Source organism: Actinomycetospora succinea, assembly GCF_004363095.1.
GTDB classification, from domain to species: domain Bacteria; phylum Actinomycetota; class Actinomycetes; order Mycobacteriales; family Pseudonocardiaceae; genus Actinomycetospora; species Actinomycetospora succinea.
Genome location: NZ_SNYO01000004.1, coordinates 601,736 through 657,124 on the forward strand (window position 1 = coordinate 601,736; position 55,389 = coordinate 657,124).

Consider the following 55,389-nt stretch of genomic DNA (forward strand, 5'->3'; position numbering starts at 1 on the left):
CGGCCCGGATGACGACGGCCCGGATGACGACGGCCCGGATGACGACGGCCCGGATGACGACGGCCCGGATGACGACGGCCCGGATGACGACGGCCCGGATGACGACGGCCCCGACGACCCGGGCCCCGTGGACCCGGGCCCCGTGGACCCGGGCCCCGACGACGGCCCCGACGACACGAGCCCCGTGGACCCGGGCCCCGTGGACCCGGGCCCCGACGACGGCTCTGGCGACGGTCCCGGCGGCGGCGAGCCGCGCGACGACGGCCCGGGCGACCCCGGACCCTCGGTGGACGAGCGGCGGGCGGGGCGGCTGCGCCGGGGCACCGTGGAGGTGCGTCTGCGTCTCACCACCGCCCTGGGCCTCGACGAGCATCCTGCGACCGTGCCCGGCTTCGGCACGGTCACGGCCTCCACCGCGCGGCGCCTCGTCGGCGAGCGGCAGCACGGTGAGTGGCGGGTGGTGCTCACCGACCCCGGCGGGTATCTGCAGCACGTCCTCCTCGCGCGCCGCCGTCCGGCCCGCTCCCGCGGCCGACATCCGACGCGAGGGCGGACGGCACCGGGTGCTACCCGGACCAGGGCGATCGTCGAGCTCCAGGTGCCGACGACGCTGCTCGCGGCCCTCGACCCCGACGACCACCCGCCCTGGGCCGGGCTGATCACCGAGCTGCAGCAGCGCCTCCACGACCTCCGGGTCGACGGGGGGCTCGGGCGTGCCCCGGACGCCGACGCCGGTCCCGAGGAGTGGCGACGACGCCGGGCGCGGGCGGAGGCCGAGCGGTGGGTGCGGGTCCGCGACCGCTGTTGCGTCGTGCCGGGGTGCCGGCGACCCGCTCATCTAGCCGAGATCGACCACACCCGCGACCACATCCTGGGCGGGCCCACGGTGTCCTGGAACCTCGGACCCTGGTGCACGCACCACCACCGGGCGAAACACCTGGCCCGCTGGCGGGTGCGACAGCCGTGGCCCGGTCGGTTCGTCATCCGGACCCGCGCCGGGGTCACCCACACCACCTGGCCGAAGAAGGTCCTCAAACCGCTGCCGGGGCCCTGCTACGCCGCAGCCCCGCGGGCGCTGCCCGACGACGGCTGGCCGGATCGTCCTGCGGACGAGCCCGACCGCGGTCCCGACCGGCGCGATCGCCTCGGCGCCGAGTTCGTCGGCGGCACGAAGGAGAAGCCGGCACCGACGCCCGCGGCGTCCTACGACCCGGATGACCCACCGCCGTTCTGACGCCCGGCGGGCTCGTCGCGTCGACGCGACTGGTAGACCGGCGGGCGTGATCGACGAGGTCGACCTCGACCTGCCGGTGCGCGCGGCGCTGCCGGAGCTCGGGGCGGCGCTGGACGAGCGCGGGGCGGCGGTCCTCGTCGCTTCGCCCGGCACCGGCAAGACGACGCTCGTGCCGCTCGCGCTCGCCGGGGCGGTCGGTGGCCAGGTCGTCGTCGCCGAACCGCGCCGTGTCGCCGTCCGTGCCGCGGCCCAGCGGATGGCGTGGCTGCTCGGCGAACCGGTGGGCGGGCGGGTCGGCTACGCGATCCGCGGCGAGCGGCGGACGGGCCCGGAGACGCGGGTCGAGGTCGTCACCACGGGCCTGCTCGTGGCAAGGCTGCAGCGCGACCCGGAGCTCGCCGGGGTCGACGCCGTCGTCCTCGACGAGTGCCACGAGCGCCACCTCGACACCGACCTCGCGCTGGCCTTCGCCGTCGACGCGCGCGGCGCCCTCCGCCCCGACCTGCGCCTGCTCGCGACGTCCGCGACGGCCGCCGCGGACGACCTCGCCGCCGCCCTCGAGGGCCCCGTCGTCACCGCGCCCGACCCGATGCACCCCGTCGACGTCGTCTGGAACCCGCCGGCGCGCCCCGTCCCGCCGCCGCGTGGGATGCGGGTCGAGCCCGCCTTCCTCGACCACGTCGCCGCGACGGTGCGGCGCGCCCTGGCCGAGGCGCCCGGCGACGTGCTCGTGTTCCTGCCCGGCCGCCGCGAGATCGACGACGTCGCGCGGCGCCTCGGCCGCGTCGATGCCGAGGTGCTCACGCTGCACGGCGGGCAGGACGCCGCGCAGCAGGACGCGGTCCTGGGCGGCACCGGGGAGGGCGGCCGGGTCGTGCTCGCGACGTCGATCGCCGAGACGAGCCTGACGGTGCCCGGGATGCGGGTCGTCGTCGACGCCGGGCTCTCCCGGCGGCCGTGGACCGACCACGCGCGCGGCCTCGACGCCCTGGTCACCGTGCTCGCGTCGCAGGCCGCGGCGACGCAGCGCGCCGGGCGCGCGGGCCGGGAGGCGCCGGGCGCGGTGTTCCGCTGCTGGTCCGAGGCCGAGCACGCCCACCGCGACCGGCACGACGCCCCCGAGGTGGCCCAGGCCGACCTCGCCGGGTTCGCGCTGCAGCTCGCGCGGTGGGGCACCCCGGACGGTGCGGGGCTCGCGCTGCTCGACCCGCCGCCGCCCACCGCGTTCGAGGCCGCGCGCGAGGTGCTCCGGGGACTCGGCCTCAGCGGGGACGGCGGAGACATCACCGAGCGCGGCCGCGCGGTCGCGACGGCCGGCGTGCACCCCCGGCTGGGGCGCGCGCTGATCGACGGCGCGCAGGCCGTCGGGGCGGACACCGCGACCGAGGTGGTCGCGCTGCTCGCCGCCGACGTGCCGGGCGACACCGACGACCTCGACGAGCGCCTGCGCACGGCCAGGGACGACCCCCGGTGGCGGGCGGAGGTGCGCAGGCTCCGCCAGGTCGACGGTCTCCCGCGACGGGGCTCCGGGGCCCGGGGCGCCGCCGCGGTCGTCGCCCTCGCCTACCCCGACCGGCTCGCCCGGGCCCGTGCCGACGACGCGCGCGGGTACCTGACGACCGGGGGCACCGGGGTCGAGCTCACCGCCGGGTCGCGGCTGCGCGGCTGCCCGTGGCTCGCGGTCGCCGACGCCGTGCGCGGCCCGGGGGACCGGGTGGCGCGGGTGCGGCTCGCGGTGCCGGTCGACGAGGACCTCGCCCGCGAGGCGGCCGCGGGCTGGTGGCACGACGACGCGGTGGTGGCCTGGGAGGACGGCGACGTCGTGGCCGAGCGCCGCGAGCGCCTCGGCGCGATCGTGCTGGCCCGCCGGCCCCTCACCGACCCCGACCCGGCGGCCGTGGCGGCGGCGGTCCGCGACGGCCTGGCCGCCGAGGGCCTCGACCTGCTGCGCTGGGACGACGCGGCGACCGCGCTGCGCGCCCGGCTGGCGTTCCTCCACGCCGCGCTCGGTGAGCCCTGGCCCGCCGTCGACGACGAGTCCCTGCTGGCCCGCCTCGACGAGTGGCTCGACCTCACCCGGGTCCGTCGCCGCGCCGACCTCGCGCGGGTGAAGGTCGCGCCCGCCCTGCGCCACCTCGTGCCGTGGTCGCAGGTGGGCAGGCTCGACGAGCTCGCGCCGGAGCGCGTCACCACCCCGTCCGGGCGCAGCGTCCGCGTCGACTACACCGACCCCGCGGCACCCGTCGTGGCCCTCACGGTCCAGCAGGCGTTCGGCTGGGAGCGGGCGCCCGTGCTGGCCGGCGTGCCCGTCGTCGTCCACCTGCTCTCGCCGGCGGGACGCCCGACGGCGGTGACCGCCGACCTGGCGTCGTTCTGGGACTCCGGCTACCCGCAGGTGCGCGCGGAACTGCGGGGCCGCTACCCCAAGCACGCGTGGCCGGAGGACCCTCGCACGCCCGGCCAGGCGCGATGAGCACCACCACGGCGGACACTCACGGGGTGAGCCGGACGCTGTGGATCGACCCGTCGGCCGGGGTCGCCGGGGACATGCTGCTGGCGGCCCTGCTCGACCTCGGGGCCTCGCTCGAGGCCGTCCGCGCCGCGGTCGACGCCGTGATTCCCGGCGAGGTCGCGATCGCCGTCGACGAGGTCAGCCGCGCGGGGCTGCGGGCGCGTCATGTGGAGGTCACCGGCACGGCCGCGGACCCGACGCACCGCGCGTGGCCCGAGGTCCGGACGCTCCTGCGGAGCGAGCCGCCGGCGGCGCTCATGGTGTTCGAGCGGCTCGCGGTCGCCGAGGCCGCCGTGCACGGGGTCGCGGTCGAGGACGTGCACTTCCACGAGGTCGGGGCGTGGGACGCGATCGCCGACGTGGTCGGGGTCTGCGCCGCACTCGAGGACCTCGGGGTCACCGCGGTGACGTCCGGCCCGGTGGCGCTCGGGTCCGGGCACGTCGAGACCGCCCACGGCCGCCTGCCCGTGCCGGCGCCCGCGGTGCTCGAGCTCGCCCGGGGCCGCGACGTCCTGCCCGGCGGGCCGGGGGAGCGCGCGACGCCCACCGGGATGGCCCTGCTCGCCGCGCTGGCGGACCCCGGCCCGATGCCGGCGATGCGCGTCGAGGCCACCGGCGTCGGCGCCGGCACACGCGACACCCCGGGGCAGGCCAACGTCGTGCGCGCCGTCCTCGGGACGACCGGCTCGTCACCCACGGAGACGCTGTGGCTGCTCGAGACCAACGTCGACGACCTCGACCCGCGGGTCTGGTCCGGGGTCCTCGAGGCCCTGCTCGCCGCGGGCGCGGCCGACGCGTGGCTGACACCGATCGTCATGAAGAAGGGCCGCCCCGCCCACACGCTGTCGGTCCTGGCCCCCGAGCAGGCGCGGGACACGCTGCGCGCGGCGGTGTTCGACCTGACCCCGACCCTCGGCGTGCGCGAGTCGCCGGTCGCCCGCACGGCGCTGGAGCGCGCGTGGCGCACCGTCCCGGTCGACGGGGGGTCCGTGCGCATCAAGGTCGGGCTGCGCGGGGGCCGGGTCGTGTCCGCGACGCCGGAGTTCGACGACGCGGACGCGCTCGCGCGGGCCCGCGCCGTCCCCGTGCGCCGCGTGCTGGACGAGGCGACGGCCGCCGCCCGCGCGGCGGGCCTCTACCCGACGGCCCCCTGGATCCCTGACGATCAGGACGTCCCGGCGCAGGGAGGACCGTCGTCATGACCGAGCAGGCGCTGGCCCGTGTCCTCGCGACCTGCCGGCCCGCCGCGGTGGCGCTCTCCGGCGGGGTCGACAGCATGACGCTGGCCCACGTCGCCCACCGCGTGCTCGGCGGCGACGTCACGATGTTCCACGCGGCCTCCGCGGCGGTGCCCGCCGACGCCGGTGGACGCATCGCCGAGCACGCCGCGCGCCACGGCTGGCGGCTGCGGGTCGTCGACGCCGGGGAGCTCGCCGACGAGCGCTACCTGGCCAACCCCGCGAACCGCTGCTTCTTCTGCAAGACGAACCTCTACGGCACGCTCGGCGGCCTCACGACCGCCCGCCTGCTCTCCGGCACCAACCTCGACGACCTCGGCGACTGGCGCCCCGGGCTGCGCGCCGCCGACGACCACGGGGTCCGGCACCCGTTCGTCGAGGCCGGGATGACCAAGGCCGACGTCCGCGCCGTGGCCCGGGACCTCGGGCTGCACGACCTCGCCGAGCTGCCCGCCGCGCCCTGCCTGGCCAGCCGCGTCGAGACCGGCATCCGCATCCTGCCCGGCTCGCTGCGCGCGATCGACGCCGTCGAGTCCCTCCTGCGCGACACCCTCCGGCCCGCGACCGTGCGCTGCCGCCAGCGGGCCGAGGGGCTCGTCGTCGAGCTCGACCCCGCGACCCTCGCGCGGCTCGACGGGCCGCGGCGCGCCGCCCTCGCGCGCACCATCGACGACGACCTCGGGCTGACCGTGGACCGGTTCACCGCCTACGAGCGCGGCAGCGCCTTCCTGCGGGAGCCCGCGGATGGCTGAGCCCCCGACGACCGGACCCGAGGTGCGCCTCGATCTCGGCCGCCCCGAGCGGATCGGGGTCGAGGAGGCGATCCTGTGCGCCGGCAAGTCGGACGCCCAGCTCGTGGCGATCCTCGACGAGCTCGCCGCCCGCGCCGCGAGCGCGCTGCTGACACGGCTGGACGCCGCGGTGCTCGACCGCCTCCCGGAGCACCACCGCGCACGCATCGACCACGACGCGGTCTCCCGGACCGCGTACTTCGACCGGACCCCGCGCCCCGACGGGCTGCCGAGCGTCGCCGTGGTGGCCGCCGGCAGCTCGGACATGCCCCAGGTCGGCGAGGTCGTGCGCACCCTGACCTACGCCGACGTGGCGACCGAGACGGTCGTCGACGTCGGGGTGGCCGGCCTCTGGCGGCTGCTCGAGCACGTCGAGCGCCTGCGGGAGTTCCCCGTCGTGGTCGTCGTCGCGGGCATGGACGGGGCGCTGCCCAGCGTGCTCGGCGGGCTGGTCCCCGGCGCGATCGTCTGCCTGCCCACCTCGACCGGCTACGGCGTGGCCCGCGACGGCGAGACCGCCCTGCACGCCGCGCTGGCCTCGTGCGCGCCGGGCCTGACGGTGGTCAACATCGACAACGGCTACGGCGCGGCGTGCGCAGCTCTCCGGATCATCCGCGCGGTGCAGCGTGCAGGGGTGCCGGGAACGCCGGATGGGCGGCCAGCTCGGTGACCTCGACGTCGGTGTAGGGGAAGACCGGCAACGACTCGAGGTGCGCGGTCAGGGCCTCGGTGCTTTCGGCGTCCCAGACGGTGACGCTGGTGTCGGTGTCGGGGAGCCGCCACATCCAGACGATCACGCCCCCGGAGATGAGGGCGGTGGCGACCTCGCGCTCGCGCGCCATCAGCGCGTCGCGGTCGTCGGCGGGCAGGTCGAGCAGCCGCCCGGTGGGCGTTCCGGTCACGAGGTAGTTCACGGCGTTCTCCGTCCGCTGATGTCAGTCACTGACATGAGCGTACGCCGGGACGCGGTGCTGCTGTGCGGATCAGCGCCCGTAGCGCTCGCGGGACCGCTCCCGCGCCTTGTGCGCCTCGACCTCGCGGTCCTTCGGCGGGGCGGTGGTGACCAGCTCGTCGAGCAGCGAGCGGGTGCTCGCCGTGATCTCGGCGACGGCCCGGGCAAAGGCCTCCTCGTTGGCCTTCGAGGGCCTCGCGGCACCGCTGATCTTGCGCACGTACTGCAGGGCGGCCTCGTGCACCTCGCCGTCGGTGGCGGGGGGCTCGAAGTTGTGCAGGACCCGGATGTTGCGGCACATGCTCCCGATCGTGCCTCACCGAGGTGTCTCAGTCGTAGATGACGGCGAGCCCGCGGCGCCGGAGGTCGGCGAGGACGTCCGCCATCTCCCGGAGCTGCTCGGGGGAGTGGCCCGTCCACCCCTCGAGCTCGCCGACGATGCGGACGGGGTCCGGGGTCCGGTAGGAGCGGGTGGGGTTGCCCGGCATCTTCTTGTCGGTGACGTTGGGGTCGTCCTCGAGGGTGCCGGTGGGCTCCACGACGTAGATGCGCCCCGGGCAGTCACCGGCGGCCAGTTCGGCGCCCCAGGTCGCGGCGTCGAGCGTCTCGGTCACGTAGACGTGGTTCATGATCCGGCCCTCCTCGAAGTTCGAGATGCGGCCGGGGACCAGGAGGTCGCCGACCGCGAGGTCCGCCTTCGTCCCGTGGAGCAGGACCCCGTCCTCGTGGACCTCGAAGGGTGTCGGCGCGGCCATCGTGTCCGTCCTCTCACGCAGGATGCGAGCGGTGATCCTGCGCCCCGGGGGAGGTCTTGCCGCAAGCCCCGTGGGCCGCTATACGTTGAGGACGGCGGGGATCACCAGGGCGGCAGGCGCGGCAGCTCGCCCTCGTACCGCAGGCCCTCCTCGACCTGCTCGCGCGCCAGGAACGGCAGCAGCGCCTCGTACCAGCCCTCGATCCGGTGCGCGCCGTCGCCGACCGTCCACTCCTCGCCCTCGCGGGCGACGACGTGCAGGCCCGGCGCCTCGGGGTGCGCCCGCAGCCGGTGCACGCAGATCTCGATGGCGTCGACGACCGCGTCGGGGTCGGCCTCGTGCCACTCCCACGTGGTGTCGAGGTCGTCGTGGTGGACGACCAGCTCCGTCGTGCGCCGGGCCGGGAGCGAGAACACGTCGACCTCGCCGTCGAGCAGCGTCGGCAGCGTCGGCACCTGCACCCCGTCCTTCAGCCTTGCCAGGGCGTCCTGGAGGCGGGCTTGCGCGCGCCGCAGGGTGGCGGTCAGCTCGACCGCGGACAGGCCCGCGGCGGCCTCGATCGCGGCGCCCCGCTCCTCCCGCGACGCATGGTCCGGCGTCTCCTCACCGGTGATCGCCCAGGTGGCGAGGTTCGTCATCGCGTCCGCCCCGGTGGCGAGGTGGGCGATGACGTGCGCGCGGGTCCACCCCGCGCAGCGGGTCGGCCTCGTCAGCTCGGCGTCGGTGAGGCTGGCGATGGTCGCCATCGCCATGCCCGCCTCGCGCTGCAGCACGCCGATGTCGCTGGTCAGGGTCCGGGGGTTCTTCGTCGTGCCGGTCATGGCTTCTCCCGGTGGAGCCCCGCGAGCTCGGCGCGCGAGCGCACGCCGAGCTTCGTGAAGATCCGGGTGAGGTGGTACTGGACGGTCTTGGGCGAGACGTGCAGCTCGGCCGCGGCGTCCTTGTTGGACAGGCCGCGGGCGACGAGGTCCGCGACGGCGGCCTCCTGGGCGGTGAGGTCCTGCGCGCCGCGCTCGGGACGGCTCTGGTGCACGCCGCCGGCGCGCAGCTCGCGGTCGCAGCGGGCGACGTAGCTGCTCGCGCCGAGGGCGAGGAAGAGCTCGCGCGCCGTGGAGAGGACGGTGTCGGCCTCGCGGCGCTGGGACAGCCGGCGCAGCGACTGCCCGTACGCGAAGTGCGCGCGGGCCCGGTCCCAGCGCAAGGGCTGGCCGTCCAGGGACGCGATCGCGGACTCGAACGCGTCCCGCGCCGCGTCGAGGTCGCCGCGGGCGGTGTGCAGGCGGCCCCGCGCCCAACCGAGCCGCGCGAGCTCGGCGTGGTTCTGCTGCTCCTGCGCGCGCTGCTCGTGGTCGGTGAGGAACGCGTCGGCGTCCTCGAGGTGGCCCTCGAGGACGAGCGCGTTGGCGTAGACGTCGCGCCACGGCCACCAGCCGGGCTGGGAGACGGCGGTGCGCTCCTCCGCGGCGAGGGGCGCGAGGGCCCGGACGACGGCGCCGTAGTCGGCGCGCAGCTCGGCCATCGAGGCGCGCGCGAGGCGGCGGGGCACGGCCATGATCTCGTAGTCGTCGGCGCCGCTGTCGGCCTCGCGCAGCACCCGCTCGGCGCGCTCGTGGTCGCCGCGCAGGCCGTGGACCTGGGCCGCGGTCCAGGCGAGCAGCGGGGTGACGATGACGATGCCGGTGCGCTCGGCCCGGCGCAGCCCCTGGGCGACGGTGCGCAGCGCGAGGTCCCAGTCGCCGGCGAGGAAGTGCACGCGGGCCAGCCAGCCCGACGCCCACAGCGAGATCCGGGACGACCCGCCGAGCGTGGTGGTCGGGATGGCGCTCTCGAGCTCGGCGCGCGCCTCGTCCAGCTCGCCGAGCACCAGGTGGAGCCAGCCGTGGCCCATCGTGACCCGCTGGAGCTGCGCGCCCCCGCCCACGCGGCCGACGGCGGCGCGGTACTCGGCGAGCGCGTCGCGGGGACGCCCGGCGGCGGCGGTGCCCAGCCCGCGCATCGCCAGGGACTCGACCGCCGCCGGGTGCCCGGAGCCGACGAGGTCGACGGCCCGGTCGGCCCAGGCGACGAGGTCCGGCCCGTCGCCGCGCAGCAGGGCGTCCAGGACGCGGCGCTGGCAGACCCACGCCGCGGTGTCCGGGTCGGTGTCGGGGACGCAGAGCTCCCAGGCGCGGCGCAGGGCCCGGTCGGCCTGGTCGGTGCGGCCGAGCTGGACGGCGAGGTAGCCGAGCACGGAGTTGCGGATCGCGGTGTCGAGCAGGTTCTCGATCGCGGGGATCATCGCCTCGGCCTCGAACACCGCGCCGGCGCCGATCATCGCGTCGACGGCGCGGATGAGCAGCAGCTCGCGGTCGGCGTGCCGGTCGGTGAGCCGGCTCGCCTCGAGCAGCGCGTCGGCGGCGTCGGACCAGGCGCCGTCGCCGGCCCTGGTGCGGGCCAGCTCGGCGAGCTCGTCCGCGAGGGCGACGTCCGGCCCCGGCGTCGCGGCCGCGCGCAGCGCCAAGCGACGGTGCGGGTCGGCGACGACGTCGGCCGCGCGCCGGCGGATCGCCGCCGCCTCGTGCGGGCCGACCAGGTCGAGCACCGCGGCGCGCACCATCGGGTCGCTGGGTCCCACGACCGGCAGCGACCGCCCGCCGAACCGCTTCACCAGCCCCTGGCGCGCGGCCTCGCTGAGCGGGCGCAGGACGTCCTCGACGCCGGCGGTGCGGCCGACCTCGTCGAGGCTCGCCGGCTCGCCGAAGCACGCGATCGTCTCGACCAGCGCCCGAGCCTCGGGGTCGAGGGCCAGGCACGCCTCCCCGACCCGGACCGCGACGTCCTCCGGGGCGGGCAGCCGCAGGTCGGGCACGTCCCACATCTCGGCGGGGAGCTCGTCGAGCAGCGCGAGGACGTGGCGCGGGTTGCCCTGGGTGTGGCGCCGGAGCCGTTCGGTGAGCCACGGGGGCAGCGGGCGGCCGCGGTCGGCGCAGAGCTCCTCGAGGTCACGCGACGAGAGCGGCCCGAGCGTCACGGTCGTGTCGGCGGTGCGGCGCAGCAGCTCCGCGGTCGCCGACGACCCCGCGCCGGGCGTCGCGGCGAGCAGGACCACCGCGGGGACGTCGCGGTGGTGCCGACCGAGCGTCGACAGCGCCCGCAGCGACGCCTCGTCGCCCCAGTGGGCGTCGTCGACCACGAGCAGGACCGGGTCGCCGCCCGCCCGGTCGGCCAGACGGCGGGCGGCGGCGAACGGGTCGTCGTCGGCGAGGGTGCCGACGTCCTCGCCGAGCAGCTGCGCGACGACCGCGGCCGGGCAGCCGGCCTCCCAGTCGACGGCCGACGCCGTCAGCACCCGCCCCGGCGCCGCCGCGGACGCCTGCGCGAGCAGCCGTGACTTCCCGGTGCCGGTCTGCCCGGTGACCAGGACCGTCCCGTGTCCCTGCGCGACCACCTCGAGGAGGGCGCGGCGGATCTCCGCGCGCTCGTGCGGGCCGCGGGGCAGGTCGTCGAGGGCGTGCGTGCCCCCGGACGCGGGCGGGCGCTCCGCCTCGCCCGCGTCCGGTGCCGTCCCCATGTGCCGTGCCCCGATCAGCCGAGGTCCCCGCCGGCGACCGGGAGGACCGAGCCGGTGATGTACGAGGCCTCCGGTGACGCCACGAAGGCGAGCGCCGAGGCCTGCTCGTCGAGCGTGCCGTAGCGCTTCATCAGCGACGACTCCACGGTCTGGTCGACGATGCCCTGGTACCACTCCCGCTCCTGGTCGGAGGCGGATGCGGGGCCGCGAGGGGTCTTGCGCTCGGGCGCGTCGGTGCCGCCCGGGGCGGTGGCCGCGACCCGGATGCCGTGCGGGGCCAGCTCGAGCGCCAGCGCCGAGGTGATCGCGTTGACGCCGCCCTTGACCGCCGCGTACGGCACGCGGTGGATGCCGCGCGTCGCCACCGACGAGACGTTGACGATCGTGCCCTGCCCACGGGAGACCATGTGCGGCGCGACGGCGCGGCAGCACCAGAGGGTGGGCCACAGCGAGCGCCGGATCTCCGCCTCGATCTCCTCGGGCGGGTACTCGGCGAACGGCTTCGCCCAGATCGTGCCGCCGACGGTGTGCACGGCGACGTCGATGCGCCCGAACTGCTCGATCGCGGCGTCGACCACCGCCTGCGCGCCCGCGAAGGTCTCCAGGTCGGCGAGCACCGCGACCGCGTCGCCGACCCCGGGCGAGAGGTCCTCCGCGAGCTCCGCGGCGACCTCCTTGACCGTGTCGGCGCGGTCGGCGAGCACGACGAGCCCGCCCTCGGCGTGGATGCGCCGCGCGGTGGCCTCGCCGATGCCCTGGCCCGCCCCGGTGATCACCACGACGTGGTCGGCGAACCGGCCCGGCGTGACGAACTTCGGCCGGCGGGCGGTGCGCCGCTCGTCCATCGCGCGCCGCGTGGTCGCCTTGGACCGCTCGGCGTGCTCGGAGATGAGCCGGCGCGCCTCGTCCCGGTCGCCCGACTCGACGGCGTCGACGATGTCGAGGTGGTCCTGCGCGCAGCGCGGGTCGCACCAGGTCGCCGAGCGCAGCGACTCCTCCATGTGCCCCTTCACGCCGAGGTCCTGGTAGGCGTGCAGGAGGTGGGTGTTGCCCGTCAGGGTGAAGAGGTAGTCGTGGAAGGCGGCGTTGGACTCGGTGTAGGCGGCCGCGTCGGTGAACCGCTCGTTCTCCACGTCGACGTAGGGCACGGTCGACTCGGCGAGCACCCGGTAGCCCGCCACCTGCTGGGTGGTGATGCGGCCGATGGTGAGCTCGAGGGCGCCGAGCTCGAGGGCCCGCCGTGCGTCGAAGATCGCGTCGGACACCTGGATCGAGGGGTGCTGCTGGCCGATCTCGTAGCCGTCGGTCGTGACGGTCCCCGGGACGGAGGCGGGTTCCGGTGCCGGGCCCGTGACCAGCGGCTCGACCGTGCTCGCGGGGAACACGTCGACCCCGAGCATGCCGCGTGCCTCGTCGGCGACGAGGAGCTCGTCGTCCTCGGTGACCCGCGCGTCGCCCGCGCCGTGCTCGCCCCCCGGCAGCACGACCCGGCCCAGCATCCGCCGCGGCAGGTCCTCGACCGGCGCCCGCTGCTCGGTGCGCTCCTCGGTCCCCTCGACCGTGCCGACGTCCGGCGTCTCCGCGTCGGCTTCGGGCTGGGCGCCCTCCTGCTCACCGTCGGGCCTGGCGGCCAGCGCGAATTTCTCGTAGTAGAAGCCCGCGGGCTCGAAGCCCTGCTCGGAGAAGTGCGAGCGCACGGCGTCGACCATCGGCGGCGGGCCGCACAGGTACACCGACGCGTCGCCGTCGTGGAGGTGCGCGGGCTCGGTGTGCGCGGTGACGTAGCCCTGGCGCTCCGCCGCGGTGTCCTCGTCGGCGACCGTGTAGGCCCAGGTGAACGTGTCCATCTCGTCGTCGAGGGCGGCGAGGGTGTCGAGCTCGACCACGTCGTCGTCGGTGGTGGCGCCGTAGATCAGGTGGACCGGCCGGGCACTGCCCGAAGCCTTGAGGCGCCGCAGGATCGACAGGATGGGGGCGAGCCCGGTCCCGCCGGCCAGCAGCAGCAGGGGCGCCTCGGACTCCCGGAGGAAGAAGCTGCCGTGCGGGCCGGTGAACTGCACCGCGTCGCCGACCGACGCCCAGTTCTCCAGCCAGTCCGACATGACGCCGCCCGGCGAGAGCTTGATCAGGAAGGTCAGCTGCTCGCCGTCGGGGGCGCTGGAGAACGAGTACGACCGCGTCTGGTCGGTGCCGGGCACGGCGATGTTGACGTACTGGCCGGGCAGGAACACGAGCTTCTCGCGGTCGTCGCAGTCCAGCGTCAGCGACATCGTCGTCGACGAGAGCCGCTCCACCCCGGCGACCGTCGCCGTGAAGCTGCCCGCGCTGGTCCTCGCGACCGCCGAGGTCGTCGGGATCTGCAGCACGAGGTCCGACTTCGGCGACATGCTGCAGGTCAGCACGTACCCCGCGGACTCCTCGTCCGGCGACAGCGCGTCGGAGACGTAGTCGCTCATCGCGAACTCGCCGGACTCGCAGTACGACTTGCAGGTCCCGCAGGCCCCGTCGCTGCAATCGACCGGGATATTGATCTTCGACCGGTACGAGGCGTCCATGACGGTCTGGTCCTCGCGGCACCGGACGAAGCGGGTGACGCCGTCCTCGAAGGAGAGCGCGACGTCGAAGCTCGTCGTCATGACCCCTCCTCAGAAGTGGTAGATGTCCACGACGTGGTGGATGTAGTCGTTCTTGAGCACCACGGTCTTGCGGCGGATCAACGGCGACGGGCCGGAGAAGTCGATCGTGTAGAACGACGTCCCGTAGTAGGGGTCGACCGTCTTGTACCGGAAGTACATGGTGTGCCAGTTGAAGCGCACGTCCACCAGGTCGCCACGGCGCTCGATGACCTCGACGTTGCTGATGTTGTGGCTGGTGCGCGGCTCGGGGATCGAGGTCGCGCTCGAGCGCTCGGTGCGGATGCGGAACACCCGGTCCTCGAGGCCGCCCTTGGTCGGGTAGTAGATCAGCGAGATCTCGCGCTGGGGGTCCTGGGTGAGCGTGTCGTGGTCGTCCCAGCACGGCATCCAGTAGACGACGTCGTCGGCGTAGCACTCGAGCCAGCGCTCGAACTCGCGGTCGTCGAGGTAGCGCGCCTCGCGGTAGAGGAACTGCTCGATCATGTTCTGGGTGATGAGGGTGCTGGTGCGCTCGGTGGTGGTCATGATCAGGCCTCCTTCGCGGGCTTCTCGGCCTCGAGCGCCGCCCGCATGGTCTCCAGCCAGTAGCCGTGCTGGACGGGGTAGAGGCCCTCGTCCTCGTTCTTCGCGCCCGAGGAGATGACGCCGTCCATACCGAGCGACCGCGCGACCTCGTCCGGGCCGTCGATCCAGTGCTGGACACCGCGGCTCATGTCGTTCCACGGCGCGGTGGTGGCCTGGAACGTCAGCTGGCAGGCACGGAACTCCTCGAGGTCGTCGGGCGTGGCCATGCCGGAGGCGTTGAAGAAGTCCTCGTACTGGCGGATGCGGTTCGCGCGGGCCTCGTCGCTCTCGCCCTTGGGGGCGATGCAGTAGATGGTGACCTCGGTCCGGTTCGGCGCGATCGGGCGGAAGTGCCGGATCTGCGTCGAGAACTGGTCCATCAGGTAGACGTTCGGGTAGAGGCACAGATTGCGGGAGCCGCGGACCATGAAGTCGCCGGTGGCCTCGCCGAACTGCTCCTTGAGCGTGTCGATCTCGCTGTAGAGCGGCTGGTCCTGCGGGTTGGCCTTCCAGGTCCACAGGCACAGGTGGCCGTGCGGGAACGACCAGTAGCCGCCGCCGGACTTGCCCCAGCCGCCGGCGTCGAGGGCCTTGGTCTCGTTCTTCGACTCGCCGCTCTCACGGCGCGAGGTGGTCGCGGCGTAGTTCCAGTGCAGCGCGGTGACGTGGTAGCCGTCGGCGCCGTTCTCGGCCTGCACCTTCCAGTTGCCGTCGAAGGTGTAGGTCGAGGACCCGCGCAGCACCTCGAGGCCCTCGGGGGACTGGTCGACGAGCATGTCGATGATCTCGGTGGTGTCGCCGAGGTGCTCCTCCAGCGACACGACGTCGGGGTTGAGGCTGCCGAACAGGAAGCCCCGGTAGCTCTCGAACACCGGCACCTTGACCAGGTCGTGCGACCCGTCGGTGTCGAAGTTCTCGGGGTAGCCCGCGCCCTCCGGGTCCTTGACCTTGAGCAGCGTGCCGTCGTTGCGGTAGGTCCAGCCGTGGAACGGGCAGGTCAGCGTCTTGCGGTTGTCCCGCTTCTTGCGGCAGAGCATCGCCCCGCGGTGCGCGCAGGCGTTGATCAGGCAGTGCAGCCCGCCGTCCTTGTCGCGCGTGATCATGATCGGCTGGCGGCCGATGGAGGTCGTGACGTAGTCGCCCGGCTCCGCCACCTGGCTCTCGTGCGCGAGGTAGACCCAGTTGCCCTCGAAGATGTGCTTCATCTCGAGCTCGAAGATCTCTTCGTCGGTGAAGATCCGGCGGTTCGCCTTCACCACGCCCGACTCGCGGTCGTCGACGACGGCGTCGGACAGCACCTTCTCCACGCTGTCGCCGACTCGGTCGAGGCTCTGCGTCATCGCACCCTCCCAGGTGGTGGGAGTCCGGAGGCGCCGGACCCGGGGAAGCTCGTGCCACGACGGTCCCGGGCGGTGGGCACCGGCACACCAGGCATGTGCCTAGTCCTGACCTGGGCACCACCCCGGCCCGCGACGTCGACCCCGACGTTCCGCCGGTCCCGACCTCGGGTGTGCTACAGCAGCTCCTCCAGGTCGTCGGCGATCTGCTCGGGCAGCACCGGCGGCTCGTAGCGCCGCACGACGCGGCCGTCGCGGTCGACGAGGAACTTGGTGAAGTTCCACTTGACCTCGTCGGCGCCGGCGTCGGGCCGGATGCGGGTGATCGCGTCGTAGAACCCGCCGTAGGCGGGGCCGAAGTCGCCGGGGGCCTCGGTGCGCAGGTGACCGAACAGCGGCGCGGCGTCGGGGCCGTTGACGTCGACCTTGGCCAGCACCGGGAACGTGACGTCGTACGCGGTGCGGCAGAACTCCTGGATCTCCGCGTCGGTGCCCGGCTCCTGCTCCATGAACTGGTTGCTCGGGAAGCCCAGGATCGTCAGGCCGCGCTCGTGGAACCGGCGGTGCAGGGCCTCGAGGCCCTCGTACTGCGGGGTGAGCCCGCACTTGCTCGCCACGTTCACGATGAGCAGGACCCGGCCGGCGTACTGTCCGAGCGGGGTCGCGCCGCCGTCGGCGTCGGACACGGTGAAGTCGTGGACGGTGGTCATGGTCCCGTTCTACGCCTCGGCCCCTCCGACATGCCGGAGCCGGCCCCGAGGGGCCGGCTCCGCGGGAGTGGTGGTGGTCAGGCGATCGTCAGGGTCGTCGGGCGGAAGCCCTTGACGGTCAGCCACACGCCCAGCGACAGCTCCCACAGGGCGGTCGGCAGCGCGCACAGGCTGCCGGCGACCGACACCTGGTCCCAGCCGCCGAGCATCGTCACGGTCGCCGACATGATGATCAGCGGGGCACCGGCCAGGCCGACGATCGGGATGACGCGGGGGACCAGCCGCGACCGGTACATCACGTAGCCGAGGAACAGGGCGTTGACGCCGGGGATCAGGCCGGGACCCACGAGGAACGACCACTGCCGGACCTCGACGAGCGCCTGGCCGACGACACCGAGGGCGTCCGCCTGGGCGCCGACGACCCCGGCGAGGTCGGCGCGCAGGGCGACGACGCTGAGCACGCACAGGACGCCGACGAGGATCATCGCCGCCTCGACGACGCGCGAGGTGACGAAGCCGAGCGCGGCGATGCGGCTGACGCGCCGGGTCACCGGATACAGCGCGAGGGCCGTGCCGATGCCCGAGAGCGCTGTGATCACCTCGAGCCACGAGCCCCACAGCACGGCGGTGTCGCTGCCGGGGGTCAGGACGAAGCCCGCGGGGTCGGCGACGAGGTCGGCGAACAGCGCCAGCTGGGGGATCGAGGCGGCGAACGTGACGAGGTAGAGCAGGCCGCCGGCGAGGGCGATCCTGCGCAGGGGGTCCGGCCGGCCGGCCGTCGGGGTGGCCGGGGCGGTGTGGACGTCGGTGGTCATGGCGGTCTCCTTCAGGAGGGTGTGGGCTCGTCGGTCGCGGCGACCGAGACGAGGGGCAGGCCGAGGTCGCTGATCGTGCGGAGCAGGCCGTGGAGCGCGGACTGGTCGGCGACGGGACCGTCGATGACCGTGGTGCCGTCGTCCTGCGGGACGAGGGCCATGCCGTCGAACCACGGGGCCCACCGCGGCGCGAGACGTCCTCGCACCCGGATCACGTAGTGCTGGGGCCCGCTGCTGCTCATGGCGGGAACCATCGGCGCGGACGTGGTGAGCGGTCCTCACCACGTGTGGTGAGTGACGGTCAGCGACGGCGCGGGAACACGCCGAGCTCGTGGGCCCGGCGTACGGCGGCCCGGCGGCTGGTGACGCCGAGCTTCGCGTAGATGGCCTTGGTGTGGGTCCGCATGGTGTTCAGCGAGACCGACAGCTCGCGGGCGATGTCGGGCCCGTCGAGCTCCGAGCCGAGCAGGCGCAGGACGTCGAGCTCGCGGTCGCTCAGCGGGTCGACCAGCGCCCCTGCCGGCGAGGAGGGCCCGGCAGCGAGGAGCCGGCGTGCGTAGGCGTGCGCCGGGTCGTGCTTCGGCAGGGCCCGCAGCAGCCCCGCGATCGGCGGCCCCTCGTCGACGATCACGCGGACGGCGCCCGTGGCCTCGGCGAGCGCGACGGCGCGGCGCAGGGCGTCGAGCGCGGCCGGGACGTCGCCGCGGGCCTGGGCGGCAAGTGCGGTCAGCACGAGGATCTCGAGGGCGCTGCCGTCGCGCCCGCCCTCCTCGGCGGCCGCGCGCAGACGTTCGAGGAGCCTGGTGGCCGCGTCGTCCCGCCGGGCGAGGAGGAGCCGGGCGAGCGTGACGTGCTCGTACTCGCGCAGGTAGGTCGGCTCGTCGTCGGGGGACAGGTGCCGTGCTCGGGCCCAGCTCTCGGCCTCGTGGAGCTCGCCGCGCTTGATGCGCAGCCGCGCGCGCACCGCGGGGACGGGCGCCACCTCGGGAGAGTAGTCGCCGTCGTGGACACGCTCGGCCTCGTCGAGCAGGGCGAGCGCGGCGTCGAGGTCGCCCCGCGCCTCGAGGAGCCGCGCCTGCGCCACCCGCGAGCGGTACGGGTTCTGGGGCAGGCCGCGGTGCTCGCCGAGTCCTCGCGCCGTGTCGAGGTGCTCGGCGGCGGCGGCGAGGTCGTCGCGCTCGAGCAGGGCCCCGGCCAGCGCGACGTGCATGTCCGCGGTGCCCCGCAGCGGCGCCGCGGGGTCGGACAGCTCGAGGGCCCACCGGTACAGGCGCTCCGCGTCGCCCGGGCGCCCGAGCGTGCGGCGGATGTCGCCGAGGGCGATGCAGCAGCCCAGGACGTCGGCGACGAAGCCCGCCCGGTGCAGCCCGGCGACCGCCTCGACGTACGCGGCCTCGGCGCCGACGAGGTCGCCGCGCGCCCACGAGGCGAGCCCGCCGAGGGCGCCGGCGGCCGCCCGGGTGAGGTCGTCGCCGTCCGGGGTCAGCGCGAGCCCCTCGCGCGCGTGCCCGGCGGCGCCGTCGAGGTCGCCCCGGCGGAGGGCGAGCGCCGCCCGGTACACCGCGACGCCGGCGGGCACCGAGCGGTAGCCCTCGTCGTCGACGACCACCAGACCCTCCGGGACCTCGGTCGGCCACGCGCCGCCGTCCGGGCGCAGCGAGCGTTCGACGTCGGCCAGGCGCTGCGCGACCGTGTCGAACTGCGAGACCTGGGTGAGCGCGCCGACGAAGGCCAGGGCGAGCACCGGGCGCACGGCCACGACCCCGTCCGGCACCGCGCGCACCCACCGCATCAGCTCGGCCTCCCGCCGCTCCCGGCGCATGGTCGGCATCGCCCGTTCCATGAGGTCGGCGGCGCGCTCGACGTGGCCGCCGGCGAGGGCGTGGTCGACGGCGGCGGGGATGTCGCCACGCTCGGCGAACCAGTCGCTCGCCCGGCGGTGCAGCTCGGGGACGTCGTCGGCGCGCTCGTCGGCGAGGTGCGCGCGCAGGACGTCGGCGAACAGGTGGTGGTAGCGGTACCACTGCCGCCGGTCGTCGAGCGGCACCAGGAACAGGTTGGCGCGCTCGAGGGCCACGAGCGTCGCGCGGCCCCCGTCGCGGCCGGTCACGGCGTCGCACAGCGGGCCGGTGAGCCGCTCCAGGACCGACGTCGCGAGAAGGAAGTCCCGCACGTCGTCCGGCTGGCGGGCCAGGACCTCGTCGGCCAGGTAGTCCACGACGTGGCGGTCGTCGCCGGCGAACCCCGCGATGAACGCGCCGACGTCGTCGCGACCGCGCATCGACAGCGCCGCGAGCTGCAGCGCGGCGATCCAGCCCTCCGCGCGCCCGTCGAGCGCCGCGACGTCGTGGGCGGACAGCGCCAGGCCCATCGGGCCGTTGAGGTAGGCCGCGGCCTCCTGTTCGGTGAAGCGCAGGTCGGCGGCCCGGACCTCGAGCAGCTCGCCCCGCGCCCGCCTCCGCGACAGGGGCAGCGGCGGGTCGACCCGGGTGGCGAGCACCAGGTGGAGCTGCGGCGGCCGGTGCTCGAGCAGGAACGCGATCCCGTCGTGGACCCCGGGCGCGGTCACGAGGTGCAGGTCGTCGAGGACGAGCACCAGGTCGCGCGGCATCCCGCCGACGTCGTTGAGCAGCGCCACGAGCGCGGACTCGACCGACGACGGCGCCGCGTCCAGCAGCTCCAGCGCGCCGGCGCCGACGTCCGCGGCGGCGTGCACGGCGGTGAGGGCGTAGGTCCAGAAGCGCGCGGGGTCGTCGTCGCCCTCGTCCAGCGAGACGAAGGCGACCGCGGCCGTGCGGGCGGGCACCGCGGCGAGCCACTCGGCGAGCAGCGTCGACTTCCCGAACCCCGCGGGTGCCGACACCACCGTCAGCGCCGTGCGGAGCGTGCCCCCGAGCGTCTCGAGCAGGCGCGGCCGGGTGACCGTGCCGGGGCGGCGAGCCGGGGCGCGGTACTTGCCCTCGAGCAGCGGCCCCACCACCTCGCCGGGTCTACACCAGGCATACCCCGCCCGTCACCGAGTTCCGGCGGATGTCGAAATCGCGTCGGGTCCGTTCGTCGCCTGGGTGAGAGCACGGAACCGATCACCCGACGGAGGACACCATGACCGCCACCTACACCTTCGACGTCTTCTCCAGCCTCGACGGCTACGGCTCCTACGGGGGCGACGGCGACTGGGGCGGCTACTGGGGCAAGCAGGGCCCCGAGCTGCTCGACCACCGCCTCGCCTCGTTCGACACGCCGCACCGGATGGTCTTCGGGGCCACCACGTTCCGGCAGTTCGTGGAGATGCTGGCCGCGAGCGACGAGGGCGACGACGTGCGCGACCCGTGGGTGAGCCGGATGCGGAGCATGCCGATGACCGTGGTGTCGTCCACGCTGACCGGGCCGCTCGACTGGCCGGACGCCACCGTCGTGGGCGGCGACGCCGTGGACATCGTCACCCGGCTCAAGGAGGAGTCGGACGTGCCGCTGCGCTCGCACGGCAGCCTGTCGCTGAACTGGGCGCTGATGGCGGCGGGCCTCGTCGACCGTCTCCAGGTGACCGTGTTCCCCGTGGTCACCGGCCGGACCGGCGAGGGCGCGATCTTCGGGGGAGCGGGCGACTTCGACCTCGAGCTCCTCGAGCACCGGACCCTGGACCGCGACATCCAGGAGCTCGTCTACCGGCCGACGGTGCACCCTCGCCCCTCGTCCTGACCACCGGGCGCGCTCGTCCCGGACCTCCTGTTCCCCGGGTCACGGGGCAGGGCAGGATGGCCGCATGACCGAGCCCGAGCGGCCGGGCCAGGGCCCGCTCGACGACGAGCCCGAGGGCTCGGTGTCCGTGGACCAGGTGCCCGAGGGCGTCGTGCTCGCCGTGGCCGGCCCGCTGGACCTCGCGCTCGCGGCGTCGCTGCGCCGGTCGGTCGAGCGAGCCACGCGCCTGCGGCCGGGGCTGCTCGTCATCGACCTGTCCGGGGTGACGTTCCTGGCCTCGGTGGGCATGGCGGAGCTCGTCCGCGCCAACCGGCAGGCGGGCGAGACCACGGTCCGGGTCGTCGCGTCGGGGCGCATCGTCCTGCGCCCGCTCGAGCTGACCCGGCTCACCGACGAGCTCGCGATCCACGCCACCCTCGCCGACGCCCTCGCGGCCCGCTGAGCCCGCGATGACCCTGACGGCGCGGAACCCCGGGGACCAGGACCCGGAGACCGACGCCGTGCTGGACGCGCTGGCGTCGGCCTTCACGGGGCCGGACGGGCGGCCGGTGCCGGTGGAGCGCCGGCTGCTCTCCGCGGACCGGATCGCCGGCCTGCGCGGCGACGGCGACGGGGTCCTGGTCGTCGACGACGCGGCGCTGGCGGCGCAGTTCCCGGGGGCGACGGCGGCCCTCGTCGTGCTCGACCGGGAGCACCAGCGCGGCACCGCCCTGATCACGCACGACCCGGTGGGCCGGACCCACGTCGTCGCCGCGGAGGCGGTCGGTGCCGCGACCGGGGGCCTGCGCCGCGCCGTCGCCGCGCTCACCGCCGAGGCCGCCGTCATCGACGCCCTGCAGTCGGTGGGACGGCAGCTGACCGCGCAGCTCGACATCGACACCCTGGTGCAGGACGCCACCGACGCGGCGACGACGGCCGTGGGCGCGGCGTTCGGCGCGTTCTTCTACAACCTGATCAACCAGTTCGGCGAGTCGTACACCCTCTACACCCTGTCCGGCGTGCCGCGGGAGGCGTTCTCCCGCTTCCCGATGCCCCGCAACACGGAGGTCTTCGCGCCCACCTTCGACGGCACCGGCACCCTGCGCAGCGACGACATCACCGCCGACCGGCGCTTCGGCCACAACGCGCCGTACCACGGCATGCCCGAGGGGCACCTGCCCGTCCGCAGCTACCTCGCGGTGTCGGTGATCAGCCCGAGCAACGGCGAGGTGCTCGGCGGCTTCTTCTTCGGCCACCCCGAGCGCAGCCGGTTCACCGCCCGGCACGAGGGCCTGGCCGAGGGCATCGCCGGCTACTCCGCCATCGCCCTGGACAACGCGCGGCTCTACGAGCGCGAGCGCAACTTCACCCGCGAGCTGTCCCGCAACATGCTGCCCGAGGCGCCGCCGGTGCCCGGCCTGGACCTGGTGACCCGCTACCTGCCCGCCGCCCGCGGGCCGAACATCGGCGGCGACTGGTTCGACGTCATCCGCCTCGACGGCGGCGCGACCGCCTTCGTCATCGGCGACGTGGTGGGCCACGGCGTGCCCGCCGCCACGATCATGGGCCAGGTCCGCACCGCGGTCCGCTCCTACGCCCTGCTCGGCCTCGCGCCGTCCGAGGTGCTGCGCCGCGTCGCGGCACTGCTCGACGGCTTCATCGACTCGACCTTCGTCACCTGCTTCTACGCCGTGCACGCCCCGGGCGACGAGCTGGTCTTCGCCAACGCCGGCCACCTCCCCGCGCTGCTCCGGCACGCCGACGGGACCACCGAGCAGCTCGGCGACGCGATCGCCCAGCCGCTCGGCGTCGGCACCGAGTTCCCCGAGCGCACGGCCGCGTTCCCCCCGGGCACCGACCTCCTGCTCTACACCGACGGGCTGGTCGAGAGCCGCAGCCGCGACGTCACCCAGGGCATGGAATGGCTACGGACCGCGTTCGCCGACCTGCCGCGCCCGCTGACCTCCGACGCCTGCGACGGCCTCGTCGCGGCCCTCACCGGGGCGTCCACGACGACGATGTCGCGCTCGTCTACGTGCACCGCGCGGGCGGGGGGACGACGTGAGACCCGCGCCGAGGGGGACCGACTTCCACGCCGAGATGTGGGCGACGGCGGAGCGGCTGATCGGCCTGCGCCAGGCCCTGGTGCAGTGGGTCGGCGGCACCCCGCTCTCGCAGGATCGGCAGGAGGACGCCGTGCTCGCGGCCTACGAGGCCATGGCCAACGCCGTCGAGCACGCCTACCCCGGTGGGGGCGGAGGACCGCTGGAGGTCACCGTGCTCTGCGAGGACGACGAGCTGACGGTGATCGTCGCGGACCAGGGCCGGTGGAAGACGCCGGACCCGACCGAGACGATGCGCGGGCGCGGCCGGACGATGATCGACGTCCTGTCCGACGACAGCGCGACCCTGCACCGCGAGGACGGCACGACGGTCACGATGCGTTTCGGGCTCGGGTCGTCGTGACTGGACGGTGACCTGCGCGGGTACGGGAGCGTATGGACCTCGCGAACGGCAGCGGGTCACGAGCCCGGTCGTCCTACCGCGTGCGTGCTCCCGCTGACCGGCACGACACGGTCGGCGTGACCCCGCCCGGGGTGCGCCTCGCCGGCGCCCGCCGGGGTCACGCGCGGCCGCGCAGCCGGGTGCTGGCGGTCGCCCGGGGCACCGCCGCCGCCCTGCTCGTGTTCCTGCTGGCGCTGCTGATGGTCACGGGGATCGAGGTCGTCGCCGGGCAGCCGCTCTCGGGCGGGCACGCCGGGCAGACCAGCCTCGGGCAGGTGCTCCACCCGACGCGCTGACCGTCCTCAGGGTGAGGGCGTCCGGAAGCCCTCGGCGGCTGCGCCCGTCACGTGCTCGGGGAGCCGTCCGGGTGCGCCGGTGATGGTGTCGCGGGCGACCGAGGGCAGCAGCCGCTCGTGGCCGGTGGTCGACCAGTCGAGCATGAGCAGGGTGGCGTCGTCCTGGAGCACGCCGCCCTGGTGCTCGAGCACCGTGGCGGCCAGGCGCCGGAGGGTCTCGGGCGCGGAGACCTCGTCGAGCTCGGCGCGCTCGCTGAGGTCGACCAGGCGGCGCTCACCGAAGAAGTGCCCGTCGGCGTCACGCGCCTCGGTGATCCCGTCGGAGTAGAACACCACCCGGTCGTCGGGCTCGAGCCACTCGACCGCCACCGGGGTGTCCCTGGGGTGCTCGGACGTGACGCCGAGCGGGAAGCGCGGCGCCGCCCCGAACGCCTCGACGAGGTGCCCGTGCCGCAGCAGCAGCGGGGGCGGGTGGCCGGCGACGAGATAGCGCAGCTCGCCGGTGCCGAGGTCCAGCCGGGCCAGGACGGCGGTGACGAAGCGCGGCCAGGTGCCGGCCGCCTGCATCTGCACGTCGGCCTCGGCGGCGAGCTCGGCGAGGTCCTCCACGCCCCGGCGGCGGGCGTTGCGGATGGCGCTGACGGCCAGGGAGGTGGCGCTCCCGGCGGCGAGGTCGTGCCCGACGCCGTCGAAGACCGCGACGTAGGCGGTCCCCGCGTCGACGACGTAGTCGTAGGCGTCGCCCGCGACCTGGTCGTAGGGCTCGAGCAGGGCCGTGACCACCACGTTCTCGGTGGCGAAGGTCCGGGGCGGCACCAGCTGCCAGAGCAGTTCGGCGGCCACCGAGAGCGGGCGGGGCGCGCGGATGCGGCGGATGCGGTCGCTGTAGGGCAGCTTGCCGATCGCGATGTGCCCCATCACCCCGGACAGCGTCCAGCAGCGGCGGCGCAGCTCCAGGTCGTCGACGACGTCGTCGTCGAGGTCGAGGCGCACCACCCCGGCCCGCTCGGTGCCGTCGAGCATCGGCACCCACAGGACCCGCTGCCCCTGGTCGGAGAAGCCGGCGACGAACTCGCCGTGCTGGAACGCCCGCCCGGCGAGCGTGCCCTCCACCGCCACCGGTGGCGGGGGATCGGCGCGCACCGAGGTCAGCACCTCCTGGCCCAGGTCCACGAGCATCACGTCGGCGCGCAGGCCGCGCGGCGAGACGACCTCGTCGACCATCGCCGACAGGTCCTCGCCGACGACCAGGTGCGACCGGTCGGTCAGCGCGGTGAGGACGTCGCCCCACGCCTGCTCGTCGGTCGCCACGTCCCGACCCTACGACCGCTCCGGTCTCCCGCTCCCGACCCCTGGCGCCGCGTGGCCGCAGCGATCGGCCCCTGTGGGATCGGCGATCCGGTGCCACGATGACGTGCCGGTCCCGGACGCCGTTCCTCCCCCCGGGACGAAGTCCGGGGCCGGCCCTGTGCCCCGTCACCGGTCGGGCGTCAGCCGGACGTGGCCCGCGCCGGTGGTCGCGCCACGGCCCGCGCGGCGGCCTGCGACAGCGCCTCGACGAGCTGGATGCCGGTGGTCTTGTCGGGCTGGTGCTCGGTCAGGGCCGCGAGCAGCACCGTGTCGCCGCCGACGGTGACCGACCCGACGGACCCGACGACCCAGCGGCCGTCGGCGGCGGCGTCGGGCGTCCACCCGTTCTTCAGCGCGGTGCTCGTGCCGGGGTCGGCGGCGGCGCTCACGCCCCATCGCTGGTCGTCGGCGACGCGGGTCATGAGGTCGCGGGCGTAGGCGCGGGAGGCCGGGTCGAGCGGTGAGGGGCCGGCCAGGGCCGTGAGCAGGGCGAGCTGGTCGGACGCCGGGGTCGTGGTGCTGCCCCAGTGGTCGTCGAGGTGGGTGTCGCGGGGACCGAGGCGGTCGTTGGCGGCGTCGATCGCCGGGATGCCGCCGACGTCCTCCCACAGGCTGGAGGCGGCGTCGTTGTCGCTCTGGGTGATCATCAGCTCGGCCAGCTCCCGCGCGCCGGTCGAGGGCTGCCGACCGGCGTCCTGGCTCTGCAGGAGGAGGGTCTGCAGGATGTTCAGCTTGACGACGCTCGCGGTCGCGATCGGGGTGTCGGGCGCGTAGCCGAAGCTCTGCCCGGTGGTGAGGTTGCGCGCGGCCACCGAGACGTGGCCGACCGAGTCACCGGTGACGAGGCGGTCGATCGCGGCGGTCGCCTCGCGGGCGGCGGCGGCCGGGTCGACCTCGCGGACCGCCGGCGACGGCGCGGGCGCGGCGATCGGCGGGGGAGCGGGTGTCGCCGGGCGACCGAGGTCGCCGGACGCGGCGACGGCGATCAGGCCGAGGAGCAGCACGAGGACCCCGGCGTGTCGTGCGGGGCGGCGTCGCGGCCGTGGCGGCTCGTCGACGCCCGGGGGACGGAGGCCGACCAGGGGCACGGTCGGCGGGTCGTCGTCGATCCGGCGTCGGCCGGGCACGGTTCGGCGGGGCACGACGGTCACCCCGCCCGGACCGCACCAGTCGTCGCCGTCCACGCCGCCCCCTCCGCCGCTCTGCGCAACGTAGTGACTGGTGAGGTGGGTGGGTCAAGAGAGGCGCGTGTGACTGATGGGGCGACCGGCAGAACGGGTGAACGGGTTCACCCCGTGGTGGCGTGGTCGCTCGTCCGGGTCGAGGGCCCGGCGTGGATCTAGGTGATCCCGAGGGAGGCGGCGGCCGCGGCGGCTTCGCGGCGGCCGGTGACGCCGAGCTTCTGCAGGACCGCGGAGACGTGGTGGTCGACGGTCCGGACCGAGACGACGAGCTCCCGGGCGATCTCGGCGTTGGTGTGCCCCAGGGCGAGGCGGCGCAGGATCGTCATCTGGCGATCGGTGAGCCCGTGCGGGTTCGCCCGGGTGGCGGGTGCGGGTCCGCGGGGGATGGTGCCGGCGCCCAGCGACCGCAGCCGGTGTCGCGCGCGGTCGGTCGCGGGCCTGGCGCCGAGGCCGTCGAGGAGCGCGAAGGCGTCGCGGACCGTCTCCTCGTCGGGGGCGTCGAGAAGGTCGAGGGCCTGTTCGTAGGGAGCGCCGAGCGCGGCCCAGCCCTGGGCGGCGGCGCGCCACTCGCCCCGGACGCCGGACGCGAACGGCTCGGGGCACCCGGCCGGGGGCTGTGTGGCCTCGCCGAACCGGCGTCGCCAGCGCACGACCTCGGCGCGCTGGCGTGCGGGTCCCGGGCCGGCGGTGCGTTCCGTGAGCTCGACGAGCACGGCGGCGGCCCGGTCGGGGCGGTCGTGCACCCAGCAGTGTTCGACGAGGGCGAGCAGGGCGGGGACCAGCTCGTAGCGGCTGTCGGTGCGGCGGGCGTAGTCGACGGCCCACGCGAGCACGTCCTCGGCGTCGTCGGCGCCCCGCCGGACCAGGAGCCGGGCCAGCCCCGGCAGGCTGACGCGGGTCACCGCGGACTCCTCGCCGGGCCGTCCGACCAGGGCGCGCAGGCCCTCCTCCGCCGCCTCCCAGGCGCCGTGCACGCCCTCGACGAGGTGACGGTGCACCCGGAGGTGGTCGGCGTAGAGGTCGACCTCCCGGCCGTGCGCCCGGTCGAGGCCCTCCGCGGCGAGCCGGTCCGCCTCCTCGTACCGACCGAGCTCGAAGAGCTCCTGCACCTCGAGGACGTAGGTGTGGACGACGAGCACGTGGTGGTGCGCAGCGGCCGCCCGGCGGCGGGCGTCCGCCATCTCCTCGCGACCCCCGGCGTCGCCCAGGAGCATCCGGCACCGGGCCCGCAGCATCCGGCCGAGCGCGTCCAGTCCGGGCGTGCCGAGACGCTCCGCCACGTCCACCTGCTCGTCGGCCACGGCGATGGCCTCCTCGAACCGGTCGGCGGCCGAGAGGAGCAGGCCCCGGTACCCCAGCGCGACCGCCAGCGACGGCCCCTCGTGGTCGCGGAGCAGGCGGACGGCCCGCTCGGCGGTGGCGTCGGCCTCGTCGCCGCGGGCCAGCGCCCAGTAGACGGGACCGAGCGGCGTGAGCGCCTCGCCCAGGCGCTGCGGGTCGCCCAGCTCCTCGCGCACCGCGACCGCGGCCTCGCCGGTCTCGAGGGCCTCCTCCGGCCGGTCGAGGGTGAACAGCGCGGCGGTGCAGGCCTGCAGCGCCGCGGCCCGGTCGGCCGCGTCCAGCAGGTCGCCGCGGGCGAGGACGTGGCGGTAGAGCGCGACCTCCTGGGCGAACGCGCCGCCCCGCGCGGCCTGGGCGGCCGCGTCCGGCCCGAGCTCCACGACGGCGAGGTCGTCGCCGGCCCCGAGGGCGTGGTGGACCAGGCGGGCCCGGTCGGGGTCCGGCCGGCCCCGCAGTGCCTCGAGCACGCGGGCGTTGAGCCCGAGCCGCCGGCTGGTCGGCACCGCGTCCTCCACCGCGCGGCGCGTGAGCTCGTGTCGGAACGCCACCGCCTGCGGGCCGACCTCGAGGAGGCCCCGTTCCTCGGCGGGCGCGAGCACGGCGAGGTCGCCGACCAGCTGCCGCGCGAGGTCGATCTCGACCGGCGAGGGCACGACCGCGAGCTGCTCGAGCGCGACCCGGACCGCGGCGTCGAGGCCGTGCACCCGCGCCAGGACCGCGTCCGCCACCGTCGCCGGGACGCCGGCGAGGTCCTGTGCGACGGGGGCGCCGCGTGTCGCCGCCAGGATCTCCGAGACGAAGAAGGGGTTGCCGCCGGTGAGGGCGTAGAGCGGGGCGGAGGTCGCGTTGGTGGCCTCGGCCCACCGGGCGACCGCGGCACGCGAGAGCCGGCGGAGCGCCAGACGGTGGACGGCCGGACCGCCGACGGCGCCGAGCACGCGGCGCAGGCCGTCGCCGACCTCCTCCTCGCGGAAGGTCATCACCAGGACGGCCGGCAGGTCCTCGGTCCGCCGGGCCAGGAAGCGCAGCACGTCGAGCGTCGCGTCGTCCGCCCAGTGCACGTCCTCGACCACCAGCACCGTCGGCTCCGCCGCCAGCTCGTCCAGGACCGCGGGCAGCACCGCGGCCCGGTCGCCGTCGAGCAGGGCGCGGCCGAGGTCGCTCTGCGGGTCGCGGACGACGTCGCGGAACGGCCCGAACGTCCGCGGCGTCACCAGGTCGTCGCACGCGCCGGCCAGCACCCGCGTCCCGCGGTCCGCACGCGCGACGGCGTGGACGAGGCTGGTCTTGCCCACTCCCGCCTCGCCGGAGACCAGGACCACCGACCCGCTGCCGTGACGGGCCCGGTCCAGCGCGGCGGCCAGCACCTCGAGCTCGCTGTCCCGCTCCAGGAGCTCGACCACCCCGGCCACCCCCGCCATCTCGGCCCGCCTCCCGGACAGTAGGGAGGAACGGACCGGCGGTCCATCACGGCCGCGGACGGCGACGGGCCGGTGACGGGCGGTCAGTGCAGGAGCGTGAGCAGGCCCTCCAGGCCGCGCCGGAACGCCGCGCCGACGGCCTCGGCGCCGTCGAGGCCCGCGCCGGTCATGGCGCCGTCGCGCATCATGACGAAGTGCGCCGCGGCGTCCTCCGGCCGGCCGCGCCGGGGTGAGTCGCCGAAGACCTCACCGAACAGCTCGGTCAGGGTGCCCACGTACCAGGCCCGGTGCTCGAGGATCAGCCGGCGGACCGGGTCGGCGGGGTCGGGGTACTCGGCGGCGGCGTTGAGGAAGGCGCAGCCGCGGAACGCCGGGTCGGCCAGGTCGTCGGTGACGGCGGCGCCGATGGCCCGCAGCGCGTCGTCCGGCGACGGGGAGGTCTCGACGGCGGCCTGCACGACGGCGCGGGTGCGGTCGTCGACCCCGTGCAGGTAGGCGAGGACGAGGTCCTCCTTCGACGGGAAGTGCCGGTAGAACGTCGCCCGCGTCGACGGTGCCTCACCGAGGATGCGCTCGACCCCGACCGCGCGGATCCCCTCGCGGTAGAACAGCGCGCTCGCCGTGGTCAGCAGGCGTTCCCGGGCGGTCGTCGTCACGCGTCGACGCTAGCAGAAAGAACGGTCGGTCTTGCGGCGGCGGTGCGCCTGTGCCAACCTCGACGACAGCCAAGAGAGAACGGTCTTTCTACCTCCCGAGAGGGCTACTCATGACCACCGCTACCGCCCCGGCCCCTGCCGCCCCGACGCTCCGGCCGCTCTATCTCGCGCGGTTCGTCTTCGCCCTCGTCTGGGCGGTCCTGCTCTTCCTCGGCGCGTCGAGCGTCGGTGTCCTGACCGCGGCGCTGCTCGTGCTCTACCCCGTGGTCGACGCGGCGGCGGCGGTGGTCGACGCCCGCACCTCCCGCGCGGACGCGGCCCCGCTCGCCGTCAACGTCGCCATCAGCGCCCTCGCCGCCGTCGGGCTCGCGCTCGCCGTCGGCTCCGGCGTCCCGGCCGTCCTGCGGGTGTGGGGCGCGTGGGCCGTCGTGGCCGGCGTCGTGCAGCTCGTCGTGGCCGTCCGCCGGCGCCGCGTCGGGGGCCAGGGGGCGATGGTCCTCAGCGGCGGGCTCTCCGTGCTGGCCGGTGCGGCGTTCGTCGCCATGGCGTCCGGCCCCGGGCCGTCCCTGGCCGCCGTGGCGGGCTACGCCCTGCTCGGCGGCGTGTTCTTCCTGGTCTTGGCGCTGCGCCTGGGCCGGGGGAGGAGCTGAGGCGGGCGACCAGCTCCCCGTCACTCCTCGCCGGCCTCCCCGAGCACGTCCTCGAGGCGGCTCAGGGCCGTGACCGCCGTGGGCCAGCCGGCGTAGAACGCGAGGTGGGTGATGGCCTCGACGAGCTCCTCGCGGGTCAGCCCGTTCTCCATGGCCCGGCCGAGGTGGAACGGCAGCTGCTCGACGCGGTAGAGCGAGACCAGGGAGGCGACGGTGACGAGGCTGCGGTCGCGCTGCGAGAGTCCGGGGCGCTCCCACACGTCGCCGAAGAGGACCTCGCTGGTGAGCTCGGCGAGCTTCGGGGACAGGGCGATCGGGTTCTTGGCCATGATCGATTCCTCTCAGGATGTCGGGGCGCGGCCGCGGACGGCCAGCGCGAGCAGAGCACACGCGAGCGACACGACGGTGGTGACGACGACGGCGGAGTCCCAGCCGGCGAGGGTCGCGGCCGGTCCGCTGCCGGCGCCGGCGACGACGACCGCGCAGACGGTGATGCCGAGCGCGGAGCCGACGTAGCGGGCGGTGTTGTTCGCCCCGGAGCCCATCGCGGTGCGCTCGGGCGGGACGCTGGCCACGGCCTGGCGGCCGAGCGCGGCGTTGAGCACGCCGTTGGCGGCCCCGGCGACCAGCAGTCCGGGCACGAGCCGCCACGGGGAGCTGTCGACGGCGAGGCCGAGCAGGGCGACCTGGCCGGCCGCGACGCCGACGAGACCGCCGACCAGCAGCGCCCGCGGGGTGAGCGCCTCGGGGAGCCAGCGGGCGGCGTAGGCCGTGACCGCGCTCGTGGCCGACCAGGCGAGCAGCACCACCGTCGCGAGGACGGCGCTCGTGCCGAGTCCGCGTTCCAGCACGGTCGGCACGAAGTTCGACAGCGAGAGCACGCCCGCCCCGGCGCCGACCGCGGCGATCGTCGCGGCGGTGAAGTCGGGGCACCGGAACAGGGTGAGGTCCAGCATCGGCGCGCGGCTGCGACGCTCGACGGCGACGAAGCCGGCCAGCAGGAGCACCGCGGCGACGAGCAGCACGACGGTGGCGGGCACGCCCCCGTCGCTGCGGCCCTGCACGAGCCCGGCCAGCAGCGCCGCGATCCCGGCCGGCAGGAGCAGCGTGCCGGGCACGTCGAGCGGGCGGGGGTGCGCGGCGCGGGACTCGACCAGCAGCGCGCGTCCCGCGACCGCCAGGGCGAGCGCGGCGGCCGCGATCACCAGGTAGGGCAGGCGCCAGCCGCCGAGGGCGGCCAGCCCGGCAGCGGTCACCGGGCCGACGGCGACCCCGGCGCCCAGCGCCGCGCCCCATGCTCCGGTCGCCCGCGCGCGGGGACGGCCGGTGGGGAACGCCTGCCCGATCAGGCCCAGTCCGCAGGCCATCACCCCCGCGCCGCCGAGGCCCTGCCCGATCCGCAGGACGACGAGCCAGACCGGGCCCGGCGCGAGCCCGGCCAGCAGCGAGGTCAGCGCCAGCACGGCGCCGCCGGCGACGAACACCCGGCGGCGACCGCGTTCGTCGCCGATCGCCCCCGCGGCCATGAGCCCGGCCGCGCAGCCCAGGCTCATCGCCGCGAGGATCCAGGCCTGCGCACCGGTCCCCGCGCCGAGCCCGGCCGCGGTGCCGGCCAGCGTCGCCAGTGGCGTGGTGAACGCGACCAGGGTCAGCAGCACCCCGGCCGACGCCACCACGACCGTCGCACGCCCCGCGGTCACGGGCGGACGAGGACCTTGAGCGCCTCGCGATCGGCCATCGCGCGGTAGCCGTCGGGGACGCCGTCGAGCCCCACGGTGCGGTCGAAGACCTTGCCGGGCTCGATCGAGCCGTCGAGCACCTTCGGCAGCAGGGTGTCGATGTAGGCGCGGGTCGGGGCGGGCCCGCCGGTGAGGGTGACGTTGCCGCCGAACAGGCTGGCGAACCCGACCGGGGCCTCCTCGTACTGCGGGACGCCGACGCGGCTGATCGTGCCGCCGGGGCGCACGACGCCGTAGGACTGGTCGTAGGCCGGGCGGGCGCCGACGGCCTCGAGCACGACGTGGGCGCCCTCGCCGCGGGTGAGCTCGCGGACCTTCGCCACACCCTCCTCGCCGCGCTCGGCGACGACGTCGGTGGCGCCGAACTCGCGGCCCAGGTCGGTGCGGTCCTTGTGCCGGCCCATGAGGATGATCTGCTCGGCGCCCAGCAGCGTGGCCGACAGCACGGCGAGCAGGCCGACGGCGCCGTCACCGACGACCGCGACGGTCCTGCCCGGAGCGACGCCACCGCGCACGGCGGCGTGGTAGCCGGTGCCGAACACGTCCGACAGCGTCAGCAGCGACGGCGCGAGCGCGGCGTCGGTCTCGGGGAGCTTGGCGAGCGTGCCGTCGGCGAGCGGGACGCGGATGGCCTCGGCCTGCCCGCCCTGCTGGCCGGGCTCGTCCCAGAACCCGCCGTGGACGCACGAGGTGTGGAGGCCCTCACGGCAGAACGCGCAGGTGCCGTCGGAGTAGGCGAACGGGGCGACGACGTGGTCGCCGGCCTGCAGCCCCGACACGTCGGAGCCGACGTCGGTGACCACCCCGAGGAACTCGTGACCCATCCGCGCCGGGTTCCCGGCGGGCATGGAGCCGTAGGGCCACAGGTCGCTGCCGCAGATGCAGGAGGTGGTGATGCGCACGAGCGCGTCGGTGGGCTGCTGGATCACGGGGTCGGGGACGTCCTCGACGCGGACGTCGCCGGCGGAGTACATGACGGTGGCCTTCATGACGTCGAGGGAACGCGCCGTCCGGCCGTCCTGACAGGCGGAGCCCGGAGGGGTGCCACGAGGGGGGTGCCGGCAGCACCCCCGTGCGCAGCACCCCGCGGAGCGCGCCCGCCGGTCCTACCGTGGAGGCATGACCGGAGGCAACGACCGTGCCGAGCTCGGGGAGTTCCTGGCCTCCCGACGGGCCCGGATCACCCCCGACCAGGTCGGCCTGCCGGTCTACGACGCCGGCAAGCGCCGCGTGCCCGGCCTGCGCCGCGGCGAGGTCGCGACCCTGGCCGGGCTGTCGGTGGACTACTACACCCAGCTCGAGCGCGGGAAGGCCGCCGGCGTGTCCGAGTCGGTGCTCGACGCGATCGCGCGGGCCCTGCAGCTCGACGAGGCCGAGCGCTCCCACCTCGCCGACCTGCACCGCAGCGTCACCACCAGCCCGCAACGGCGTGCCCGCCCGAAGCGGGCCACCGCGGTCCGCCCGATGCTGCGGCGGCTGCTCGACGGCCTGACGCTGCCGGCGATGATCGGCAACGCGCGTCAGGACCTCGTCGCCGCCAATCCCCTGGGCTACGCCTTCTACGCGCCGCTCTACCCCGACCCGCAGCACCCCGACCCGGCCGTGCCGGTGAACTTCGCGCGGTTCTGCTTCCTCGACACGGCCGCGTCCGAGTTCTATCCCGACTGGGACTTCATGGCCGACGTCGCCGTCAACAACCTGCGCACCGAGGCCGGCCGCGACCCCTACGACCGCGACCTCTCCGACCTCGTCGGCGAGCTCTCCACCCGCAGCGAGGAGTTCCGCGTCCGCTGGGCCAAGCACAACGTGCGCCTGCACCGCACGGGCACCAAGCGCTTCCACCACCCCGTCGTCGGCGAGATGGAGGTCGGCTACGAGACGATCCCGCTGCCCGCCGACCCCGGCCTGCGGCTGACCGTCTACAGCCCCGAACCCGCCTCGCCGTCGGCCGATGCCCTGACCCTGCTCGCCACCTGGGCCGCCACGACCGCGCAGAGCACGTCCACCGTCTCCCCGACACCACCCACGAACACGAGGACCACACCGTGAAGACCGCGACGCTGAACGATCTCCAGGTCGGACGCCTGGGCCTGGGCGCCATGGGCATGTCCCACGGCTACACCGGCGCCGGCAGCGACGACGACGAGTCGATCCGCACCATCCACCGCGCCCTCGACCTCGGCGTCACGCTCGTCGACACCGCCGAGGTCTACGGGCCCTACGTCAACGAGGAGCTCGTCGGCCGGGCGATCAAGGGCCGCCGCGACGAGGTCGTGCTCGCCACCAAGTTCGGGCTGATCTCCCACACGGGCCGCGAGGGCGCCGACTCCAGCCCGGAGAACGTCCGGGCGGCCGTCGACGGGTCGCTGCGCCGCCTCGGCGTCGACCACATCGACCTCTACTACCAGCACCGGGTCGACCCGAGCACGCCGATCGAGGAGACCGTCGGGGCGATGGCCGAGCTGGTGGCGGCCGGCAAGGTCCGCCACCTCGGGCTCTCGGAGGCGTGGACCGACACGATCCGCCGGGCCCACGCGACCCACCCGATCACGGCGCTGCAGTCGGAGTACTCGCTGTTCACCCGCGACCAGGAGGAGATCCTGCCGCTGCTGCGCGAGCTCGGGATCGGGCTGGTGCCCTACTCCCCGCTGGGCCGCGGCTTCCTCACCGGGCAGATCCGGACGGTCGAGGACTTCGCCGACGACGACTTCCGCAAGGACAACCCGCGGTTCGTGGGGGAGGCGTTCCGGCGCAACCTGGCCCTCGCCGACGAGGTCGGGGCCGTGGCGGGCGAGGTCGGCGCCACCCCGGCGCAGGTCGCGCTGGCCTGGCTGCTGTCCAAGGGCGGCGACATCGCCCCGATCCCGGGCACCAAGCGCGTGTCCCGGCTCGAGGAGAACGTCGCGGCCGACGGCGTCGAGCTCAGCGCCGAGCAGCTGCGCCGCCTCGACGAGCTGCCCCCGGCCGAGGGCGGGCACCACAGCGAGTCGCAGATGGCGCTCATCGAGCGCTGAGCGCGCTCACCGGGTCCTGATCGCCGCCGGGCCGGTGACTCAGAGGGTGTCGTGGATCCAGTCGGCGATGAAGCCGGTGGCGGCGGGCATGTTGTCGGCGCTGACGTGCTCGACACCGCCCTCCCGCGCGGTGAACCACTTGAGCTCGCGCCTGGGGCTGTTGACCGCCGTCTCGTACTGGGCGATCGCGTACTCGCGGGGGATCTGCCGGTCGTTCGCGCCGTGGGTGACGAGGAACGGCACGGTGATCCTCTCGGTGACGCCGACCAGGCTCATGGACGGCGCGAACGCCATGAACTCGTCGAGGGTGTCCTTCCCGAACACCCACTGGACGTGGTCCCAGTAGTGCGGCACCGGGCGGTCGCCCTCGCGGGCCAGGCGACGCTTCTGCAGCTCGCCCCAGTCGTAGTTGGCGCCCCAGGCCACGCAGATCCGGAAGCGCTCCTCGAACGCGGCGGCGCGCGGGGCGTAGTAGCCCCCGAGGGACCAGCCGATGACGCCGACGCGCTCGCCGTCGACGTCGTCGCGGGTCTCGAGCCAGTCCACGCACGGACCCGCCCAGTGCTCGCTGTCGTGCCGCCCGGTCAGTCCCCGCAGCCGGAGCGCCTCCCCGCTGCCGGGGTGGTCCACGATCAGCGACGACACGCCCCGCCGCGCGAGCTCCTGGGCGATCCCCGAGCCGTGGACCATCTCCTTCGTGCTGTCCAGCCCGTTGGTGAACACCATGCAGGGCGCCGGCCCGTCGACGCCCCGGGCGGCGACGAACAGCGCGGGCAGGCTCGTGTCGCCGTAGGGGATCTCCACGCGGGTGGTGTCGTGCCGGTCGAGCGCGAGGGCCTTCCCGAAGGCGTCGAGCATCGCCCGGTAGGCGTCCTGCCGCGGCGCGTAGTGCCTGCTCTGCAGGCGCTCCGCGGTGAGGTAGTGCACCGCCGCGCGGTAGTAGCGGGCGCCGGCCGAGAGGGGATGGCCCGCGGCCTCGTCCTCCCGCGCGAGCTCCGCGAGCCGGTCGGCCACCGCCGTCCAGGAGCGGAAGAACAGCTCGGTGCCCGCGTCCTCGCCGTCACGGGCGGCGTCGAGGACGGGCGCGCACGCCTCGTCGACCTCGCTGATGTGGGCGCCGGTGTTCAGCGCGATGTTGACCGACAGGTTCCACACGTAGTTGCCCGGGAACACCTCGAACACGGCGGGTCCTCTCACCAGTGGGTCGGTGGCAGCCCGGGGACGGGCGCGGGGAAGCTGGGCAGCGTGGTCCCGCGCAGGCTGCCGAGGTAGACGTGGTCGAGGTGCGGGCCGCCGAAGGTGACGCTGGCGAGCCAGGGCGCGAGGGTGCCGCCGGTCGCCGACAGGGTCTCGAAGCCGACGGCCTGCCCGGCGGCGAACTCCGCCTCGAAGCGCGCGGTGGCCTCGGGGTCGCCGTCGCAGAACAGCTCGAGGAGCTCGCCCTCGGGCGTCAGGGCGACCAGGCGGTCGGCGAAGATCATCGTCGCCCAGAGGTTGCCGTGGCTGTCGAAGGTGATGCCGTCGACGAGGCCGTCGCCCATCGAGCTCGGCCCGAAGACCTCGCGCTCGAGCACGGAGGCGTCGTCGGCGATGCGCAGGCGCGTGACGCGCTTGCCGGTCGTCTCGGCGACGTAGAGCCACTGCTCGTCGGCGTCGAACCGGATCTCGTTGGTGAAGGCGAAGCCGTCCGCGACGACGCGCAGGCCGCGGTCGTCGAGGACGGCGACGTACCCGTCGGCCACGTGCCGGCCGATCGCGTCGCTCCACGGGTTGACCATGGTCGACACCGTGATCCAGGTCCGGCCGCGCCGGTCCCGGAGGACGAAGTTGACCTTGCCCAGCGGCTGCCCGTCGATCGTGTCGTACAGGGTGCGGACGGTGCCGCCCCGGTCCATGACCTCGAGGGCGTCGGTGCCGAAGTTGGCGATCAGGAAGTCGCCGCCCTCGGTGAAGGCGAGGCCGTTGGGCAGCGTGCCGGTGAGCAGGCTCCCCGCCATGTCCCGCTCGGTGTCGAAGTGCCCCGACGGGCGCGCCGCGACGAGGTCCTGCGTGCCGTCCGGGCCGATCCGGACGACGCCGCCCCGCGCGTCCGCGGTCCAGAGCGTGCCGTCGCGCTCGGCGAGGATGCACTCGGGCCGCTGGAGGTCCCGCCCGACCGTGCGGACGGCGGCCGGGTCGAACTCCCAGGTCAGGAGAGGGTTCGGCATCAGAACGGCTGGGCGATCTGGGCGAAGGCCTGGCCCATCAACCCGGCGTGGTCCGCGCCGGGCGTGCCCGGGTGCGTCTCCCAGAAGCTGATCTGCGCCGAGGTCTCCACGACGTACCGGCACCGGTCGAACCGGCGCTTGCCGAACGTGCGCAGGCCGTCGTCGACGCCCGCGCCGGCCCCGAGCTCCTCGCCGAGGGCGACCGCGTCCTCCAGGCACATCGCGGCGCCCGCGGCGAGGTGCGGGGTCGTGGCGTGCGCGGCGTCGCCCAGCACGAGGACGCGGTCGCGGTGCCACGGCTCGCCGACGAGGAGGTTCTCGAAGCTCGTGTAGTTGATCGGCGTCGTGGCCCTGACCTCCGCGCGCGCCGTCGCGGCGAACCCGCCGAACGGCGCGAGGCGCTCGCGCACCGCCGCCGGCGCGTCCGGGCCCGGGCGGAAGCTCGTGTCGATCGGGAAGAGCACGTACATGTACATGCTGTCCGGCCCGGTGGGCGTGAAGCCGATCGTGGTGTCCTCGCCGCCGACGATCTGGCACTCGGTGGTCAGCTCGGCGGGCCGCGACAGCACGACCCGGTAGATGCCCTGCCCCAGGAACCGGATCTCGACGTCGCCGTGGACGAGCCGGCGCACGGTGGAGCGCAGGCCGTCCGCGCCGACGACCAGGTCGTAGCGCGAGCGCTCACCGCCCGCGAGCGTCACGGTCGCCGATCCGCCGTGGTGCTCGATGCCGGTGACCTCGGCGCCGGTGCGCACCGTGACCCCGGCCCGCTGCGCGCGGGCGAGCAGGATGCGGTGCAGCTCGGGGCGCATCATCCCGACCATGCCGGGGTGGTCCGTCCCGACCGCCTTCGGCAGCGGGAAGCGCGTGATCTGGTGGCCCGCCGGGTCGAACAGCTCGAAGTCGTCCATGGCGTAGCCGTGGGCGAGGCAGTCCTCGTAGACCCCGAGCCGGTCCAGCGCCCGGAGGGCGGCCCCGACGAGGGTGATGCCGCTGCCGAGCGCGTGGATCTCCGACTCGCGCTCGACGAGCTCGACGTCGATGTCCCGGGAGGCGAGGGCGGTGGCGGCGGCGAGCCCACCGATCCCGCCCCCGACGACCAGTGCCCGTGTCATGGCGCTCCTCCCTCGGGGCTGTGCCGACGACGCTAGGGGCGTTTCGTCGGGGGGAGATAGCGACGCGTGTCGATGCGAGCCATCGGCCCCATCGATGACCGGCGTCTAGGGATCCATGGCCGCCGCGGCGCGCCGGACGCGGTCGCGCAGCCAGCGGTGCGCCGGGTCCGCGTCGGTGCGGGGGGACCAGAACATCGCCTCGGTCATCGGCGGGACGTCGAACGGCGGCTCGAGCAGCCGGATCGGCAGGTGGGACGCGAAGGCGACGGCGAGACGCTCGTGCAGCAACGCCATGAGGCGCGTGCCCGGCAGCATCAACGGCTGGATGACGAAACTCTGGGTGTGCACGTCGACGTGCCGGTCGATGCCGAGGCGACGGAGCCGGAGCTCGCTGATCGTCATCCCCGGGGCGCCGTCGTAGGCGAGGTAGGGGAGCGTGCGGAACTGGTCGGCGGTGATCTGCTCCCCGACGTCGGGGTGGTCGCGGTCGACGGCGACCACGAACCGCTCGGAGAACAGCGGCGCGGAGCGCACCTCGGCGCCCCGGGCCGCGAGCTCCGTCGGGAGGATGAGCAGGTCCAGCTCGGAGCGGACGAGACGCTCGACCGCGTCGGAGGTGGCCGGCCGGACGTTGAGGCGCAGCTTCGGCGCCTCCGCCTCGAGCGCGGCCAGGAGCGGGCGCAGCAGCACCAGGAGCACGTAGTCGCTGGCCATCAGCGCGAAGGTCCGCTGGTCGGTCCGCGGGTCGAACTCGCGGGTCGCGCGCACCGTCGACTCGATTGTGTCGAGCGCGTCGCGGATGGGCCCGACGAGCTCGAGCGCCGTCGGGGTCGGGGTCAGCGACCGCCCCTCGCGCACCAGGAGCGGGTCGCCGAAGAACTTCCGCAGCCGCGCCAGCGACGCGCTCATCGCCGGCTGCCCCACCGACAGCCGCTCCGCCGCCCGCGTCACGTTGCACTCGGTGATCAGGACGTCGAACGCGACGAGCAGGTTCAGGTCCAGCTGCGGCAGCAGCGAGTCGCGGTCCATCGTCGGCGCCCTCCTCCGAGGGACGTCACGCTACCGCGATCACGGCCCGGTCATCGACGTGATCGATGTCGGACAGTCAGCGGCAGGCTGTCGAACCCGCGGAGCATGCGGTTCGGCTTGCGGACGAACGGTCCGGCGAGGTGGACCCCCGCGGCGTTCGCGACGAGCTCCTCGAGCACGACCCTCCCGATCATCCGGGCCACCGGCGCGCCCAGGCAGAAGTGGACACCGCGCCCGAAGGCGAGGTGGTCGTTGGGGCTCCGATCGACGAGGAACCGGTCCGGGTCCGCGAACCGGCGCGGGTCCCGGTTGGCGCTGCCGAAGGCCGCCATCACCCGCGAGCCCGCGGGCAGGGTGACCCCGGCGACCGTGGTCTCGGCCGTGGTGACGCGGAAGAACCCCGGCTGGACCGGCGACTCGTACCGGAGGGCCTCCTCGATCGCCGCCGGCACGAGGTCGGGGCGTTCGACCAGCAGGGCCCACTGGTCGGGGTGCGTCGCGAGGGCGTGCGCGAGGTTGCCCAGCATGTTCACCGTCGTGTCCATGGCCGCGACCAGGATCCCGCCGAGCAGGGAGACGACCTCGCCCTGACCGAGCTCGCCCCGCCCGCCGGCCTGCACGATGCGGTCGGCCCACCCGTCGGCGACGTACTCGCCGTCCGCGGCGATCTGGGCGACGAAGCCGAACAGCCCGCCGGTGGCCTCCGCGAGGGCGGGCGTCTCGCCGCCGGCCGGGCAGCCCATCGAGTCGAAGATCGTCGACGCTCACCGGCAGTACTCCTGGCGGTGGCGGTCGGGGTAGCCCATCAGCTCGGCCATCACCGTCGTCGGCACGGGCTGCGCGACCTGGTCGATCCAGTCGACCTGCCCCTCGGCCAGGGCGACCTCGAGCGCCCGGCCCACGAGCTCCCGCACGCGGGGCTCCAGCGCGCCGATGGCCTTCGGGGTGAAGTCCCGGGCGACGGCGCGGCGGACACGGGTGTGGTCGGGCGGGTCGGTGGAGAGGATGACGCCGCCCTCCTCCGGTGTGGCGACGGGTTCGAGACCCGCCCCCGTCGCGGACGAGAACGTCTCCCAGTCGCGCAGCACCGCCGCGACGTCGTCGTACCGCGAGATCAGCCAGACGCCGTAGCGGTCGAGGTGGGCGCACGGCGCCTCGTCGCGCAGGACGGCGTAGGCGGGGTAGGGGTCGTCGCGGTGCTCGGCGCCGAACGGGTCGAACGCACTCGCCGCCGCGGGTCCCGAGATCGCGGTCATCGCACGGCCCACGGGTTGGTGAGGTCCTCGTGCAGCTGCGGCGACACCCCGTCCTCGGTGCCCGCCATCCCGGCCGCCGTCGGGAAGGCGTCCATCATCGAGTCGGGCATGTGCCAGTTGCGGAAGAAGTCGTTCGACCCCTGCGAGGGCCGCCACGTCCGGGCGCGCCAATCGGGCACGTAATTGCGGTAACCGCCCGAGTTGAGCTCGACCCGCAGGCTACTCGGTTCCCGGAAGTAGAGGAAGTTCTGTTCCCCGATGCCGTGGACCGACGGCCCGTACTCGATGGGCGTCCCGTTCTCGATGAGGATGTCGGCCGCGCGGTTCAGGTCCTCGGGGTGGTCCGCCCAGAAGGCGATGTGGTGGACGCGCCCGGCCGTCGCGGACGTGTCGATGACGATCCCGAGATCGTGCGACTTCTCGTTGGTGGTCAGGACCGAGAAGACGGTGACGGGCGCGTCCTCGAGGTCGGTGAAGGCCATGACGCGGAACCCGAGGACGTCGGAGTACCACTGCGCGAAGCCGCGCACGTCCGAGGCCGCGATGGTCACGTGGTCGAGGAAGCGCGGCGCCGCGCCGTGGCTGCTGCGCCGCTCCGGGCGGTCCGGGTACGTGGACTCGTAGCCCGCCTCGGCGACGAACGGCGGGACGTCCCAGACCAGGCTCATCCGGTGCCCGAACGGGCCGACGAAGGTGAAGGTGCGGCCCTGGGCGGGCAGGTCGTCGCGCCACACGCCCTGGATGCCCGCGGCCTCCACGCGCCCGACGAGCTCGTCGAGCGCGGCCTCGCTGTCCGCCCGCCACGTCATGTCCGCGAGCCCGGCGTCCGGGCCAGGGGCGACGACGACGCTGTGGCGGTAGTGGTCGCCCCAGCAGCGCAGGTACACCTTCCCGTCGGCGCGGTCGACGACCCGCAGGCCGAAGCGCTCCACGTAGAACGCGACCGACGACTCGACGTCCGGGGTCGTGATCTCGAGGGAGATCAGGTGGCTCAGCAGCCTCGTCATGCCGGAAACGCTATTTCGGCGCTCAGATCGCCGGAAACAATTGTTGTCGATTCCTGTCATCGCGCGGATCGATGTGTTCGCGACGAGCGGGACCGCCGGGCGCGGTTTCGCGTCGTGAACAGGCCTCCGGCCGAGGGGTCGACGGCGAGAGAGGGCAGCGTCGATCGGAGTGCCGGTCGGCCCGGGTCGTAGGCTCGACGGCCCGCGTCACCGACGGAGGAGCAACGATGGCGGCGCCCGACGACACGCTCATGCCGGCCGCGTTCCTCGGCCACGGCAACCCGATGAACGCGCTGGCGGACAACCGCTACACCGCCGCGTGGCACTCGCTCGGGACGTCGGTCCCGCGCCCCCGCGCGATCCTCGTGATCAGCGCGCACTGGTACATCAACGCGACGGCCGTCACCGTGATGCCGCGGCCGCGCACCATCCACGACTTCTACGGCTTCCCCCGCGAGCTGTTCGCCGTCGACTACCCGGCGCCGGGGCTGCCCGAGCTCGCCGACGAGGTCAGCGAGGTCGTGCACCCGACCTGGGTGGGGGCGGACGTCGACAGCTGGGGGATCGACCACGGGACCTGGTCGGTCCTGCTGCACGCGTTCCCGGACGCGTCGATCCCGGTGGTCCAGCTGTCGATCAACGCCGAGAAGCCCCTCGACTACCACCTCGAGCTCGGCGCGCGGCTCGCTCCGCTGCGCCGGCGGGGCGTCCTGATCATCGGCAGCGGCAACGTCGTGCACAACCTCGGGGCGATGAGCTGGGAGCTCGCCGACGACGGCTACGACTGGGCCCGGCGCTTCAGCGACGTCTCGCGCGAGCGGATGCTCACCGCGCCCACGGAGTTCGCCGCGCTGGACGCCCACGCCGACTTCCGCACGGCCGTGCCGACCCCGGACCACTTCATCCCGGCCCTCTACTTCGCCGGGCTGGCCGGTGCGGAGGCGACCTCCGGGGTCGACGTCCTCGTGGACGGCTACGCCTACGGGTCCCTGTCCATGACCGCCTACACGCTCGACGCGTCGTGCCCGGCGGCCCCGGACGGAGCCGGGGCCCCGCGGCCGCCCGCCGACCTGCCGCCCGACGCGTCGAACATCTGACGCCCACACCTGCTCACGGCGTCACTTTCGGGTCAACTCCACACCACCCGCGATCACTCTCGTGAAGAGTCCGGGCCACCAGCGATCACCGGCTCGACACCACGAGGCGCCCACCATGACCGCCACCAGCACCCGACCGACGTCGTCACCCCCGTGGACCGTCACGGCCTCGCGGCTCTGGCACCTGCTGATCGCCGCCGTCGTCGGCGCCGCCCTGGTCATCCAGGTGGGGCTCATCGTTACCGGCGGCCCCGACCCCAACAGCGGCGAGGCCGTCGGCTCGCTCGGGATCGGCACCCGGGTGATCCAGACGCTGAGCTACTTCACCATCCAGAGCAACATCCTCGTGCTGATCGTCGCGGTCTCCCTGGTGATCGATCCCGTGCGGGACGGACGGGTCTGGCGCGTCCTGCGGCTCGACGCCCTGCTGGGCATCACCATCACCGGCCTGGTCTACGACCTGGTCCTCGTCGACTACGTCCACCCCAGCGGATGGCAGCTCGTCGCCACCATCGGCTTCCACTACATCTCGCCCTGGGCGACCCTGCTCGGCTGGCTGCTCTTCGGGCCCCGCCCTCGCATCGACCGCAGCACCGTGGCCTGGGCGTTCGTGTGGCCGCTCGCCTGGATCGCCTACACGTTCGTCCGCGGCGCGCTGGTCGGCTGGTATCCCTACCCGTTCCTGGACGTCGACCGGATCGGGTACGCGAGGTCGATCGTCAGCACGGCGGTCGTCTTCGCGGTGGCCCTCGTCCTGGTGGCGATCTTCGCGGGGATCGACCGGTTCCGCACCGTCGGCGCGACACCCGCTCCGAGCCCGCGGAGTGTGCGCGCCGTCGACGATCGGGAGGAAGCGCCCCAGGCCTGACCCCGGCGGTGGACGGGTGCTCCCGGGCGCGCGCGGTCGGGGTGCCGCTACTGGGGTCGGCGTGCGGACACCTGGTGCATGCGGGCCTGGAAGAACACGGTGTCGGGACGCTGCGCGCCGGCGGCGACCGCGGCCCGGATGGTGTCCAGTCGGTCGGGTGTCGCCGTGCCGGCCGAGGCGACGGCGTCCCGCATGTTGTCGAGCAGCTCGGCCAGGAACATCTTCTGCGTCGCGGTGGTCATCGGGTTCTCGACGGTCTCCTCGTGGACGTCGACCAGCCCGGCGGCGGTGAGGTGGGCGGCGAGACGGGGGCCGATGGTCGGATCGCCGCCGTGGAAGCGGACCGTTGCGGCGTAGACGTCGGCGAGATCGTCCAGCGCCGGCACGGGCGGCTCGGAGCGCAGGGTCGGGGTGAAGATGTCCTCGACCGCGACGACCCCGCCCGGGCGCACCGCCGAGGCCATCGCCCGGACCACGGCCATCGGGTCGACCAGGTGACTCAGCACCAGCCGGGCGAACGCGAGGTCGGCACCGGTGTCGGGGAGGCCGTCGCGTCCGGCGTCGGCGTGGAGGAAGGACGCCGGGACGCCGGCGTCGTCCGCCGCTCGACGGGCGATCTCCAGGGCGCCGTCGTCGAGGTCGACACCGGTCACCCGTCCCGTCGTCCCGACGGCGCGGGCCATCGCGATCGTGGTCTGGCCGTCACCGCAGCCGACGTCGAGGCAGGAGTCGCCCCCGCGCAGTCCCGCTCGCTCGAGGAAGCGGAGGGTCGAGGACGCCATGACCGTCGCCTGACGGGCGAGCCGGTCGGCGTCGGTCGCTCCGCCGGCGATGGTGTACGTCGCTCGCTCCACCCGATCCTCCTGATCAGCGCGGGTACCACGGTGCCGTTCGATCGGCGCGGTCACCTCGAGGTGCGGTCGGGCACGCGGCCGCGGGTCGGCACCACGCCGACGACGACCACCACGACAGCCTCTGTCGTGTCCGACGGGGAGTCGGGCGGACCGGTGCCGATCGTGCCGACCCCGACGTCGCGAGAGAAGCGTCAGGCGGCACCGCCCTCACACGACGGGGTGTGCGCGCCGTAGACGATCGGGAGGAAGCACACCAGGCTCGACCCCGGCAACGGTTGACCCGGGAGGCGCGATGGGGTGGGCGCGAGCGGTGGTCGCCGTGGTGCTGATCGCGCCGTTGACGCTCAGCGCCTGCACGACGGGGCGCGCGCCGACGCCGCCGCGCGAGGAGTCCGCGCCCGTGGGGGACCGGACGCTGGCCGAGAACCTCGCCGCGACGGCGACCGGGTCCGCGGCCTTCGTCCACCTGCAGGCCCTCCAGGACATCGCCGCCCGCAACGGCGGCACGCGGGCTACGGGGACGCCCGGCTACGACCAGAGCGTCGACTACGTCGCCGACACCCTGCGCCGCGCGGGCTTCGACGTGCAGACGCCGACGGTCGCGCTCGGGGGCGACGGCGACGACGAAGACCAGGGCGGGGACGCGGCGACGTCGGGCACCACGCGGAACGTCGTCGCGCAGACCCGGAGCGGTCGGACCGACGAGGTGGTGCTCAGCGGCGTGCACCTCGACAGCGTCCCCGAGGGGCCGGGCATCGACGACGACGGCAGCGGTGTGGCCGCGCAGCTCGAGATCGCGGCGCGGCTCGGCGCCGACGCCCCGGTGACGAACGCGGTGCGCTTCGTCTTCTTCGGCGCGGAGGAGGAGGGCCTGGTGGGCTCGCAGGCCTACGTCCGCGGGCTCTCGGAGGACGCGCAGCGGGACATCGCCCTCATGCTCAACTCCGACGTGATTGCCGCGCCGAACGGCGGCTACTTCGTCTACGACGGCGACGGCTCCGACGGCGCGAACACCGACGCCGCGGCACCCGGCTCGACGGCGATCGAGCGAGTGCTCACCGATCGGCTCGTGTCCCGGGGCGTCCCGGCGCGCGGGACCCCGTTCGTCGACGACTCCGACTACGGCCCCTTCGTCGCGGCCCGCATCGCCACCGGGGGCGTCTTCTCCGGGGACGCGGGCACGAAGACCGACGAGCAGGCCCGCCTGTGGGGCGGCCGGGCCGGCGCCCCGTTCGACCCCTGCTACCACCGGGCGTGCGACGACATCGGCAACATCGACCGCCCTCTGTTCGATCGCATGGTCGACACCGTGGCGTACGGGATCGGGGCGTTCGCGGTGGACCTCAACGGCGTCCCGCCCCGGAGCGAACGCGCGGCGCAGTGACGGGGACTCAGGTGGCCGTCGGGACCAGGTAGGAGCCGAGGAAGGCGTCGAGGGCGGCGAGCCCGGCCGCGTCGGCGGGGGTGGCGCGGTAGCCGACGTGGCCGTCCGGCCGCACCAGCAGCGCGCTCGACGAGGTCGGGGAGTCGCCCGGACGGCGGACGACCTCGACGAGCCCGTGCCAGCGGCTGCCCAGGCGCTCGACGCCGGCGGCGTCCGCGGAGTCGTCGACGAGGAGGTGGTGCGCCGTGCCGGTCAGGCTCGTGCGGCCGGGGAAGCGCTCGCCGGGGGCGGGCGGAGCGGGCGGCGCCGCGCCGACGCCGAGGTGCTCGCCGACGACGGGGCTGCCGGCGTAGGTGACGTCGAGCAGGCACCGCGCCCGGATCATCGCCCCCCGTTGGGCGGGGGTCGCCGGGCTCGGCCGGACGCCCGTGCGTGCGGCCTCCACCGCCGCCCGGGCCGTCGCGTCGATGCGGCGGGAGACGTCGAGCACCTGGTGGTCGGCGGCGAGGCGCTCGACCTCGAAGCTCTCCAGCAGGGCGGGCCGCGCGTGCCCGCGTGCCGTGAGCGCCAGCTTCCACGCGAGTCCCTGGGCGTCGTGGAGACCGGCGTTCAGACCCTCGCCGCCGAACGGGCTCGACAGGTGCCCGGCGTCGCCGAGCAGGAACCGACGGCCCTCGGCCAGCCGGGGCACCACGCGCTGGTGCATTTGGAACGACGTCGCCCAGCCGACGTCCTGCACCGTGACGGCGGCGGGGATGCGCCGACCGATCCCGGCCGCGACGACCTCGGCCGGGTCCGCGTCGGCCAGCCGTGCCGTCTCGTCGTCGTCGAGGTCGCCGACGAAGGTGAGCCAGCGCTCGTGCGGCAGCGGCACGAGCAGGACGAAGCCCCCGGGAGTGGCGACCAGGTTCGAGGCGTCGCGCGGCAGGTCGCACCGGACGCCGACGTCGGCCGCCAGGACCGTTCCCGGGTAGGTGTAGCCCTCCAGGGTCTCCGCCATCGACTTCCGCATCACGCTGTGGGCACCGCCGGCGCCGACGACCCAGCCCGCCTCGACCGTCGTCGCGCTCCCGTCGGCCTGCTCCAGCCGGATCCGCACACCGTCGTCGCGCTCCTCCACCGACGAGACGGCGACGCCGCGCTCGACCGCACCGCCGAGCTGCGCGAGCCGCTCGGTGAGGATCTGCTCCGTGCGCCACTGGGGCAGGCTGCACTGGAACGTCCAGGGGCAGTCGATGTCGGCGTACGACATCTCGCCGACCGGCTTCAGGTCGGCGTCGACCACCCGGGCGGACGTGACGTGGACCGACGACGCCAGGACCTCGTCGACCATCCCGGCGCCGGCGAGGAGCTCGAGCGTCCCCGGCTGGACCGCGGTGGCGCGGGTCTGGTGATGGGGTTCGGGCAGGCGGTCCAGGAGCCGCACTGCCACACCGCGGCGCGCCAGCTCGACCGCGGCGAACAGGCCCGACGGGCCGGCGCCGATGATCACCACCTCGGCGTCGGAAGTGCGCGACGTCTGCATGTGTCGACCCCCGATTCGTCCCAGGTGGGTCGTCATTGTCGCCCGAGAATGCGCTGATCGGGTACGCCACAGTTCATCGACACCTTGTGCATGGTCATCGTCACCGTGTGCAGCAGCCGAAATCGCGGATCGTCCAGTTCGAGCGAATCGACGGATGCGCGTGCGCGGACTCCTACCGATTTTTGACTACGTCTCTCCCGTGCGTTCTCCGGAGGTGCCACCTTCGGATTCCCATTCCGGCGCCGGCCTGATCCGCGCGGCGGATTCCTACCGGTGCTTCGGCGTCTCCACCGCGACCATCGTCGACTTGACGACCGCGACGGCGAGGTCGCCGGGTTTGAGGTCCAGGTCCTCGACGGCCTCGGTGCTCATCAGGGACACGATGCGCGCCGACCCGCACTGCAGTTCCACCTGGGACATCACCTTGTCGGACTCGATCGACGTCACCAGCCCGACGAACCGGTTCCGGGCGGAGCGCCCCACGTCCGACGGGTCGTTGACGGGGTTGGCGCGCTGCTTCGCGAGCTTCGCCAGGTCCGCGCCGTCGATGACCCGTCGCCCGGAACCGTCCTGGGCGACGATGCCCTCGGCGTCGACGAGGCGGCGCATGGTGTCGTCGCTGACCCCGAGCAGGTTCGCGGCCTCGGCCATCCGGTACGTCGGCACGCGTGGAGGCTAGCGCCGGCTGCGGCATCATCGGACACCTCCGTACCGTCCGCCGCCCGAGCGCCAGGAGATCCGCATGGCCGACATCGACACCGGCTCCAACCCTTTCCTGCGACGCTCGTACGAGCTCGCCGGCGCCGAGGACGCGGCGGTGCTGTACGACGAGTGGGCGGAGACCTACGACGCCGACATCGTCGAGTCGATGGGCTACGTGGGTCCCGCGGTGGCCGCGGCACGGCTCGCCGAGCTGGCCCCGTCCGGGGTCGTGCTCGACGCGGGCGCCGGCACCGGGCTGGTCGGCGTCGAACTGGCCGCGCGCGGCAGCTACACCGTGGACGGGGTCGACGCCTCCCCGGTGATGCTCGAGAAGGCGATGGCCACCGGGTGCTACCGCCGGGTCGAGGTCGCCGACCTGACGGTCCGCCTGCCGATCGACGACGCCGCGTACGACGCGGTCACCTGCGTGGGCACGCTCACCGAGGGGCACGTCGGCCCGGAGGCGCTCGCGGAGTTCGTGCGGGTGACGCGCTCCGGTGGGCACGTGGTCGCGACCATCCTCGACCCGATCTGGGAGCCGAAGGGCTACCAGGCCGCCGTCGACGCCCTCGTCGAGGACGGGCAGGTCGCCCTCCGCGAGGCCGACGAGCACCCGTACCGGACCCTGCAGGACGTCACCTGCCGGCTGGTCGTGCTCGACGTCCGCTGACGCCGCTACCCGGTGCCCGCGGCGATCGACGCGGCGACGTCCGTGATCGACGTCAGCGCGTGCCCGATGACGGGCTGCGCGGCGGCGCCCGCCCGGGTCACGGCCACGATGCGACGCACGGGGGCCGCTGGTCCACCCAGGCGCAGGCGCACCACGTCGGTGCCGGGGTGCACCGGGGCCAGCCGGGGGAGCATGAAGATCCCGAAGCCGTGGGCGACGAGCGCCGTGCCGGTCTCCCACTCGTCGGCGTAGTGGGCGACGGTCGGGGTGAAGCCGGCCGCCTGGCACGCGGCGAGGGTGAGGCGGTGGTAGGCGCTCTCGGGGCGGCAGGTGATCCACAGCTCGGACGCGGCGTCGCGCAGCGTCACCTCGGACCGGGCGGTGAGGGGGTGCCCGACCGGGACGGCGAGGTCGATCGGGTCGTCGAGCACGGCGTGCTGCTCGAAGCGCTTGTCGGTCTCGGGCGGGACGCGGTCGTCGACCACGAGCAGCGCGAGGTCGCAGTCACCGGCCAGCAACAGGTCGATGCCGCGTGCCGGTTCGGCGTCCATCACCTGGATCGCCAGGTCGGGGAACCGTTCGCGCAACGCGGCGGCCGTCGGGACGAGGAGCCGCGACGCCGCGGTGGAGAACCCGCACAGGCCGATCCGGCCCGGTGAGTCCTCCGCGCCGGCGAGCTCCGCGCGGGCGACCTCGGCGCGGGCGTGCAGCGCCTCGGCGTGGCGCAGCAGGACGTGCCCGGCCGCCGTGGGCTCCATGCGACGCCCGACCTGGCGCATCAGCGCCACCCCGAGATCGTCGGAGAGCCCGCGCAGCTGCTGGGACACCGCGGACGAGGTGAAGTGCAACGCCTTGGCCGCCGCCGTCACCGACCCGTGGTGGGCCACGAGCTGGAGCGTCCGCAGCCGCGGGTCGATCATGTAGCGATGCTACGTGCTCGATGAAGAAGCGTGCGCTGGTGCTGAATGGTCCCTCCGCGCATGGTCCACTCCATGAGCGTTTCCGCGTCCTCGTCGGTGACGGCACGAGCGCCGGTCGGTCCGTCGCGGACCGCGCGGGGGTGGGCGCTCGCGCTGCTCGCCCTGGCGGCCGCCGGCGCCGGGATCCCGAGCCCCCTCTACCCCGCCTACCAGGCGCAGCTCGGCTTCAGCGACCTGACGCTGACCGCCGTCTACGCGATCTACCCCCTGATCAGCGTGCCCGCGGTCTTCCTGCTGGGCCCTCTCGGGGACCGGTTCTCCCCGCGCCGGGTCATGCGTTGCGGGGTGGTCATCGCCGCCGCGGGCTCCCTCGCGCTCGCCCTCGCGACGAGCACCGGCTGGCTGGTCCTCGGCCGTGTCGCCTACGGCATCGCGCTCGCCGTGATCACCGGCGCCGGCGTCGCGGTGGCGACCAGCGGCGCGGAGAAGGTTCGTGCGGGCCGGGTGTCGGCCGTGGTGTTCATCCTCGGCACGGGTGCGGGGCCCGTCCTCGGGGGCGCGCTCACCCGGTACGGGCCGACTCCCGGACTCCTGCCGTTCGGCGTGGACCTGGTGCTGCTCGGGGTCGTGTTCGTCGGGCTCGGCAGCGTGCGGGACCCCGAGTCAGGGCCGTCGACGGAGGCCGGGGCCGACCCCGGTGGCGCGCCGGCCCCCACCGCACGGCGGGCCCTCGTCGTCGCCGCCGTGAACGGTCTCCTCGGCTGGGCGGTGGTCGGTCTCTTCCTCGGGCTGATCTCCTCGGTCGCCGAGCGTTTTCCTCGGCATCGGCGACCCGCTCGTGGCCGGAGGCCTCGCCGGCGCACTCCTGGTGTGGTCGACGCTGACGGTGCCGGCGGTCGGTCGGCTGGGAGCCCGTCGTGCGCAGCTCGTGGGCCTGGTCGCCCTGGCGGTGTCGCTCGTGGTCCTCGCGCTCGGCGTGGGCTCGCTCGTCGCGATCGTGACGGCCTGCGTCGTCGCGGGCCTCGCCAACGGCCTGCTCTACGGCGGGGCGACCACCATCGTCAGCACGACGACCCCACCGCACCGGGCCAGCCGCACCGCCGCTGCCGTCTACTCCGCCTTCTACCTCGGCGCCGGACTCCCGGCCCTGCTCGTCGGCCTGCTCACGGCCGCGCTTCCCCTTGACGCGGCGCTGTCGACCATCGCCGTCGCGACGCTCGCCCTCACCGTGCTCATGACGGTTGTCTCGGCCCTCGGCCCTCGGTCCATCGACCACGGCGATGGTTCGCATCGATTCGGTTCGCTAACCGGCTGCGGGCAGCTGCGGTTAACGTCGCGGCCACAGCGAAGCGCACCATCGGCGGACCGTTCTCCGTGTCGGCCGGAGCACTTCCGTCCTCGAATCCGCGCGCCGTCCGCTGTCCACGACTCCCCGAAGGAGCACCGGCATGACCAGGGCGCTGATCGTCGGCGGTGGGATCAGCGGACTCGCGACCGCGATCGCCCTGGCCGGACGCGGTGTCGAGGTCGAGCTGGTGGATCGGGACTCGCGCATCCACGCGCTCGGCAGTGGCATCGGCCTGATCAGTCCGGCCTTGCGGGCGCTGGACCGGCTCGGCCTGTACGAGCTCTGTGCCGGGAGCGGCTACGTCATGGACGACTTCGAGCTGTACGACCCCGAAGGCCGACAGCTCACCCGGTTCCCGCTGCCCCGCGCGGTCGGCGCCGATCTCCCGGGGATGATGGGCATGATGCGCCCCGAGCTGCACCGCATCCTCCTCGACCGCGCCACAGCGCTCGGCGTCGACGTCCGCACCGGGACCTCGATCGCGTCGATCGAGCACGCCACGAGTTCCGCGACGGTCACCTTCGACGGTGCCCGCGAGCCCGCGACGTTCGATCTGGTGGTGGGCGCCGACGGTCTCCGGTCGACGGTGCGAGGACTCGTCGTCGGCGACGTCGAGATGCGCTTCCTGGGACAGGGCATCTTCCGCGTCGTCCTACCCCGGCCCGCCGAGCTCACCACGAAATGCCAGATCGTCGGTGGCGAGGAGATCACCATCGGTTTCACCCCGACCGGGGCCGACTCGATGTACATGTACGTCCTGTTCCCGATCGAGGCGTCGTTCCGGCCGGCGGCCGCGGACATGCCCGAGCTGGTCCGGAAGCGGATCGAGCCCTTCGGGGGCTTCGCGGCCCAGGTCCGGGACCGGATCGGCGACACGACGCCCATCAACTACACGCGCTTCGAGAACCTGGTCGTGCCCCGCCCGTGGTACCGCGGCCGGGTCGTGGTGCTCGGGGACGCAGCCCACGCGACGACGCCGCACCTCGCCGCCGGCGCCGCGATGTGCCTCGAGGACGTCGTCGCGCTGGGCGAGGAACTGGACGCCGCCGGGGACCTCGACGCCGGCCTGGACCAGTTCACCGAGCGGAGGTTCGACCGCGCCCGGTACGTCGTCGAGACCTCGGCGCAGATCAGCCACTGGGAGACGCACCCGGACACGCCCGGCGCCGACCACGCCGGGCTGATGAGCGAGGCCTTCGCGCGGCTCGCCCAGCCCTTCTGATCGGCGGGCGAGGACCGTTCTCCACGCCGGCGTCGTCCCCGTGGTGCCCGCCTGATGACGCCGGTCCTCACGGGCGTTCTCCGTCGGGCGGCGCGAGGCGGGTCCAGAGGTCGGTGAACTCGAGGGTGTCGAAGAAGGCGACGGCCTCGACGATCTCCCCGGCGACCAGCCGCAGGTACCAGGTGTAGGTGTTGCGGTACGGCCGCCCGTCGCGGGCGATGGCCGACGCGTCGAACAGGGCGATCACCCAGTCGCCGTCGGCGTAGAGCCCCCGGACCGCGGGCACGAGCGGCGTGGACATCCGCGCGTTGAACGGGTCGATGACGACGTCGAGGAACTCCTGGCGGCTCTCGTAGGTCCTCGACACCGGGCTGTTCCCGGTGATCGTCCACCGGGCGTCGTCGGCGAGCAGGGCGAACGGGCCGCCGCGACCGTCCGCCCAGTCGGCGAAGGCCGTGGCGACGTTCTGCTTGCGGGCGTCCTCGGCGGCGAGGTCCCTGGCGGTCACGTCAGATCCGCTGGGAGAGCTCGAACATGTTGCCCCAGGGGTCGCGGAAGAACGCGAGCCGGGCGCTGATCTCGTCGAGCTCGAAGGGCTCGTTGACGACGTCGACGCCGCGCGCGCGGAGCTCGGCGAGCGTGTCGTCGACGCTGTCGACCTCGATGCAGACGTGGTTGAGCCCTGTGACCCCGAGGCTCTCGTCGACGTCGGCGAATTCGGGCTGGGGGGTGGCGCCGGGGCCGGCGAGGATCTCGAGGTGGAAGTCGTCCTGGTCGGGTGGCATGACGTAGGCCAGCGTCAGGTCGCCGTAGGGCCAGGTCTGCAGCACCCGCCAGTCCATCTTGTCGACCCAGAAGGAGCGGGCGTCCTCGAAGTCGGGGTAGCGGATGCCGGTGTGGTGGGCGCGCATCGAGGCGAAGGGCGAGTCGGGGTTGCGGGCGGGGTTCGCGGGTAGCGGCATGTCCTCGACGCTAGGAAGCGGGACGCGACGGGTCTTCGTTCCCGGCCACATGTCTCGGCCCCCTCGTTCGTCCCCGCCGACGACTCCTACACGGTGCGCGCGCTGATGCCGAGGGCGAAGCTGACCTCGACGATGGTCTCGGTCGAGTCCAGCGAGCAGCCGGTCAGTTCCTCGAAGCGCCGCAGCCGGTACCGCAGCGTGTTGGGGTGTACGGGGAGGGCGCGGGCGGCGCGGGGCACGCTGCGGTCCTCGGCGAGGTAGACCGCGACGGCCTCGCGTACCAGCGCCCCGAACTCACCCTGATCGTCCAGCGGTGCCAGGTACCGCTCGCGCAGCAGGCCGTTGAGCTCACCGGCGTGGGCCGCGGCCATCCGCCAGCTCAGGTCCTCCAGCGCGAGGACACCGTCCAGCCCGAGGGTGGTGGACGCGGTCAGGACGGCCTGCGCCGTGCGGAACGAGCGGTCGAGCCGGTCGAGGCGGACGGCTGGTCCGAGAGCGATCAGGGACTGGTCGGCCACCGCCTCCGGACGGAAAGGGACGACGCCGACGACGTGGGCGCCGATCGCCGCCACCACGGCCACGCCCGGGTGCCGTGCGACCTGGCGCTGCAGCTCCTGCAGCATCGGGCCGGGGTCCGCGCTCGCCGGCTGCGCGCGCAGAGCCCGGTACGGCGTGTCCGGGTCGAGCAACAGGGCCGTGCCGGCGAGCGTGAGGGCGGCGCCCTCGAGCGTGCCGTCGAGGAGCCCGAGCAGGAACTGCTGCGACCGGCGCGCCTGGTCCAGCGCGTTCTCGATGTCCGACTGCCGGTAGACCGCCACGACGTTGGCCGTGTAGGCGTCGCTGTAGGACCACAGGAGGGTCAGCAGGTCGACGGTGTCCGCCGCGTCGAGACCGACCTCCTCCGCGAGGGCCGCGACCGCGTCCCGCACGGCTCCCATCGAGAACCGGAACGCGTGCATGATGTCGTGGATCGGGACGCCCTGTTTGGCCCGCGCCCGCGACGACTCCTCCGCCTGCACGATCAGCGGCGGAGCGGGCACCGCGCCGGCGCGGATCACGCCACCCACATCGTGCACGATCTGCACCACGGAGGCCTGGACCTCCGCGCGGGGAACGCGGTCGTAGGTGGGGATGTCCGCCGCGATCCCGGCGTGGACACGGCGCGCGATCTCGTCGGCGCGGGTCGCGAGCGCCTCGGCGAGCAGCTCGGCAGGACCCGTGGTCACCCTCGCGATGCTAGTCCGGTCGGCCGGTGCAGCGCGGGCGCCGGCGGGCTCCGTCGTGCGGGCGCGCGAGGGACCACAGCGGCGCCTCCCGTGCCACAGTGGGTCCGTGCTCGACGCAGAGCAGGTCGCGCAGGCCTACGCCGGATGGATCGCGCACGGTCGGCGCGAGTTCCAGGCGATGATGCGGCCCGACCTGCACGACCACGTCAGCGAGCGACGTGGACCGGAGACCTGGGACATGGTCTGGGGCTGGATCGAGTCGAGCTTCGCGGAGCGGCGGGCGGAGCTGCACGGCTGGGGCACGCTCGACGACGGACGGATCACCGTGTGGGTGACGCTGCACGGACGGCACGTCGGCTGCGGGATCCCGTGGCTGGGGGACCGCCCGCCCAGCGGCGCGCAGATCGCCTGGCAGCAGCTCCACGTCTTCGCCGCCGACGGCGAGCACCTCACCGACCACTGGGCGGTCCGCGACGACCTCCGCGTGATCGAGGCCGTGGACGCCGCGAACGGCTGACCGACCGTGGGCTGTTCACCGTTTCGGCGGTCAGGAGGCGGCCCGTCTGCTACCTAGAGTCACGTCATGGTCGTGACCTTGGTCGTGGTGGCGCTGTGCGCCTGCGTCGTCGCGCTCGTCGTCTTCGGAGTGCGACAGGGGAGGGTGCACCGCCGGGCCGAGGAGACCGCGTGGCTGCAGGGGTCGCCGCACGACAAGGCCGGAGGGGAGCCGGTGACGGTCGAGGTCTGGTGGGCGGCGAAGGACGCCGGCGTCGTGTGGGACGGCCAGGACGTCGGCGTCTGGACCCCGAGCGTCGAGCGCCCGAGCAACTCGCCGCGCCTGCGCCCCGTGCGCGGTGGGCTCGCCACGTCCCCGGAGCCCATGTCGATCGAGCGTGGCGCCCTGCTGGCGACGCGCGACCGGGTCACGGTCGGCGGGCGGCGCTACCTGCTGCTCGAGAGCGAGCTCGTCGACGCTCGCGGCCGGCACTGGGCGGTCCCGACCACCGTCTACGGCCACGCCGGCGACGTCCGGCGGTTCTCGGTGCCCCGCGACCTCGGGCCGGTCGGC

Annotated in this window: 52 protein-coding genes and 3 pseudogenes (1 of these 55 running past the window's edge); 22 read left to right on the forward strand and 33 right to left on the reverse strand. The window is 74.5% G+C overall.

Going from position 1 to position 55,389, the window contains the following annotated elements:
* The 5 genes from EV188_RS18060 to larB all read left to right on the forward strand — a co-directional run.
* On the forward strand, positions 1–1,234 hold a 1,234-nt coding region (locus tag EV188_RS18060), incomplete at its 5' end, for an HNH endonuclease signature motif containing protein (protein WP_208114251.1).
* Positions 1,235–1,280: 46 nt separating this feature from the next.
* Positions 1,281–3,707, forward strand: coding sequence for an ATP-dependent helicase HrpB (gene hrpB, locus EV188_RS18065; RefSeq protein WP_133827628.1), 2,427 nt, complete (start codon positions 1,281–1,283; stop codon positions 3,705–3,707).
* 26 nt (positions 3,708–3,733) lie between these two features.
* Positions 3,734–4,948, forward strand: a complete 1,215-nt coding sequence (gene larC / locus EV188_RS18070; protein ID WP_243741788.1) for a nickel pincer cofactor biosynthesis protein LarC — start codon at positions 3,734–3,736, stop codon at positions 4,946–4,948.
* Positions 4,945–5,736: an ATP-dependent sacrificial sulfur transferase LarE gene (gene larE / locus EV188_RS18075; RefSeq protein ID WP_133827630.1), complete on the forward strand. Its 792-nt coding sequence runs from the start codon at positions 4,945–4,947 to the stop codon at positions 5,734–5,736. The genes larC and larE overlap by 4 nt, the downstream gene beginning before the upstream one ends.
* Positions 5,729–6,445, forward strand: coding sequence for a nickel pincer cofactor biosynthesis protein LarB (gene larB, locus EV188_RS18080; RefSeq protein WP_133827631.1), 717 nt, complete (start codon positions 5,729–5,731; stop codon positions 6,443–6,445). The genes larE and larB overlap by 8 nt, the downstream gene beginning before the upstream one ends.
* On the opposite strand, the gene EV188_RS18085 is transcribed toward larB, so the two are convergent.
* The 12 genes from EV188_RS18085 to EV188_RS18140 all read right to left on the reverse strand — a co-directional run bounded on the left by EV188_RS18085 (position 6,384) and on the right by EV188_RS18140 (position 20,074).
* Entirely contained in the window at positions 6,384–6,689 is a 306-nt protein-coding gene (locus EV188_RS18085; protein WP_133827632.1) for a muconolactone Delta-isomerase, read from the reverse strand. The two genes, larB and EV188_RS18085, sit on opposite strands and share 62 nt — an antisense overlap.
* Before the next feature lie 69 nt (positions 6,690–6,758).
* A complete protein-coding gene (locus EV188_RS18090; RefSeq protein WP_133827633.1) occupies positions 6,759–7,028 on the reverse strand; it encodes a DUF2277 domain-containing protein in 270 nt (89 codons plus the stop codon).
* 28 nt (positions 7,029–7,056) lie between these two features.
* Positions 7,057–7,482 (reverse strand): NAD(+)--rifampin ADP-ribosyltransferase, encoded by a 426-nt coding sequence (arr, locus tag EV188_RS18095; RefSeq protein WP_133827634.1) that lies wholly within the window; start codon positions 7,480–7,482, stop codon positions 7,057–7,059.
* A gap of 101 nt (positions 7,483–7,583) precedes the next feature.
* The gene (locus EV188_RS18100; protein ID WP_133827635.1) at positions 7,584–8,303 is read right to left on the reverse strand and encodes a maleylpyruvate isomerase family mycothiol-dependent enzyme; all 720 of its coding nucleotides are present in this window, start codon (positions 8,301–8,303) and stop codon (positions 7,584–7,586) included.
* Positions 8,300–11,032, reverse strand: coding sequence for a helix-turn-helix transcriptional regulator (locus EV188_RS18105; RefSeq protein WP_133827636.1), 2,733 nt, complete (start codon positions 11,030–11,032; stop codon positions 8,300–8,302). The genes EV188_RS18100 and EV188_RS18105 overlap by 4 nt, the downstream gene beginning before the upstream one ends.
* Before the next feature lie 14 nt (positions 11,033–11,046).
* Positions 11,047–13,668 carry a benzoate 1,2-dioxygenase electron transfer component BenC gene (benC, locus tag EV188_RS32990; protein ID WP_133827637.1) on the reverse strand — a complete coding sequence of 874 codons (2,622 nt, stop codon included), beginning with the start codon at positions 13,666–13,668 and terminating at the stop codon, positions 11,047–11,049.
* A 9-nt stretch (positions 13,669–13,677) separates the two neighbouring features.
* Positions 13,678–14,193, reverse strand: coding sequence for a benzoate 1,2-dioxygenase small subunit (gene benB / locus EV188_RS18115; RefSeq protein WP_133827638.1), 516 nt, complete (start codon positions 14,191–14,193; stop codon positions 13,678–13,680).
* 2 nt (positions 14,194–14,195) lie between these two features.
* Entirely contained in the window at positions 14,196–15,572 is a 1,377-nt protein-coding gene (gene benA / locus EV188_RS18120) for a benzoate 1,2-dioxygenase large subunit (protein ID WP_133827639.1), read from the reverse strand.
* Between the two features lie 173 nt (positions 15,573–15,745).
* The gene (locus EV188_RS18125; protein ID WP_133827640.1) at positions 15,746–16,279 is read right to left on the reverse strand and encodes a glutathione peroxidase; all 534 of its coding nucleotides are present in this window, start codon (positions 16,277–16,279) and stop codon (positions 15,746–15,748) included.
* Between the two features lie 77 nt (positions 16,280–16,356).
* The gene (locus EV188_RS18130) at positions 16,357–17,094 is read right to left on the reverse strand and encodes a DUF4386 domain-containing protein (protein WP_133827641.1); all 738 of its coding nucleotides are present in this window, start codon (positions 17,092–17,094) and stop codon (positions 16,357–16,359) included.
* A gap of 11 nt (positions 17,095–17,105) precedes the next feature.
* Positions 17,106–17,336, reverse strand: coding sequence for a hypothetical protein (locus tag EV188_RS18135; RefSeq protein WP_133827642.1), 231 nt, complete (start codon positions 17,334–17,336; stop codon positions 17,106–17,108).
* 59 nt (positions 17,337–17,395) lie between these two features.
* Positions 17,396–20,074: a winged helix-turn-helix domain-containing protein gene (locus EV188_RS18140; protein ID WP_133827643.1), complete on the reverse strand. Its 2,679-nt coding sequence runs from the start codon at positions 20,072–20,074 to the stop codon at positions 17,396–17,398.
* Positions 20,075–20,196: 122 nt separating this feature from the next.
* Here EV188_RS18140 and EV188_RS18145 point away from each other — a divergent pair, with 122 nt between their 5' ends.
* The 5 genes and pseudogenes from EV188_RS18145 to EV188_RS18165 all read left to right on the forward strand — a co-directional run bounded on the left by EV188_RS18145 (position 20,197) and on the right by EV188_RS18165 (position 23,573).
* The gene (locus tag EV188_RS18145) at positions 20,197–20,793 is read left to right on the forward strand and encodes a dihydrofolate reductase family protein (protein WP_133827644.1); all 597 of its coding nucleotides are present in this window, start codon (positions 20,197–20,199) and stop codon (positions 20,791–20,793) included.
* Positions 20,794–20,857: 64 nt separating this feature from the next.
* Positions 20,858–21,235 (forward strand): STAS domain-containing protein, encoded by a 378-nt coding sequence (locus EV188_RS18150; protein WP_133827645.1) that lies wholly within the window; start codon positions 20,858–20,860, stop codon positions 21,233–21,235.
* A 7-nt stretch (positions 21,236–21,242) separates the two neighbouring features.
* Positions 21,243–22,715, forward strand: a pseudogene (locus EV188_RS18155) (PP2C family protein-serine/threonine phosphatase); the annotation flags it as partial.
* Between the two features lie 157 nt (positions 22,716–22,872).
* Positions 22,873–23,238, forward strand: coding sequence for an ATP-binding protein (locus tag EV188_RS33220; RefSeq protein ID WP_424922932.1), 366 nt, complete (start codon positions 22,873–22,875; stop codon positions 23,236–23,238).
* A gap of 80 nt (positions 23,239–23,318) precedes the next feature.
* Positions 23,319–23,573, forward strand: coding sequence for a hypothetical protein (locus EV188_RS18165; RefSeq protein WP_133827647.1), 255 nt, complete (start codon positions 23,319–23,321; stop codon positions 23,571–23,573).
* A 6-nt stretch (positions 23,574–23,579) separates the two neighbouring features.
* Here EV188_RS18165 and EV188_RS18170 read toward each other — a convergent pair whose 3' ends face one another.
* From EV188_RS18170 to EV188_RS18185, 4 genes are all read right to left on the reverse strand, one after another.
* Complete coding sequence (locus EV188_RS18170) at positions 23,580–24,884, reverse strand: PP2C family protein-serine/threonine phosphatase (protein WP_133827648.1); 1,305 nt, start codon at positions 24,882–24,884, stop codon at positions 23,580–23,582.
* A 179-nt stretch (positions 24,885–25,063) separates the two neighbouring features.
* Positions 25,064–26,107 (reverse strand): serine hydrolase, encoded by a 1,044-nt coding sequence (locus EV188_RS18175; RefSeq protein WP_133827649.1) that lies wholly within the window; start codon positions 26,105–26,107, stop codon positions 25,064–25,066.
* Between the two features lie 155 nt (positions 26,108–26,262).
* Entirely contained in the window at positions 26,263–28,869 is a 2,607-nt protein-coding gene (locus EV188_RS18180; protein WP_133827650.1) for an ATP-binding protein, read from the reverse strand.
* Between the two features lie 83 nt (positions 28,870–28,952).
* Positions 28,953–29,525 (reverse strand): TetR/AcrR family transcriptional regulator, encoded by a 573-nt coding sequence (locus EV188_RS18185; RefSeq protein ID WP_133827651.1) that lies wholly within the window; start codon positions 29,523–29,525, stop codon positions 28,953–28,955.
* A 110-nt stretch (positions 29,526–29,635) separates the two neighbouring features.
* Here EV188_RS18185 and EV188_RS18190 point away from each other — a divergent pair, with 110 nt between their 5' ends.
* Entirely contained in the window at positions 29,636–30,175 is a 540-nt protein-coding gene (locus EV188_RS18190; RefSeq protein WP_133827652.1) for a hypothetical protein, read from the forward strand.
* A 20-nt stretch (positions 30,176–30,195) separates the two neighbouring features.
* Here the strand turns inward: EV188_RS18190 and EV188_RS18195 are convergent, their stop codons facing one another.
* From EV188_RS18195 to EV188_RS18205, 3 genes are read right to left on the reverse strand one after another with little or no spacing between them, the layout of a single operon-like run.
* Positions 30,196–30,504 (reverse strand): carboxymuconolactone decarboxylase family protein, encoded by a 309-nt coding sequence (locus tag EV188_RS18195; RefSeq protein WP_133827653.1) that lies wholly within the window; start codon positions 30,502–30,504, stop codon positions 30,196–30,198.
* Positions 30,505–30,516: 12 nt separating this feature from the next.
* On the reverse strand, positions 30,517–31,875 hold the full coding sequence (locus EV188_RS18200; protein WP_133827654.1) for an MFS transporter: 1,359 nt from the start codon (positions 31,873–31,875) through the stop codon (positions 30,517–30,519).
* Positions 31,872–32,903 carry a zinc-binding dehydrogenase gene (locus tag EV188_RS18205; RefSeq protein ID WP_133827655.1) on the reverse strand — a complete coding sequence of 344 codons (1,032 nt, stop codon included), beginning with the start codon at positions 32,901–32,903 and terminating at the stop codon, positions 31,872–31,874. The genes EV188_RS18200 and EV188_RS18205 overlap by 4 nt, the downstream gene beginning before the upstream one ends.
* A 130-nt stretch (positions 32,904–33,033) precedes the next feature.
* On the opposite strand from EV188_RS18205, the gene EV188_RS18210 reads away from it, so the two are divergent.
* Entirely contained in the window at positions 33,034–33,963 is a 930-nt protein-coding gene (locus EV188_RS18210) for a helix-turn-helix transcriptional regulator (protein WP_133827656.1), read from the forward strand.
* A 50-nt stretch (positions 33,964–34,013) separates the two neighbouring features.
* Positions 34,014–34,928 (forward strand): aldo/keto reductase, encoded by a 915-nt coding sequence (locus EV188_RS18215; RefSeq protein ID WP_243741810.1) that lies wholly within the window; start codon positions 34,014–34,016, stop codon positions 34,926–34,928.
* A gap of 39 nt (positions 34,929–34,967) precedes the next feature.
* Here the strand turns inward: EV188_RS18215 and EV188_RS18220 are convergent, their stop codons facing one another.
* From EV188_RS18220 to EV188_RS18250, 7 genes are all read right to left on the reverse strand, one after another.
* Complete coding sequence (locus tag EV188_RS18220; RefSeq protein WP_133827658.1) at positions 34,968–36,110, reverse strand: alpha/beta hydrolase family protein; 1,143 nt, start codon at positions 36,108–36,110, stop codon at positions 34,968–34,970.
* 11 nt (positions 36,111–36,121) lie between these two features.
* On the reverse strand, positions 36,122–37,135 hold the full coding sequence (locus tag EV188_RS18225; RefSeq protein WP_133827659.1) for an SMP-30/gluconolactonase/LRE family protein: 1,014 nt from the start codon (positions 37,133–37,135) through the stop codon (positions 36,122–36,124).
* Positions 37,135–38,250 (reverse strand): FAD-dependent monooxygenase, encoded by a 1,116-nt coding sequence (locus EV188_RS18230; protein WP_133827660.1) that lies wholly within the window; start codon positions 38,248–38,250, stop codon positions 37,135–37,137. The genes EV188_RS18225 and EV188_RS18230 overlap by 1 nt, the downstream gene beginning before the upstream one ends.
* A 105-nt stretch (positions 38,251–38,355) precedes the next feature.
* Positions 38,356–39,279 carry a LysR family transcriptional regulator gene (locus EV188_RS18235; RefSeq protein ID WP_133827661.1) on the reverse strand — a complete coding sequence of 308 codons (924 nt, stop codon included), beginning with the start codon at positions 39,277–39,279 and terminating at the stop codon, positions 38,356–38,358.
* A 50-nt stretch (positions 39,280–39,329) separates the two neighbouring features.
* Positions 39,330–40,022 carry a cytochrome P450 gene (locus tag EV188_RS32995; protein WP_133827662.1) on the reverse strand — a complete coding sequence of 231 codons (693 nt, stop codon included), beginning with the start codon at positions 40,020–40,022 and terminating at the stop codon, positions 39,330–39,332.
* Positions 40,023–40,043: 21 nt separating this feature from the next.
* Positions 40,044–40,547: a cytochrome P450 family protein gene (locus EV188_RS18245; RefSeq protein ID WP_133827663.1), complete on the reverse strand. Its 504-nt coding sequence runs from the start codon at positions 40,545–40,547 to the stop codon at positions 40,044–40,046.
* A complete protein-coding gene (locus tag EV188_RS18250; RefSeq protein ID WP_133827664.1) occupies positions 40,532–41,542 on the reverse strand; it encodes a VOC family protein in 1,011 nt (336 codons plus the stop codon). The genes EV188_RS18245 and EV188_RS18250 overlap by 16 nt, the downstream gene beginning before the upstream one ends.
* Before the next feature lie 227 nt (positions 41,543–41,769).
* Here EV188_RS18250 and ygiD point away from each other — a divergent pair, with 227 nt between their 5' ends.
* Positions 41,770–42,639: a 4,5-DOPA-extradiol-dioxygenase gene (gene ygiD / locus EV188_RS18255; protein ID WP_208114253.1), complete on the forward strand. Its 870-nt coding sequence runs from the start codon at positions 41,770–41,772 to the stop codon at positions 42,637–42,639.
* 115 nt (positions 42,640–42,754) lie between these two features.
* Positions 42,755–43,507, forward strand: a complete 753-nt coding sequence (locus tag EV188_RS18260) for a Pr6Pr family membrane protein (RefSeq protein WP_166659944.1) — start codon at positions 42,755–42,757, stop codon at positions 43,505–43,507.
* Between the two features lie 47 nt (positions 43,508–43,554).
* On the opposite strand, the gene EV188_RS18265 is transcribed toward EV188_RS18260, so the two are convergent.
* On the reverse strand, positions 43,555–44,361 hold the full coding sequence (locus EV188_RS18265; RefSeq protein WP_133827665.1) for a methyltransferase domain-containing protein: 807 nt from the start codon (positions 44,359–44,361) through the stop codon (positions 43,555–43,557).
* Positions 44,362–44,653: 292 nt separating this feature from the next.
* Between EV188_RS18265 and EV188_RS18270 the strand changes: the two genes are divergently transcribed.
* Entirely contained in the window at positions 44,654–45,745 is a 1,092-nt protein-coding gene (locus tag EV188_RS18270) for a M20/M25/M40 family metallo-hydrolase (RefSeq protein ID WP_133827666.1), read from the forward strand.
* A 7-nt stretch (positions 45,746–45,752) separates the two neighbouring features.
* Here the strand turns inward: EV188_RS18270 and EV188_RS18275 are convergent, their stop codons facing one another.
* Both EV188_RS18275 and EV188_RS18280 read right to left on the reverse strand, forming a co-directional pair.
* Entirely contained in the window at positions 45,753–47,270 is a 1,518-nt protein-coding gene (locus tag EV188_RS18275; RefSeq protein ID WP_166659945.1) for an FAD-dependent oxidoreductase, read from the reverse strand.
* Positions 47,271–47,537: 267 nt separating this feature from the next.
* Entirely contained in the window at positions 47,538–47,921 is a 384-nt protein-coding gene (locus EV188_RS18280) for a TOBE domain-containing protein (protein WP_133827798.1), read from the reverse strand.
* 91 nt (positions 47,922–48,012) lie between these two features.
* On the opposite strand from EV188_RS18280, the gene EV188_RS18285 reads away from it, so the two are divergent.
* Complete coding sequence (locus tag EV188_RS18285) at positions 48,013–48,642, forward strand: class I SAM-dependent DNA methyltransferase (protein ID WP_133827668.1); 630 nt, start codon at positions 48,013–48,015, stop codon at positions 48,640–48,642.
* A gap of 5 nt (positions 48,643–48,647) precedes the next feature.
* Here EV188_RS18285 and EV188_RS18290 read toward each other — a convergent pair whose 3' ends face one another.
* Complete coding sequence (locus EV188_RS18290; RefSeq protein ID WP_133827669.1) at positions 48,648–49,562, reverse strand: LysR family transcriptional regulator; 915 nt, start codon at positions 49,560–49,562, stop codon at positions 48,648–48,650.
* A gap of 72 nt (positions 49,563–49,634) precedes the next feature.
* On the opposite strand from EV188_RS18290, the pseudogene EV188_RS33225 reads away from it, so the two are divergent.
* The 3 genes and pseudogenes from EV188_RS33225 to EV188_RS18300 form a co-directional block, all read left to right on the forward strand.
* Positions 49,635–50,291 (forward strand): annotated as a pseudogene (locus EV188_RS33225) (MFS transporter); the annotation flags it as partial.
* 139 nt (positions 50,292–50,430) lie between these two features.
* Positions 50,431–50,796: pseudogene (locus EV188_RS33230) on the forward strand (hypothetical protein); the annotation flags it as partial.
* A gap of 214 nt (positions 50,797–51,010) precedes the next feature.
* The gene (locus EV188_RS18300; RefSeq protein ID WP_133827671.1) at positions 51,011–52,132 is read left to right on the forward strand and encodes an FAD-dependent oxidoreductase; all 1,122 of its coding nucleotides are present in this window, start codon (positions 51,011–51,013) and stop codon (positions 52,130–52,132) included.
* Between the two features lie 67 nt (positions 52,133–52,199).
* Here the strand turns inward: EV188_RS18300 and EV188_RS18305 are convergent, their stop codons facing one another.
* The 3 genes from EV188_RS18305 to EV188_RS18315 all read right to left on the reverse strand — a co-directional run bounded on the left by EV188_RS18305 (position 52,200) and on the right by EV188_RS18315 (position 54,320).
* Positions 52,200–52,640 (reverse strand): nuclear transport factor 2 family protein, encoded by a 441-nt coding sequence (locus tag EV188_RS18305; protein WP_133827672.1) that lies wholly within the window; start codon positions 52,638–52,640, stop codon positions 52,200–52,202.
* A gap of 1 nt (position 52,641) precedes the next feature.
* Positions 52,642–53,094, reverse strand: a complete 453-nt coding sequence (locus tag EV188_RS18310; RefSeq protein WP_133827673.1) for a VOC family protein — start codon at positions 53,092–53,094, stop codon at positions 52,642–52,644.
* Positions 53,095–53,180: 86 nt separating this feature from the next.
* Positions 53,181–54,320: a PucR family transcriptional regulator gene (locus EV188_RS18315; protein WP_133827674.1), complete on the reverse strand. Its 1,140-nt coding sequence runs from the start codon at positions 54,318–54,320 to the stop codon at positions 53,181–53,183.
* A 106-nt stretch (positions 54,321–54,426) separates the two neighbouring features.
* Between EV188_RS18315 and EV188_RS18320 the strand changes: the two genes are divergently transcribed.
* Both EV188_RS18320 and EV188_RS18325 read left to right on the forward strand, forming a co-directional pair.
* The gene (locus tag EV188_RS18320) at positions 54,427–54,837 is read left to right on the forward strand and encodes an ester cyclase (protein WP_133827675.1); all 411 of its coding nucleotides are present in this window, start codon (positions 54,427–54,429) and stop codon (positions 54,835–54,837) included.
* A gap of 66 nt (positions 54,838–54,903) precedes the next feature.
* Positions 54,904–55,389: the 5' portion of a hypothetical protein gene (locus tag EV188_RS18325; RefSeq protein WP_133827676.1), read on the forward strand. 63 nt of this gene lie beyond the right edge of the window; the window shows 486 of its 549 coding nt (coding positions 1–486); its start codon is at positions 54,904–54,906; the stop codon falls past the right edge of the window.

What these genes read in the sequence shown, in the direction of transcription:
- larE (WP_133827630.1), top strand. Translation starts at nt 4,945, where the DNA reads ATGACCGAGCAGGCGCTGGCCCGTGTCCTCGCGACCTGCCGGCCCGCC.
- larB (WP_133827631.1), top strand. Translation starts at nt 5,729, where the DNA reads ATGGCTGAGCCCCCGACGACCGGACCCGAGGTGCGCCTCGATCTCGGC.
- EV188_RS18090 (WP_133827633.1), bottom strand. Translation starts at nt 7,028, where the DNA reads ATGTGCCGCAACATCCGGGTCCTGCACAACTTCGAGCCCCCCGCCACC.
- arr (WP_133827634.1), bottom strand. Translation starts at nt 7,482, where the DNA reads ATGGCCGCGCCGACACCCTTCGAGGTCCACGAGGACGGGGTCCTGCTC.
- EV188_RS18100 (WP_133827635.1), bottom strand. Translation starts at nt 8,303, where the DNA reads ATGACCGGCACGACGAAGAACCCCCGGACCCTGACCAGCGACATCGGC.
- EV188_RS18105 (WP_133827636.1), bottom strand. Translation starts at nt 11,032, where the DNA reads ATGGGGACGGCACCGGACGCGGGCGAGGCGGAGCGCCCGCCCGCGTCC.
- benC (WP_133827637.1), bottom strand. Translation starts at nt 13,668, where the DNA reads ATGACGACGAGCTTCGACGTCGCGCTCTCCTTCGAGGACGGCGTCACC.
- benB (WP_133827638.1), bottom strand. Translation starts at nt 14,193, where the DNA reads ATGACCACCACCGAGCGCACCAGCACCCTCATCACCCAGAACATGATC.
- benA (WP_133827639.1), bottom strand. Translation starts at nt 15,572, where the DNA reads ATGACGCAGAGCCTCGACCGAGTCGGCGACAGCGTGGAGAAGGTGCTG.
- EV188_RS18125 (WP_133827640.1), bottom strand. Translation starts at nt 16,279, where the DNA reads ATGACCACCGTCCACGACTTCACCGTGTCCGACGCCGACGGCGGCGCG.
- EV188_RS18130 (WP_133827641.1), bottom strand. Translation starts at nt 17,094, where the DNA reads ATGACCACCGACGTCCACACCGCCCCGGCCACCCCGACGGCCGGCCGG.
- EV188_RS18135 (WP_133827642.1), bottom strand. Translation starts at nt 17,336, where the DNA reads ATGAGCAGCAGCGGGCCCCAGCACTACGTGATCCGGGTGCGAGGACGT.
- EV188_RS18145 (WP_133827644.1), top strand. Translation starts at nt 20,197, where the DNA reads ATGACCGCCACCTACACCTTCGACGTCTTCTCCAGCCTCGACGGCTAC.
- EV188_RS18150 (WP_133827645.1), top strand. Translation starts at nt 20,858, where the DNA reads ATGACCGAGCCCGAGCGGCCGGGCCAGGGCCCGCTCGACGACGAGCCC.
- EV188_RS33220 (WP_424922932.1), top strand. Translation starts at nt 22,873, where the DNA reads ATGTGGGCGACGGCGGAGCGGCTGATCGGCCTGCGCCAGGCCCTGGTG.
- EV188_RS18180 (WP_133827650.1), bottom strand. Translation starts at nt 28,869, where the DNA reads ATGGCGGGGGTGGCCGGGGTGGTCGAGCTCCTGGAGCGGGACAGCGAG.
- EV188_RS18190 (WP_133827652.1), top strand. Translation starts at nt 29,636, where the DNA reads ATGACCACCGCTACCGCCCCGGCCCCTGCCGCCCCGACGCTCCGGCCG.
- EV188_RS18195 (WP_133827653.1), bottom strand. Translation starts at nt 30,504, where the DNA reads ATGGCCAAGAACCCGATCGCCCTGTCCCCGAAGCTCGCCGAGCTCACC.
- EV188_RS18205 (WP_133827655.1), bottom strand. Translation starts at nt 32,903, where the DNA reads ATGAAGGCCACCGTCATGTACTCCGCCGGCGACGTCCGCGTCGAGGAC.
- EV188_RS18210 (WP_133827656.1), top strand. Translation starts at nt 33,034, where the DNA reads ATGACCGGAGGCAACGACCGTGCCGAGCTCGGGGAGTTCCTGGCCTCC.
- EV188_RS18215 (WP_243741810.1), top strand. Translation starts at nt 34,014, where the DNA reads ATGGGCATGTCCCACGGCTACACCGGCGCCGGCAGCGACGACGACGAG.
- EV188_RS18225 (WP_133827659.1), bottom strand. Translation starts at nt 37,135, where the DNA reads ATGCCGAACCCTCTCCTGACCTGGGAGTTCGACCCGGCCGCCGTCCGC.
- EV188_RS18230 (WP_133827660.1), bottom strand. Translation starts at nt 38,250, where the DNA reads ATGACACGGGCACTGGTCGTCGGGGGCGGGATCGGTGGGCTCGCCGCC.
- EV188_RS18235 (WP_133827661.1), bottom strand. Translation starts at nt 39,279, where the DNA reads ATGGACCGCGACTCGCTGCTGCCGCAGCTGGACCTGAACCTGCTCGTC.
- EV188_RS32995 (WP_133827662.1), bottom strand. Translation starts at nt 40,022, where the DNA reads ATGGGCTGCCCGGCCGGCGGCGAGACGCCCGCCCTCGCGGAGGCCACC.
- EV188_RS18250 (WP_133827664.1), bottom strand. Translation starts at nt 41,542, where the DNA reads ATGACGAGGCTGCTGAGCCACCTGATCTCCCTCGAGATCACGACCCCG.
- ygiD (WP_208114253.1), top strand. Translation starts at nt 41,770, where the DNA reads ATGGCGGCGCCCGACGACACGCTCATGCCGGCCGCGTTCCTCGGCCAC.
- EV188_RS18260 (WP_166659944.1), top strand. Translation starts at nt 42,755, where the DNA reads ATGACCGCCACCAGCACCCGACCGACGTCGTCACCCCCGTGGACCGTC.
- EV188_RS18270 (WP_133827666.1), top strand. Translation starts at nt 44,654, where the DNA reads ATGGGGTGGGCGCGAGCGGTGGTCGCCGTGGTGCTGATCGCGCCGTTG.
- EV188_RS18275 (WP_166659945.1), bottom strand. Translation starts at nt 47,270, where the DNA reads ATGCAGACGTCGCGCACTTCCGACGCCGAGGTGGTGATCATCGGCGCC.
- EV188_RS18280 (WP_133827798.1), bottom strand. Translation starts at nt 47,921, where the DNA reads ATGGCCGAGGCCGCGAACCTGCTCGGGGTCAGCGACGACACCATGCGC.
- EV188_RS18285 (WP_133827668.1), top strand. Translation starts at nt 48,013, where the DNA reads ATGGCCGACATCGACACCGGCTCCAACCCTTTCCTGCGACGCTCGTAC.
- EV188_RS18290 (WP_133827669.1), bottom strand. Translation starts at nt 49,562, where the DNA reads ATGATCGACCCGCGGCTGCGGACGCTCCAGCTCGTGGCCCACCACGGG.
- EV188_RS18300 (WP_133827671.1), top strand. Translation starts at nt 51,011, where the DNA reads ATGACCAGGGCGCTGATCGTCGGCGGTGGGATCAGCGGACTCGCGACC.
- EV188_RS18310 (WP_133827673.1), bottom strand. Translation starts at nt 53,094, where the DNA reads ATGCCGCTACCCGCGAACCCCGCCCGCAACCCCGACTCGCCCTTCGCC.